This window comes from Virgibacillus sp. L01, from assembly GCF_052246775.1.
Taxonomy (GTDB): Bacteria; Bacillota; Bacilli; order Bacillales; family Amphibacillaceae; genus Lentibacillus.
The window spans coordinates 115,343-173,013 of the sequence record NZ_JBQQCP010000002.1 but is presented as its reverse complement, the minus strand read 5'-3'; the positions used below and the strand labels follow the sequence as shown (position 1 = coordinate 173,013).

Below are 57,671 nucleotides of genomic sequence, written 5' to 3'. Positions count from 1 at the left end.
TTCGAAGCGGAAATCACCGATGAAATGGGTCACGCACTATACTTATCAGAAAAGATCAGTACTCTAGGCGGTACACCAACAACGAAATCAGCAGATATTCCGCAGCCTACTGAAGTAAAAGACTTATTAGAGGCAACACTTAATTCAGAAAAAGATACGATTGAACGCTATGAAGAACGTAAAAAACAAGCAGACGAATTAGGCTATACAGAGCTCGTTGTCAAACTAGATGACATGATAGCTGATGAAACACATCACAAAGAAGAAGTAGAACGATTATTGAAGGATCCAATATTTTCATCATAATCTAGTAAGGTTGTCTCACATTTGAGGCAACCTTTTTATATTACACGTAGCCGGTTGTGAATCGCGTTCTTATGTTGATTCCACCATCCTTCTGGCGATTCGAGCTCTCCTTCTGTTGATTCACGCTCTCCTTCTGCTGAATCAGCCTCTCCTTATGCTGATTCACGCCCTCCTTCTGTTGATTCACCCGCCCCATTCTACTTATCCACCGCCTTTTTCTGCTCATTCTCAGCAAAACTATTCAACTTGCTCCTAAAGATGTTATAATAATTAGAAAATATAAGGGGGAGTTTTTACTTTGCTAAACGAAATACATAAACAACTTGACGCGTTTTACCCGGAGATGGTAGAAATCCGTCGTTATTTGCATCAGTATCCGGAACTTTCTTTTTATGAAACAAATACAGCACAATATATCGCGAACTTTTATGAAAAATTAGGAATCCCCTATCAGACGAACGTTGGCGGAAATGGTGTGATTGCAACATTAAAAGGTGGTAAACCTGGCAAAACAGTAGCATTACGAGCAGACTTTGATGCATTGCCAATCCAGGATGAAAAAGATGTTCCATATAAGTCAAAGGTAGATGGCGTGATGCATGCGTGTGGACATGATGGACATACAGCTACATTGCTCATACTTGCAAAAACAATGAAGTCTTTTCAGGAGGAACTACCTGGAACAATCGTCTTCCTGCATCAGCATGCTGAAGAGTATGCACCAGGTGGGGCTAAACCAATTGTTGAATCTGGTGCAATTGATCATGTTGATGCAGTATTTGGAACACATCTTTGGGCTACTACTCCATTCGGTGTGCTGCAAACGACCAAAGATGTATTTATGGCAGGGACAGACCGCTTTACAATAACAATCCATGGTCAAGGGGGTCATGGCGCATATCCACATGAAACGAAGGATGCCATTGTAATCGGTTCACAACTGATAACGCAGCTTCAGCAAATCGTAAGCAGACGATTAGATCCACTGGAAACAGCAGTGCTAACGATCGGTGTATTTGAAGCAGGTACGACGTTTAATGTTATTGCGGATAAAGCAAAGATTGTCGGTACGGTGCGGTTTTTAAATACAGCTGTCCAGGAGAAAGTCATCGAAGAAATGGATAAAGTAATCAAAGGAGTATGTGTTTCGAGTGACGCTTCCTACTCATTCGATTATGTAAAAGGTTACCCGCCACTGGTTAACAATGCAAAGGAGGCTGAACTAGTCCTGAACGCTGGTGAAAAAATTGAAGAAATTCATACTGCTGAGGAAGTGCTGCCTGTAATGGGTGGCGAGGACTTTGCGTATTATACAATGAAAAAACCTGGTGCTTACTTTTTTACAGGGGCTCAAAAGGAAGGTAATGAATTCCCACATCATCATCCAAAATTTGATATTGAAGAACGGGCTTTACCAGTAGCAGCCAAGACATTAATTCAAGCCTATTTTGATTATCAAAAGTAATAATAATACCCTTCAGTAAGTGAAGGGTATTTCTTATTTCATCTTCTTTTTCACATAACCATTTATAAATAAATAATTAAATAGTGTCCCTGCAACCAGAAAAGCCAGCACTCCAACAAATTCACCCATCCCTAAAAATAATAGACTGAAAATGACAGTTTGAATAATTGTTAATTGAAAAAGCAATTTCACTAAAGATCTTTGGCGAATCTCCAAATCGACTGGGTACAAATCTAGCCACATAATTGTTCGATGATGATGGTAAAGTGTCATCATCTGAAAACTGCTCATATATAAAAATAACAATGCAAAGATTAATTTCATCCATATATTTGGTACATAGTAAATAAACAATCCACCAATAACAATGAGTCGAATATACATGCCCAGGTAATCACCACTGCGAATAAAGGTGATCCGATATAAATAATCAAATGTATGCTTGTTGGCAAATGGCACCTTATTAACGAGTGTTACGAGCCAATGCCTGCTTTTAACCTGATTTCTTAAATGCGGGACATCCGTAAACATGTTTGCCAGCCGGTAAAAAGAATGCATGCGATTACGATCTTTCTCAACTAATAAATCCCACACGATACCTGCCTGTTTTCTTGAAACATTTAAATCATATAAAAACACAAGCGTAAATAATAAAGTTGTAACCCCTGCTAATAGCATTTCACCTTGAATAATAAAATAAAATACAGCCATATTTAATAAGGTGCGAACGAGTAAATCAACATGGCGAATTCCAGGTTCACGTACTTTAAGCATCCACCAATTGGCCATTAGGTTCCAGCTTTTGAAAACAAGAACAACGAGCAACGTTAGTAAATATACACCGCCGGCACGATCAGGATATGTCGCAGAATATAACGGACCAAACATAGCTCCCGCGAGTAGGATAAGATAAAGCTGAATAATGAAGCTGTACACAATTCCATTCCGAAAGTAAGGTCCCATTTTATTTTCAGCAGTTATCAGAAAAACTAAATCTGGTTCTTTTAGTAATGTTCGCACCGGACTGTAACTGATAAGCAGCCCAAATACGATACCGATAATAATTGCTGTTGGAAAGTTTTCCGGAAGCTCTGTCAGCCATTGTTGATAATAATAGGCTAGGGCAGAAACAAAAAATAACATTGCAAAAGCAATATGCCCATTAAAAATATAACGTAAATAGCGGCTTGTCTCTTTAAGATGTGCCACAAACCGTTTCTTGAAAAAATCATGTGAATCAAACATGGCTATCTTCCTTCGTTAATTGCACATATAAGTCATCAAGTGTTGATTCAGGCATATTGAATTTTTGCCTTAACTCATCCAACGTACCAATTGCCCGAATTTCTCCATCATGCAAAATAACAAACCGATCACAATAGCGCTCTGCGGTTGCAAGAATATGCGTCGACATCAAAACACCTGAGCCATTTGCTTTCATCTTGTCCATTAATTGCAAATAGGATTTAATCCCAAGTGGGTCCAGTCCAACAAACGGCTCATCAACAATATATAATGGCGGTTCAATCAGGAAAGCACACATAATCATGACTTTTTGCCGCATCCCCTTTGAAAAATGAACCGGAAACCATTTTAACTTCTTTTCCATTCGAAATTCTTTTAACAATGGTGGCAATCTTTTTTCAAAAACATCCTCAGGTATATTATAAGCCATTGCTGTAAGCTGCAAATGTTCATACAGTGTTAATTCATCATACAGTATCGGCATTTCTGGTATATAGGCCATTTGATTCCGGTAAGTTGTTCTGTTTTCCTGAAATGTTTTACCATTAACAGCAACTGTCCCTTTTTTTGCATGCATTAAGCCGATAACATGTTTAATTGTAGTACTTTTTCCAGCACCATTTAAGCCAATGAGCCCTACAATTTCACCTGGAAAAACATTAAAAGAAATGCCTTTCAGGACGTTTTTGTGAGTATAACCACCATACAGATTATCAATATGTAACAAAGGTTCCACGAGTTTTCCTCCTAGTATTCACTTAGCTAAAATTTTACCATTTTTAACGGGTAAAGCCAAAACAAACTATTCATCAGGATTCGACAAAAAGTTGTGTATAAAATCCCTTAATCCGTCCAAACTAACAAATGAAGTCATGAGGATCTAACACATCATAAAATTTCGTATTGCACACAAATGAGGTGTTTGTGAAAGGTAATTCTGTGATTGACAACAATCATAAAATTCCGTATTAAACACAAATGAGGTGTCTGTGATCGACAATCTAATGAAATAAACCCTTTTGCCAGGTCCTCTCAATAACTTGAGATGCTGACAAAAAGGTTTTTTGTAATCACGTTAAGTAGCAACATGCGATTTAACATTAATTACAAAGTCCCCAACGTTAGAGTGTATAGCATCCTCATACTTCTTAAAGCAGGCAGGTCCATTAGCTTGGGCCTGACCTGTTTATTTAATTGCAATAGCTTTACATTACACCCTATTCCTATATACAATAAAGGAAAATGACTAGGAGTGATTTGTATGTCACATGAAGATTGTATTTTCTGTAAAATTTTAAATGGGGATATCCCATCTGCAAAAGTATATGAAGATGATTATGTCTATGCATTTCTCGACATTAGCCAGGTAACTAAAGGACATACGCTAGTAATACCAAAGACACATACCAAGAACATTTATGAAACACCACCAGAGGTAGCAAGTTCTCTCTTTGCCAGAGTTCCTACAATTGCAAACGCAATTAAAAAAGCGTATCAGCCGATCGGAATGAACCTTTTAAATAACAATGAAAAGCCGGCAGATCAATCAGTGTTCCATTTACATATTCACATCATACCGCGCTATGGTGACAATGACGGATTCTCATCAAAATGGGTAACACATGAAAAGGACTACACTTCAGAAGATTTGCGGCAAATAGCAAAAGAAATTAGTGAAGAAGTCTAATTCCCTCTTTTTAATAAATCTGAAAATTAATACTTTTTATTTTGCCTATTATTTGGTATAATAAATGTAAGTTTATATAATTGACAATGAGTGTAATCCTCTGGCACATCTTGTCAGAGGATTTTCTTAGAAAAACTTGGCTTATCGCCAAGACTTAGTTGCACTTATGCAGTAAGAAAGTATTTATACTTTCTTATCTGCTAAAAAGAACTGTTACACATATTTAAAAAACATGTTTCATACTAACCTTAAAAAAGGAAAAGATATACCAAGTGTTGAAAGGAGCGTATTCTCTATGGCAAACGGAAAATCACTATTTCTAGGAATTATGGTTGGCGGGACTGTGAGTGCTGCCGCAACTTTACTGAGTACACCTTCATCAGGAAGAGATCTTCGCTATCGTGCAAAAGAACAAGGTCTAGAATGGAAAAGTATGCTTGAAAATATCAAACTTGATGGGTTGCGTCTAAAAAAACAAATTTCAGAAACCTCAAAAGAAGGTGCCGCTCTTATCAAAGAACTGACGCAAGAAATGAAAAGTTCTGTTCAGGAGTGGAAAGGAACGGTTGAACCACATCAGGAGAATATCCATGAATATTTAGAACAAATTGAATCAAGCTTAAAAGATCTAGAAACGAAGCTTAAAAAAGAGTAAGACCAAAACGAGGGGTGCTAAGCGTAGGTCGATGTAATCACATCACCCTAAGGTTTCTTCGACACTAGCAAGTCATGCTCATCGAATCGAAGCTTGACATGACTTGTTTTGAGGTTCAGCAATCCTCCTCTAATAATTGTATGCTAAATGACGACAAGAGGCTATCAAACTATGATAGCCTCTTGCTATTATTTGGTAGATTTAAAATCTTCTATTGAATTATATCCATATACTCTGGAACTACAAGTCCAATTATTTTTGCCTCTTCAAGATTTGGACCTAAATCTTCAAATTCACCTTCATATTTATCATAGAATTTTTTTGTAGTAATAGGCATCCATACAGCAACAGTTGAATCACCATCACCATTTGCTACCGCCTTGTACATCACTGCCAAATCAACTGATTGTAATATCGTATCCTTTTTGCTTCATTACTTCAGCAACTGCATGTGTAGAAGATAGTTCCGAATCCCATTGTGTACTAACCAATTCGACTTCGACACCATCAACTTCTTCTACCCCTTTTGTCCACTCTGCAACAGCATCCGGATTATCCTTCACCCACTCTCCAGCTACCATACCCAATATCCTTTCCACTTTCTTGGGACTCCAGCATAATACCTTCCATATCTTCCACTTCCCATTTAAATTGATTAAACAATTTATATGCATTAGGTTTATCTTCTTTCAATCCATTTCGTGTGAGTGTTTTTATGACTTCTGTACGCCATACACTTTTTTAGGGTCATCTAAATACTTCAAATTATCATATTTAGCAAACATCCAATGTGGATTCCAACCAGTTACAATAATTGGTTCTTCTTTACTGACAGCGTCATCAAGTTTTGACATCATTGCCGCAGTTGATGATTGCTTAAGTGTCCAGCCATCTAAATTTTTATAGCTTTCCATAACTTTTTCTGTTGTAACCGTAATTCCTGCTCCCGGCTCATTTCCTGTTATCGTATAATCTACTTCTACACTGTAATTTTTTTCACCATCATAATTTGATGATCCTGACTTATCCCCTTCTCCACTTACACTACAACCGGCAATCACAACAATAATCATTAAAAATCCTATTGTTATTTTGAATTTATTTAATAGCCTTTTATTCATAGCTTGTAGCATCTCCCTTGAGTAAAACTTCTCTCTATCTATTCAACGACAAAGGCTGATACAGTAAATGCATCAGCCTTTAATTTTCTTCTATTATTCTGCAGGTTTCAGATCTTTTATTGACTCGATATCCATGTATGATGGAACAACTAAGCCTATTTTAGCGCCTTCAAGATTTGCTCCAAGATCTTCAAATTGATCCGAGTACTTGTCATAAAAATCCTTATGTGTTACTGGCATCCAAGCTGCAAGTGATGCATCACCGTCACCATTTGCAATAGATTCAAATACTACTGCAACATCTACTGGTGTAACCGTAACTTCATAACCCAATTTTTCCATTACAGCTTTCATCACAAACGCTGAAGAACGTTCGGAGTCCCAAGGGGTTGATACAAATTCAAACTCTTTTCCATCAACTTCTTCTACACCCTTTGTCCATTCGCTAACCTTATCTTGGTTATCTTCTACCCAGCGTTTAGCTACTGTTTCAATGTCGTCACCAGTTTCTTGAGATTCATACATAATACTTTCCATGTCTTTTACATCCCACTTAAATTGGTCAACCAATTTGTAAGCGTTTGGCTTTTCCTCTTTTAAGCCCTGTCTGACAATCGTCTTAATTACTTCATCTTCACCATATATACCCTTTGGATCATCCAAATACTTCATATCTGGGTATTTGGCAAATGTCCAATGTGGATTCCAGCCAGTGATAATGATTGGCTCTTTATCTTTAATTGCTTTATCCAGTTCTGAGGCCATTGCTGCAGTGGAAGATAAGGTTACTTCCCATCCATTTAACGAATCATACGCTTTAATTGCTTTCTCAGTTGTAACAGATATTCCTGCTCCTGGCTCAATACCGGTAATTGTATAATCTACTGCCTCACTATAGTTTGTTTCTTCACTGTCAGTACTCTCATCGTTATTACCTGCATTGCCCTCATTGTCCCCACCGGATCCACATCCAGCCGCAATAAGTATTGCTAATAGTCCTAAAATAGAGGTTATTTTTGTCCATCTATGTTTCTTTTTGAACATGCTTCTAATCATCTCCTTCATATCAATTTCGTTTAGACAACTTGGAAGCGCCAATATTTGTGGCAGCTACTATAGTTGTACTTATCCACCGTTAGTAGTAACTAACTTTCTAAACTAAAGGCCGATACATTTAGTATCGGCCTTTATTATTTTGTTTATTCTACTCCTGAAGTCCATTCATCTACTTTATCTTGGTTTTCTTCAACCCATGTTGCTGCAGCTTCTTCAACAGGAGTCCCGTTTTGGACTGAAAGCATTACACTTTCAATGTCTGCAGAACTCCACTTGAATGCATCAATAACCTTGTATGCATTTGGAAGATCTTCTTTTAGTCCTTTACGAGCCATTGTTTCGATTGTTTCAGCATCTCCATATACACCTTTTGGATCTTCTAAATATTTCAGGTCATATTTTTGGAACTTCCAGTGTGGAGACCAGCCAGTAACAACGATTTCTTCTTCATTTTCAATTGCTTCACCTAAAGCGGTAGCCATAGCACCACTAGATGATGTTTTGACTTCCCAGTCACTTAGGTTCTCGTAGGTTTTAACTGCTTCTTCTGTTGCTGCTACAACGCCTGCACCAGGCTCAATACCAGTGATTGTTTGATCAGCTTGTGAATCAAGATCTGCTAAGGAATTAACATCCATATACTTTGGAACAACTGCACCAATTTTAGCACCTTCCAAGTTAACACCTAGCTCTTCCATTTGGTCTGAATATTCTTCATACTGTGTAGCGTGTGTCCCTGGTAACCATGCAGCTACCATTGCATCTGCTTCACCAGTAGCAACAGCTTCCCACATTACTGAGTTATCAAGCGGCGTCATCTCTACATCATAGCCAAGATCTTTCAATACTTTTCCTAGAACATTTGTTGATGCAACTTCTGTATCCCACTCAACGTAAGCAAGTTCTACTTCTTTGCCTTCACCGACTTTAGCTGCTTCACCGTCAGATCCACCTTCACTTCCGGAATCTCCTGAACCGCCGTCTGAACCACAGCCTGCTGCAAATAATGATAATGAAAGTCCGGTAGCAATACCGAGACGTTTCCAGTTAAGTTTAAACATAACTATAAATCTCCCCTTTTTCTTTAATTTTTATATATGGAAACTCTTCGTTAAGAAAAGGTACCAACTTAATCACTCTTCGAATTCACTGTTTGTGTGAACCGATCAATAATAATTGCAAGTATTACAATTGCAACACCTGCAACAAATCCTGTCCCAACTTGTGCACGTTGTAGTGATGACAGAACTTCTCTTCCAAGTCCGGGCGCACCAATCATTGATGCGATAACTACCATTGATAAAGCTAACATAACTGTCTGGTTAATACCAGCCATAATGGTTGCTCTTGCCATTGGTAATTCTACTTTTACTAATTTCTGTGATCCGGTACTACCGAATGCATCAGATGCTTCAACCAATTCTTTGGAAACCTGACGGATACCTAAGTTGGTGAAGCGTACTGTAGGTGGTGTTGCAAATATCAATGATGCGAATATACCTGGCACCATTCCTATTCCAAAGAATGCAACAGCCGGTATTAAGTAAACAAACGCTGGCATTGTTTGCATAAAGTCAAGAACTGGCGTGATTATCGCTTCGGCTGTTTTACTTTTAGACATTAGGATGCCAAAAGGAACACCAATTATTACAGATAGAATACTGGATATTAACACTAGCGTAAATGTATTCATCAATTGTTCCCACAGTCCCTGGTTATAAATAAACCAAAAACCGACTATACTAAACGCTGTCAATCCAAGTTTTTTTCCAGATAGGAAAAAGGCTAGTATTGCGACAATCAGAATAATAATGACCGGGGGAACCAACATCAGCGTATCTGCTGACCATTCCATAAATACTCCAAAATTTTCTTTAATGGGATCAAATAGGAACGCAAACCAATCTGTCAGTTTATCAGTAAACCATTCTGTTCCCTGTGCTACTGGTATTCTCGGTACAAAATCCAATAAGTTATTAAGCATCTCCCAAATTCACCTCGCCATCTCCAGCAAGTGCAGCTATAACAGCTCCACGGACAACAATTCCAACAAGCTTATCGTTTTCAACGACTGCAACAGGAACTGGTGAGTCATGAATAACATTAAAGATCTCATTCATGGAAGTTTCCTTATCTACCTTTTCAATATCTGTACGTAATATTTCCTTAATATCCCGTACCTCATTCTTCCTTGCTTCAGATGCATCATCAGCAGTTACATAACCCATCAGATTACGCTTGCCATCAACCACTAAGATACTTGAAAGCCCTTCTTCACGCATACGTTCTAACGCAACACGCGGACCATGCTTTTCTATGTTTATGGTTTCTGGACGTTTCATAATATGCTGTGCCGTTAATACTTTCGAACGATCAACATCTTCAACAAACTTTTCTACATAGTCGTTTGCTGGATTAACTAAAATTTCCTCTGGCGTCCCAATTTGAACAATGGAACCATCTTTCATTAATGCAATACGGTCACCTAATCTTAATGCTTCATCTAAGTCATGTGTGATAAATAAAATTGTTTTCTTCATACTTTCTTGCAGATCAATTAGTTCATCTTGCATTTCCTTACGAATAAGGGGATCTAAAGCTGAGAAAGCTTCATCCATTAGTAATACTTCAGGGTCGTTAGCAAGTGCACGTGCCAATCCGACACGCTGTTGCATACCACCAGATAACTGACCTGGAGTTTGATGGATGTACCCAGCTAAACCTACCATTTCCAATGCTTCCTGTGCCTTTTTCTTTCTTTCTTCTGTAGGAACATTTTGAATTTCCAAACCAAATTCTGCGTTTTCCAAAATGGTCTTATGTGGAAACAATGCAAAACGCTGGAAAACCATACTTAATTTTTCTCTGCGAATTTTACGCAATGATTTTTTATCCATAGTAGCCAAATCATCGCCATCAATTAGAACACTGCCTTCAGTAGGTTCAATTAGACGGTTAACTAATCGTACTAAGGTTGATTTACCACTACCGGACAATCCCATAATGACAAATATTTCGCCTTCTTCTACAGAGAAAGAAGCTCGATTGACCCCGACTGTATTACCTGTTTGTTCCAAAATCTTATCTTTTGATACCCCTTCATCCAAAAGCTTTAAAGCTTGTTTAGGGTTTCTGCCAAACACTTTTGATAAGCCTTTAACATCAATTACCGGCACATCATTCACCTCTCTCTTTTTAAATAATGACTGCTCCTGTAAGACCAGGAATTTAGTATCACTACTTTTTCCTTATTTTTTACACACATGTATTTTATGAAACTGATTTCTAAAATATTTAGATCCGAACAGCATCACTCACTTGTAATACTATATATTTATTACAGCTATATTTCAAACACTAAGTACTACTAATTTTGTATGTATTTTTCGTACAGTTTATTCTGTATAAAGTTTTACGCGTTCATTCTTAAAATTACTCCTATTTGCTCCTGTTTGCTATTGTATCACTAATTTTAAATAAAATTCACTTTAGTGTAATCTTTATGTAGCAGTGTGTTGGGGGGATTTTATGTTGGAATCAACATCAGAAAACATTACAAATAAAATATTGATAGAATTTGCTAAAACAATTGAAATGTTTGGTTTGACTCCATTGGAATCGAGACTTTTTGCTTATATGTACTTAACTGAAAAGCCAATGACCTTAGATGATATGAGCGATGCATTGGGTAAAAGTAAGACCTCTATGAGCACAAGTATACGGAGTTTGTCCGATTCAAACCTTGTAACCCGTGTGTGGAAAAAAGGGGTGCGAAAGGATTTATATGAAGCCAATAATGAACTCTTTAAAAACTTTATGAGTTTCTATATAAGTAAATGGTTCGATGCAGTTAACCATCAGCAAGATTCACTTGAGGTCATTCTTGAAAAACTTAAACATCATGGTATGGAACAAGGCCACAACACATACGATAAGTTATTAAAAATCATAGATTTTCACAAACAGGTTGAGTCATCATTCCGGAACATGAGACAGAGTTAATACGTTACTCTCTATTTTTCATTTTCCTTTAATACCTTTATAAATTCGTTGACTAAAGAGGGATAATATCCTTCTTTTTTTAATGCGAAAATCGTTTCATCCGGATACAGCTTTTTATTGAGCATACCTGCAAAATGAACCAACAAACCAGTATAATCCAAGAAGCCTTCTTCTTTTTGCTTCTCTAATTGACTGTCCAGCATTTCCAAGAGAGTCATTAACTCTTCAAATTCTGTCCGTGAAATATCATTTTCAACAATTAACTTAATTAATGGAAACCGCTCCATATTAATAACATTAGCTAGTAAACATAGATGAAAGGCCGATGTTTCATTTCGTTCTGAATTATCCAATAAAATTGACCTCCCAGACGAATTATTTTAATACTTTTATCCCTTGTCATAGCAGTCCTCAATCGACTTTTTAAAAAAGGCTTATTTTTTTACGAAAAAACTATTGATTTTTCCGATGAAACGTACTATTATGCTTGAAGGATTAGTCATGCTTTTTAGCGAATTATATTACTGGAGGGATCAAAAATGAATTGCTGGAAAACCATTAATTTTAATAAGGACTATGGAGTAAATAGGTTATATCTTCTATCATTTTTGATTGGCCTAGTATCATTCGTATTTCTGTATGTACCATTCTCAATTATACATGGTGCAGTTAATTTGAACGAATTTGGGATTATCCCACTAATAATAGCAGTTTTCTTTTTGCCAACTGTTCATTCGCTCATGCATATCTTACCATTAATTATGATGTATAAACGAGTAAGATTGACCTATAAACGAAAAAATTTATTCTTCCCCATTATTAATTATTATACAAAAAAACCATTGACTAAAAAAGTTTCTTTACTAGTTGCAATTGCACCAACTTTATTTGTTACCATACCAGCCGGATTAGCAACTTATATGTTCGTAGACTATTATGTATATTTTCTATTATTTACTTCATTTCATATTGCAATGACTTTTACAGACTTTTTATATGTAATTAATATTTCAAAAGCTCCAAAACGATCCTTTGTTGAAAACAGCAATGATGAATTTGCAATTTTAGTGAAAACACAAAATTAAATATGACTGGGATCTGACATATTAAGTCAGATCCCTTTTTGGTTGTGCATAGAAAACTGTAATAAGTGTAATCCTTATTAGCACATATCCAGTAAGAACGTATTTATACTATCCTTACAGCTACGAATTAAACCAATTAATACTGTTCATGAGGACGATATTTTGATACAGTATTAAATATGAATTATGTATGTTGTATGTTTGTTAAGGGGGTTTTCCGTATGAGTATTCTTTTTCCTGTTTATGCTGTGTTTATATTATTAATTTTTAATTCTTTAACACATCAATTCTGCATGAAAATGGAAATGAAAGAAAGAAAGCAATCTACAGTATTCCGTGTCATTAATATCATGGTTCTTGTATTGCTAATAACTTCTTACGTAAAAGTGTTGATTGTAGTAACCTAAAATATAGATAATCACTACCTATTTTTTTGGCAAAAAAAGTGTTATATTAATGAATAGTTTAAAATTATTGAAACAAATTGATTAGGAGTGTTCACACATGAAAAAAATAGCAATCGCTGTCACACTATCAGCTAGTGTTCTGGGCTTAGCAGCGTGTAATTCAGATGATAGTTCAAAAGTAGTTGCAGAATCAGGTGCAGGAAACGTTACAAAAGAAGAATTTTACCAGGAATTAAAGGATAGTCACGGTGCAAGTGTACTGCAGCAACTGGTGACAGAAGAAGTACTAAGTAACAAGTACGATGTCTCCGAAGAAGAAGTTGATAAAGAGCTTCAAAGTGTTAAAGATCAATTAGGTGACAGATTTCAGCAGGCTATACAGCAACAGGGATTTAAAGATGAAGAAGCCTTCCGTAAGATGCTCCGTCTCAGCCTTCTTCAAGAAGCAGCTGTAGCAGAAGATATAGAGATTACAGAAAAAGAGCTAAAGGCACAATATGAGCGTAAGAAAACGGAAGTACAAGCACAGCATATTTTGGTAAAAGATAAAAAAACTGCTGAAGAAGTTAAGAAAAAGTTAGATAATGGCGGCGATTTCGCTAAACTGGCCAAAGAGTATTCCACAGATAAATCTAATGCAGAAGATGGCGGAAAACTTGGATACTTCTCAACTGGTAAAATGGTACCAGCATTTGAAGATGCCGCGTACAGTATGGATGTTGGTAAAGTAAGTGATCCAGTAAAAACCCAGCATGGTTTCCACATTATTAAAGTGACGGACAAGCGTGAAAAAGAAAAAGATATCGGTTCATTTGAAGAAAATAAAAAAGATATTCGTCGCAGTATTTTAAATCAGCGTATGGATCCGCAAAAAGCAAGAGAAAAAATTAATAAATTAATTGAGGATGCTAACGTTGATATTAAGGTAGAGGGATTAGAGGATATTCTTAAACAACCTAAGACAGGCAAAGCTCAAGGGTAAAACAAAAACGGCTAGTCCATCACTGAATGGATTAGCCGTTCTTTTTATTGGGATACATGTTGCTCCCTATCCTGTTTATGTTTACGTTCTTCTTCCATACGTTCCATGTAGACCTTGCCTTCACGTTCAATAAATTGGTGTTCCAATTGTTTTTCTGCACGCATTGCCCTAAAAGCCATATAGCCACTAAGAAATATAAAAATAATCATCATAAAAACCCACCAAGGTACTCCAACTATCAAGATTAGCCCTCCTTGTCCATCATCTATCACATATATATGAACAAAAGACCAAAAAAATGACCTATTTCCTCTAACAGGGTCCATTTCCTATCACAACATTTGAAATGACAACTATAACACACTCGCACTCGATCGTTTAAAGTGTATTTATTTCCTGACATAGTCGAGATCCCGTGATTTGGCGGATCCTGATTCCGCTATTTCCTGAAAAACACCTATTTTAATCGTGGAACGTAATCCTCATTCCGCTATTCACCCTTTTCAACCACATTTCTAGTTGTTATTGGATAAATAACGGAACCAGGATCTGTTTTAATCTTCTGTAACGTCCCTTTCACCCATTTAGCGGAACTACGATCCACTTCACAAGTTGATATCACATACCGTTCCTTTGAGTCCTTTATTTTATGCATACAAATTAATGGTCATTTTTCAATGTTTGTGATAGGAAACGGAATCCATTATGTTCCTTTAATTCTCCTCGAAAAGTGGTTTATAAAATGCTCGATTATCCATCGCAAACATTCGTTCTGTAAATTCTCCAGGTTTAACTTTATCTAGAGAGCGATTTAGCATATTCATTTTAGCATCTATTAAATCGATTAAATGTAATAGCTCAGCTTCTCGAACTAAAGGGGGTTTAGGACTTCCCCATTCTGCCTTTCCATGATGAGACAACACCAGATGCTGTAGAATTAAGACTTCTTCACCTTCAATTTGGAGCTCTTTAGCTATATGACCTATTTCCTCAACCATCATTGGTATATGACCCAGCAATTTCCCTTCGATTGTATAGGAAGTTGTAACAACACCGGATAACTCTTTAAGTTTACCAAGATCATGTAATATAATGCCCGCGTACAGTAAATCTTTGTTTAACTCCGGATATAATTTATGGAGCTCTTTTGCTAATGCAAGCATGCTTACAATATGATGTGCTAAACCTGATACATATTCATGGTGATTTTTCGATGCTGCTGGGTAGGTTAATAGTGCCTCCTGATATTTTTTTATAAAAGCACGAACGATACGTTGCATAGACGGATTTTTCATTTCAAAAATGGTTTCAGTTAATTTCTCCATAAGCACTTCTTTTTCTACTGGAGCTTTTGCAATAAAGTCAGATACTTGTACACCATCAGTTGATTGTGCTGGCCGGATAGAAGTAATTTTTAATTGTGACTTCCCCCGAAATTGGTTGACTTCCCCAGTAAGTTTAACAATCTGTTCTGGTACAAATATCTCCTCATCTTCTTTATTGGTATCCCAGAGCTTTGCCTCTATTTCCCCGGTTGTATCACGTAAAATTAATGTAAGAAACGGTTTGCCGTTACTTGTAACTCCACGTGAGGATTCTTTTATTAAAATGAAATTATCAAAAGAATCACCAATACTAAAATTCCCTATTCCGTTCTTCATAATAATCCTCCCCGTAGACCAAAAAGAGACCGACAAAGGCATTACAATGTGTCACGCCATTTCTATGTCCATCTCTTTTCGGTGTTTTTTATTTAGGTTTTGTTACTTTTAATCTGCACAATTGATATAATGCTGAGACGCAAAGTTGAAAAATAATATAAGTGCTGTGGCACCGCTACGGAAATACACTACGCGCACCTTTGGGCAACGCTTCAGATTCCTCTGAAGCCATTGCTTCGACGAACAGAACCGGTCTTAGCCGGTGACCCGCTGGAGTCTTCGTGTATTCCTTTCTTTATTTATCATTTTTGGGAATGTACTCAAATATCTTCCCTGATTCTATTAACTGTATAACTTGCATGAGCCACTCATAATAATTTCGTGCATACTGAAGCCGTTCAATATCCTGATGAATTTTCTGCTTTAAATCCTCATCATCCGTTTCTTCTAAAATAGCGTTCAGTTCTGATACAGTTTCATCAGCCTCTTCAATATTTGTTTCTGTATGATGGCGCCAGCGATTTCCGAATAATGATGTAAATGACTTATACCAGTCTTCTTCTGATTGGTATAAATCTTTTCGTATCCCTTTTTTAAAAGTAGATTCAACCATTTTCATATCAGATAATGCACGAACACCAGTGGACATACTTGTTTTACTCATAACTAATGCCTCGCGCATATCATCCAATGTCATTGGCTGATTGGAAAAATATAAGACACCATATAAACGTCCTACAGAGGAAGTAATTCCATATAGATTCATGTTTCTGGCAATCACCTGAATAAACTTTTCAATTGTCTCTTCATATTTTTCTATATCGTTTGGGCTGTTTTTATTAGGCAATGGATTTCCCTCCAACTGCATTATTCATCCGAAAACAATGTCAAATTCTGACTCAGTAATCTGAAAATAGTTTATCATTAATAACTAATTTATGCGAATAGAATTTCTCAATTTAATCACATTTGTATTCGCTGTTAAATCCATAACATCCCTCTTACATGTGAACAGAATAATTTGCTGGTTGGTGGCAACGTCAGACAGCATCTCTATTATCCGCTTTGTACGGTCCAAGTCAAAGTGAACAAAGGCGTCATCAATTATAAAAGGTAAACGATGCTTTTCGCTCATTACATCACTTATACCCAAACGCAATGAAACATATAGCTGATCTATGGTTCCTTGTGATAATTCCTGGGCTTCATAGCGTATACCATCAACCGTTTCCACCTGAAATGGGATATTGTCTTCTGGAGCATAGATATGTTTATATTTGTTTGCTGTTAATACTTTAAAATAAGCCGTTGTCTTTTCAATTACAACTCCCATATATTTATCACGATAATCACGCTTCGTTTCAATTAGCATTTCTTTAGCAGTTTTATAAACTGACCATTCTTCTGCTAATTTTTCTAATTGCTCCTGCTCCATATTATAACGATGCAATACTTCTGAATGTGATTCAGAGGACTCCATATTTGAAAGGTCTGCATCAATATCTGCACGTTCCTGGCGCATCTGGTCGATTTCATTTTCAAGTTTGTCTATCTGTGCTGTAATTTGTTCCTGTAACACTTCCAGTTCATTTTCCTGAATATCCTCTTGTTCTAATAAGGCTTTATATTCTTCTTTATTCGGCAAAATTCGTGCAATCTGTTCGGCTAACTGTTCCAGTTCCGCTTCATGTTTTTGCTTTTCTTCCAGTTGTTTTGCCTGTTTTAGAAATTCATCCTCTGTTTCTGTCTTAGCAAAAGCAATTAATCCGGCTATTTCTTGTTCATATACGTGCATTTTTTGTTTCGTTTCTCGTTGTTCATCAACATTCTCACTAATCCAAGTTTCATATTGTTCTACTAATCTAAATACATTTTGATGTTCAGTCAAGAAACTCTCTATTTCTTCAAGTTTTTGTTCAACTGTTTGATTCGTCTCCCAATTTCTTTCCTGGTAAAAAACAGATAGCTGTTGATAAAAATTGTTCATTTCTTTCTCTAATGCAGTATATTGGCTTTTAAATTGTTTTTTTTCACGATCAAGGCCTATTAACTTTTTCAATGTATGGAAAAACTCAGGCCAATACATTATCTCAATTTGCTTTAGTAATGGATATTGCTCATGCTGAGAAATCACCATCTCATTTATGCGATCTTTCTTTTGTTGTAAACCATTCTTTTTTTCTTCCCACTGCAACAATTCAATATCAATCGACCGCAGCCGGTCCTTTAGAGAAGCTAACTCATTTTTCCTTTGATTATTTGTTTCAAGTAGTTGTTCTGCCTTCAACCTTTCCTCATCTGTTACACGGCTGGAAATTTTCTCCCTATGTTGCAGCATGCTTTCCATTTCACGCATTGATTTCCCGCTGACGACCTGCTGAATAATCCCACCAGCTAGAATTAAAGCTGAAACACCGAATAATGCTTCCTGCCCCTGAACAAATGCTAAAATAACCACAAGGATTGCAGTGACAACACTCGCTGTCAGCAATAACTTTGTACGTTTTTCTTTCTTTTCCTTTACTATCTTCCAGTTTTTCTGTTGCTCAATTGTATCTTCTTTTGCTTTCTTTAAATACTCCTGATGTTGATAATCATTGATACGTTTCGTTAACTCACTCATCTGGTTCTCGCGCAGGAGTGAATCAGTAATTTCGGACTGTTGGCTGGCTAAATAGTCCTTGTTTTTCTTTAACTGCCTGTACTCGTCTTGTATATGTTCCTCAGTTATCTTCAGTTGATCCATATCATTTTTAAGCTGATTCCACGACTTTTCAACATGAAAGGGCAGGTTTATTTCGGTTAAATTCTCAGGTGTAATTCCAATATTTAATTGATCTAATTCTGTCTGAATTTGTATATCCAGTTTCTTTATTGACTTAGCTTGCTTATCTAGTTCCCTTTTATTCTCTATGTATTGTTGTTTTTGCTGAATTAATGCTTCTGCATTTTCATATACAAAATCCCCATATAAACTGGCTTTTAGCGAAGCTTTCTTTTCTTCATACTTTTTCTGATTGTCCTGCAGCACGGATAATTCACTTTTTAACGGCAATAATCTTTCCTTCAATGTTTCAAAACGCTCGACTCCATTCTCCGGAAACTTTATATCGTCAGGGAATGCAGTGAGGTGTTCCATCTCGCGTTGATATGCCTTAATACTTGGAAGGGCCTGCTGTTTCTTCCCTATACGAATGAGCTCCTCCTTAGCCCTTCTTAATTCTTCCTGATTCCTCTCCATAGTATTAGAAATAGCTGACACGTTTGATTTTTTATCTCGATAAGTAGCCTCAGTCTCTTGGTAGGACTGTAAAGTAGCGAATAAGTCATCAAGCGTTTCCAATTGCTGATTAATTTCAGGTTTCTTCCCGAAAGGTTTAAAAAGTTCTCCAATTTTATTTTCCAACTGCTTTTCAATAGCATGTATGTTTTTAGAACCGGTTAATCCAACTCCAAGCAGCACTTCACCAAGTTCATCTTCCTTCATGTTTCGTATATTGATTAAATCAGCAGCAGAAAATGAAAAAATAGATTGAAACGTTGCCTGTGTCATACCGTTCAGCCGTTCCTGCAGCCAATCCTCTCCATAGGATTGACCATCTGCCGTGTAACATATAGCTGCTCCGTTTTGTACTCCATCAATTCGTTCAATCGTAAATTCACCATAGTCATCATCAAATAGGGTTAGTCTTCCACCCATTTTGCCGCTTGTTTTGGGCCGAAAATATATCCGTTTTTTTGGAGGTAATCCGAATAGCATAAATAATATAAAATGCTGTAATGTAGATTTACCGGATTCATTCTCACCATATACGCATACAAATGATTCATTTGAAAAGTCAATCGAGTCATCCACCCATTTTCCAAATCCATAAATAGTTGCGTGTCTTATTTGCAAATTAATCACCTCCATTTTTTAAAAGTTCATGGACAAGCATATGTTTCGCTTTTTGTTTAATGCGCATTTCGTCTTCATTAGTCATTGTATCCATATACTTTCTTGCCTGTTTATGCTGATATAATTCCTTTAAATACGACTGGATGGATACATCATCAAAGTGGCGAATGACTTCCCCTACAAAGTGCTCTCCCTGTGCAAGTTCTTTATCTATCGAAAACAGACGCTCGACCTGATAACGGAAAATATATTTCCAGTTTGCCTGATGGAGGATCGTTTCGTTGACAAGCTCAATTACTTCATCCATCATTTGTTCATCGTCCCAATTTTGCAGATTATCCTGGTTGCTTTTTAATAGTAACTGAAGTAGTTGTGGCCCCGAATTCTTTGTACATTCATTTATTTCATTCTGAATTTTTGTTTCCAACTGATGAGGTTCACTGCAATCAGAAACATCAACAGTTAAAGCATTATATTGAAGGGACTGCAGCGGCATAAATGTCATTGTTGTATCTGTTTCGGATAATACAACATGGTAGCAGCCCTTTTCTCCAGTTTCTTTACGGTTCCGCCCCTGAATATTTCCAGGGTAGACAATAGGAGGGCTCTCTTTTAATACTTCCCGTTGGTGAATGTGGCCAAGAGCCCAATAATCAAAGTTTCTTTTAGTTAAATCCGATAAATAAAATGGTGCATATACATCGTGATCTGTATTACTGTGCAAACTTCCGTGAAGCATGCCAATATGGAATGGAACTTTTCCCGAAATTCGCTGATATTCCTTCGTTTTTTCTTCTAGTACTGCTCGATTTTCATAGCTAAATCCATAAATAGCAGCGGATGGATCATTATTTTTCTCAAACGTAAAATGAGATACTTTTTCATTAGGAAAAATAAAAACATTATCTGGGTATGTAACAGGATGGATATTGCCATTGATAAAATCATGATTTCCATAGGATAAATAAACATTTATGTCATGGCGCCGTAGCTCTTCAAAGGCTCTGCGCAAGCGCACCTGTGCTTTTAAGCTTTGTTTTTCATTATCAAATAAGTCACCAACAATCAGCACAAAATCAACCTTTTTATCAACTGCTGATTGAACCAGTCTATCTAATGCATCAAATGTACTGTTTCTTACCTTCTTAAAAATATGTTCCGGAATATGTGCAAGCCCCTTGAATGGACTATCCAAATGCAAATCTGCCGCATGAATAAATGAAATTTGTTCCGCCAAACGATCACCTCTTTTTAAAATAACTCTTTATTTTCATTTTACCAAAAATTATTTGCGAATGCACGTTCGTATAAAGGTCAATTAAAATTAAGTCTTTGTCTCTAGTTGATATAAATACGATGTAGTGTGGGAACAACCGGTTCTCATAACCTAGTTAAGTGAGACCATGGCAAGTAAAACTGCGAAAGTACAGGCTTGAGCAGATGTTGCATTGGTGACGGAGTGATGCAAAAAAACTTCACTATGTCGCATTTATATCTAACTCAACTTTCGGAGCGTAATATTAACGCATAAACCTTGAAGGAATAAGAAAATCTGAAGATACACTACTTGAGTTGACCTTGGATCAACTGTACGTATTTGATGTAAAGTGCGAACTAACTGCTGGAGTAATCTTTATAAACTCTCGTCCCGCCGTCCGCTCACCCGGACTAGTGTATGGTGTCACACAATTATTCTATAGCAATTCCTATTCCAATCAACAGCGGAGGAAATACACGTAGACTCCTGTGGGAGCTGTGGCCTAGATAAGACCACGCAGCGACGTAGGAGCAAGAAGGCCCATAGCCGCCCTAGGTGCGCGAAGTGTATTTTCGGAGCGGTATAATAGCACTCAAACTTGTTAAAAATTAGTTCGCAGTTTATATATTATGTGTACAAAAAACTTCTATCAATGTTGTCAAGTCAACAATAAAAAACGTTCTGAGTTTATCAATGATAGCCATTTGAGCCTATTCTATAGATGCGAAAGTTGAGTATCTACTAACACCAAATAAATCCGAACCAATTCGAAATATATTTCAAGAATTTCGAATAATAGTTCGGATTTTACTTTGACTAAAACACTTTTGTCCCAGCCTCTTTCTATACTATTCTTTCTTGGATAGGGCTATTGCCTTTTTCACATCCTTAAGTGAGCTTGAACGGCCGTACATTAAGACCCCACCTTTATAAACTCTTGCACCAATTGCAGCAAAGAGTAAAATTGTTGCTACCAGGATCCCTATGGATAACGCGACTTCCCAAATCGGAATATCAAGCATGCCAACACGCAGGAACATGAGCATCGGTGCGAAAAATGGAATATAGGAAGTTACCGTAACAAATGATGAATCCGGTGCTTCAAGCCCAAACATAGCAATAAAAAATGCAATCATGACCAAGAATATCATCGGCATTATCATTTGTTGGACATCCTCTGTTCTACTTACAAGCGAACCTAGCATGGCAGCTAATGTTGCATACAGTAAGTATCCAAGCAGGAAAAATACAATTGCATATATGTACACGGAAGCGGACGTGTTTTGAATTCCAAAGTAATCAAAAACGCCTCCAGTTAGCTCATTTTGTTTGGACATAATAAGGGAATAACCTACGCCGATAATGATTCCAACCTGCGTCAGTCCCAACAGTGCAATACCGATAATCTTCGCAAACATATGGGTAACTGGTGACGCGCTTGAAATTAAAATTTCCATAACACGTGAGGACTTTTCAGTAGCGACATCATTGGCAATCATCGTTCCATATGTGATTACGGATATATACAGTAGGAAGAGCATGACATAAACAATTCCTCTTGCCTGATTCAATTCTTCTGCAGTTTTTGCACTATCATCTAAAGCAACTTTATTAAAGGTTACAGGTGAATAGATTTCGGTAATTGTTTCCTGATCAACACCAGCTTGTTGTGTCGCTGCTGCCACCTTTAATTGCTGAAGTTGCTGCTGAATAACTGACTGTTCCCCTGCTTCAGCAATATTATTGGCAAAGTAGGTTGCTTCAGGCAATCCTTCATCGGTTAACGCTAATGATATTAACGCGGCATATTCTTCTTCCTGTACAGCGTTTTTGCCATCTTCTTCTGCGCCATCAAATGCAATCAGGTCCATCTCATCTGTTGATCCTTCAACACTTTCCTCCAGTGGTGTAAATAACTCTCCTGATTCATCGATCACAGCAATTTCGGCTTTGTCTCCAGAGAATGTTTCCATGATCGTCTGGATGTTAGAGATGGCAACAATGAACACTAACGAAATAATGGTACTGATTAAAAATGATTTTGTTTTAAATTTCGTCATATACGTATGTGATAAAATAATCCAAAATTTATTCATAGGAAGCACCTACCTTCTCAATGAAGATATCACTTAAAGTTGGCTCTTCAAGTTCAAACTTTCGCACAAAGCCTTTTCCATGGAGTGCTTTAAATAGTTTCTGTGCAACTTTCTCACTCTCAATCTGAAGCTCACAGCCCTCTGCCACAGCTTTATAGTGCAGAACTCCGGTATAGTCCTTCAGGAAGTCTACTGAAAAGTCTGCATGGACAATTAAATTCTTCTTTCCAAACGATTTTTTGATTTCCCGGAGTGATCCCTGAACAACTGGTTTTCCTTTATGTAGGATACATAAATGTTCACAGAGTTCTTCCACGTGTTCCATCTGATGTGATGAAAAGACAATGGATGTTCCTTGTTCCTTAAGGTTTACAACAGCTTCTTTTAACATTTCAACATTGATTGGATCCAAACCTGAAAATGGTTCATCAAGAATAAGCAGTTTCGGTTTATGGATAACAGCAGAAATAAATTGGATTTTTTGCTGATTTCCCTTTGATAGCTCTTCTACCTTTTTATCCATATATTCTGGTACTTTAAACCGTTCAAGCCAGCCTTCAAGCTCTGTAACCACTTCGCTTTTACTCATACCACGAAGTTTTCCAAGATAAATTAACTGATCACGAACCTTCAGCTTAGGATATAGCCCTCGTTCTTCAGGTAAATACCCGATTAAGTGACTTTTATCGTAGCTGATTGACTCTCCATTCCATGAAATGTCGCCTTCCGTAATATCCAATAGCCCAAGTACCATTCGAAAAGTAGTTGTTTTACCCGCACCATTTCCACCTAAAAATCCAAACATCTCTTTTTCGGGAATTTTGATGGAAAGATGGTCAACTGCAGTGTTTTTACCAAATCGTTTCGTTACATCATTAATTTTTAATGTCAAATTTCTTCTCTCCTTCCCCGTTTTATGATACGTTTACATTATCTAATAGTTTCATAATTTTTAATTTTAGGAGGAACCTAAAATGCGAACTTACGTATTAACAGTCTTTGACAAATCCGGGGAAATATTGCTTGATGAGTCCTTTGAGGCTGCCAGTAATGATGAGGCTAAAAAAATTGGCCAAGCAAAATTAGATGAAGAAGGTTACAGTGAACATACACATCGCTGTGTATCGCCTGATGCAAAATTAGTTTTATTTCACAGATAAACCACTATTCATTCCTACAATCGAATCCCAGCGTTAAACAGGTGGCATTAAAAATAAAATGTTTTTAGTGCCACCTGTTTGCATTCAAAACCGATTGTAATAATAAGAACAAGTTATCGTCCAATAAATGAAGGTTTACGTTTTTCTGAAAATGCACTTACTCCTTCCTGATGGTCTTCCGTATTTCGAAGTGCCCATTGTGACTTTCGCTCAGCTTCCATATAGGAGATTAATTCTTGCTCATTTCTTTGATGATACATCTTTTTGGTTTTCAGCATTGCCACAATTGGCGCAGCTAACATCTGGTTGGCCAACTCGGTTGCGTGATCGATGGCTTGCTTATCCGTAAGCACATCTACAAGACCCATTGCTTTTGCTTCAGGCCCTGCTAATTGCTGCTTACCCCAGATAAATTGTTTTGCTTTATGTGTACCAATACGTTCGCGCAACAGGAAGTGTCCACCTCCATCAGGTGCTAACCCGATTCCTATAAATAGCATTCCAAGCTTGGATTCATTTTGAGCAACAACATAATCTGCCGTTAACGCAAGACTTAAACCTAAGCCAACAGCTGACCCTTGAACAGCTGATATAACAATCTTAGGCATCATGTACAACTTTAAAGCAATTGCTTCAATGGTCTTCATTATGTTTTCATAATAATTTTTATCAGCAAATTCCGTCATCATGCTAATGTCTCCACCTGCACAAAATGCTTTTCCATTCCCACTAAGAATAACAATTTTATCGTCATTTTTTTCAATCTGCTCCAGCACATCAAGTAATTCCATAAGCATATCTTTATTAAGTGCATTGTAGCGGTCAGCACGATTTAAAGTAACGTAAGATATATTACTCTTGCTTTCGAATAAAACAGTACTCATCACAGTATCCCCTTTTTCAAAAAATTTCTATCATAATATATTATTCGCCACCTATAGACAAAATCCTTTTAAAGAATGGTGTTTTGATAAAAATCCTAAACTGCAAAACAGACTAAGGCGTAGTAGACCACGCATCCGGAATATACTTGCGAATCTAGAGCATCAAATGATTTAGAAATCCTGTTATCCTTCACTATGCAGATTTAAGATCCAGTTATTGATATAACTGAAATTCACGGAGACTCATGTGGGTAATAACCCTATAAATAACAAAAGCCCGCAACATTTAAGATGCGGGCTTGTACTTAATTATTGGTTTGATTCGTTTGATTCTTCTTCAGAAGTTCCATAAAGTTCTTCTAATGGCTTCGTAATAATTTGGCTCACTTCATTGATTACAAGGTTTAAACGCTGCTCTTGTTCCATCAATTTCGAAATGTCTTCATGCTGTTGTACTGTTTCTACAACTTTACGAGCTTGTTCTACTTCTTCTTCAGAGATTTCCTGACCTTGCATTTGTTTTTCCTGTAATTCCATTTGTGTATTTCTGAAATTATCAAACATTTGCTTGGCAGATTCATCACTCATTACTGCATCATATGCTTCTTTTAAACTTTTGAATTCATCACTTTCACGAATTGACTTTTCTAGATCGTACGCACTATCATAAATATTAGGCACGTTATATCCTCCTTCATTTTCTAACTAAAATAACTATAACAAACGTTTTGACACATGTATACTATTTTAAAAAATAGCTAAAAATGCAAAATTGAATTTTCCATTCAATGTTACTGCTATAATGGAAAAAACCCCTATAGAAAGAGGCGTTTTCATGATTGAACAACTACGTGAAATTTTTTCGTCATTAGTATTATATAATGATATATCTAACAGTAACCAATATAACTATAAATGGTTTATGACAGACAGTGGACAGGTTATCGGCATTGAAAGAAAAGAGCTTACTGAAAAGGATACAACTCTTTTACATATCTTCCTGCGTCCCTATAATGTTTCCATCCCCCAGATGACTGCAGAAGAACAGCAATGGAAAACTTATATAAGTACCGACACAACTGATAACACGAATTCATTAACATATCGGTTTATTTATTTTTCGTTTCAGCCATTTCAAATTGAACCTGAATCTTTTAAAGAAGCAATAAATGAATTTTATGCCAGACAGGTTCCAGTACTTTTTGAGAATGACCATGAAGGAATTATCGTAGAAACAAACCCAAAAGATGCCATATCATATGAACAAATAATCGACGTACTAATGAGTGACTTGTACGTAAAGATTAAATTTTTTGTTGGTCCATATCTATACTCATTATCCTCAGCCAAAAGGTATCACCAGATATTATTAAACGGAGCTGGTTCCACCTTTGCTTATTCCGACAAGACTGTATCCACCTATATTGATGCTGTTCCATTTTTATTTATTGATCAAATAGGAAGTAATACACGTGCTGATATAATTGAGTCTGTGTTAGGTGAAACGGTACTCGACAAGGACCTGTTAAAAACGATTGAAATGTTTATTGCTTGTAACTTAAATGTGTCAGTTGCCGCAAAAGAATTGTACATGCACCGGAATAGCTTACAATACAGGCTTGATAAATTCACCGAAAAAACTGGTATCGATATTCGGCAATTTCACCAGGCCATGACAGTACAACTTGCCATAACTATAAATAAAAAGCTCATTAAGGAAACCTAACGAGTCTAAATGAGGATCCGTCAAATAGTCGAGGCGGATCCTCGTTCCGTTAAAATAAGCCTTAGCTTGGAAATTTTATTGCTACTTACCCCTTGCAACCAAACGGTCACAGACTAATGGTAACTGATTCGTAATATTTAGTGTGGAATAATACTCGTTTTCCGTGAGCCACCAGCCGTCCTAAGATACGTACAGAGTTGTGTCATAGCACACAAGTATTTTTCACAATACGAAAGTCTATAAATTGAAAGAAAAAGTGCACAAAAGAATTCAAATTCTTTGTGCACTTTTTCCATTTACGGCTGGACTAGTTATTAGCTACAATTATGTTATAAAAACGTTTACATAATTGGAGGAGAAATAATGGCTGAATTACGTTTGGAACACATTCAGAAATCATATGACAAAAAGGCAATTGCTGTAGATGACTTTGACTTAGAAATTAAAGATAAAGAATTTATTGTATTCGTCGGACCTTCTGGCTGTGGAAAATCAACAACTCTAAGAATGATCGCTGGATTGGAAGAAATTACTGACGGGGAACTATATATTAATGATAAGAAAATGAATGATGTTGCACCTAAAGATCGTGATATAGCAATGGTATTCCAAAACTATGCATTATATCCGCATATGAATGTATATGACAACATGGCATTCGGGTTAAAATTGCGTAAGTTTAAAAAAGATGAAATAGAGCAACGTGTTAATAACGCCGCTAATATCCTGGGCTTAGAGGCATACCTGGACCGGAAACCAAAAGCATTATCTGGTGGACAGCGCCAGCGTGTAGCATTAGGCCGCGCAATTGTACGAGACGCGAAAGTATTTTTAATGGATGAGCCTTTATCAAACCTTGATGCAAAATTACGTGTGCAAATGCGTGCAGAAATTCAGAAGTTGCATAAACGTCTGCAAACAACAACTATTTATGTAACACATGACCAAACTGAGGCGATGACAATGGCTACACGCCTAGTTGTTATGAAAGACGGGTACATCCAACAGGTTGGGGCACCAAAAGATGTTTATGACAAACCGGAAAATATTTTTGTTGGAGGATTTATAGGATCTCCTTCCATGAACTTTTTAAGCGGGATATTGAAAGATGGCTTTTTCGTAATGGAAGATACAAAAGTTAAAATTCCTGAAGGTAAAATGAAAGTTTTACGGGAACAAGGTTATATTGATAAAGATGTTACACTGGGTATTCGTCCTGAAGATATTCATGATGAGCCGCTTTTCATTGACTCAACTCCAGATACAAAAATAAAAGCTACGATTGAAGTAGCTGAATTAATGGGTGCAGAGTCATACCTATATTCGAAAGTAAATGAGCAGGATTTTGTTGCGCGCGTTGACTCTCGATCTGATATTAACGGTGGTGAAGAAATTGACTTAGCATTCGATATGAATAAGGTTCACTTCTTTGATACGGAAACTGAAAATCGCATTCGTTAATAAATTTGTGGGTATAGTTATAAGCATTAATGAAAATAATACCAATTGAGGCTAAAATTTAAGAGGGAAGTCACAAAGACTTCCCTCTTAACTATTGATTCTTTAAAGGGGCATCCCTTTAAGCCATAGGTTATTTAGGTTGTTGTCCACTGAACTGCTGTTGTGCAGATTGCACTAAGCGTTTAGTAATTTCACCACCAACAGAACCATTTGAACGTGAAGTAGAGTCTGGACCTAATTGAACACCGAACTCTTGTGCAATCTCAGTTTTCATCTGATCAAGTGCCTGTTGTACGCCAGGTACTACTAAGTTGTTTGAGTTGTTATTAGCCATGTTATCACCTCCTGTAAGCATAGTTTTAGCAGATTCACAAAACTTATCACAAATTACTGTTGGTAATTGTTGCTTAAAGAACCAGATAAGTGATGTCTGCAAATATAGATTAGAAAACTTGACCTATCACCAACTTTTAACGCAGATGAACCTTAGTTGCACTTATGTAGTAAGAAAGTATTTATACTTTGTATGTAAATACCTCTCTAACTTGATTTTCAGCGGTCACAGGAGAGCTATTTCTATATAAAAGTAACCTTCTCGAAGTTATCCGGACACAGAAGCTCTTATTTCACATATATCATGGTTATTTGACTGTATTTATGTGAAATAAGGTCTCTGGTGTCCGCAAACACCACCATTTTTGTGATTTCTGCCAAATAAGGTCCCTAATATCCGCAAAACCTCAAATTTGCTTTATAAAATAATCTTCATGTTAGTTGGCGGCTGCGCATTCAGCAGACATGGTGATTTTCTTAACTGCCAATTAAAAGAGCTCATTACATCGTAATGAGCTCTTTTTAATATAAGTTATTTTGGATATGTCATCTCTTTTGGATTTACATATTGTTTAAATTGTTCTTCGGTTAGCAACCCTAATTCTACCGCAGTCTCTTTTAAAGTTGAATTATTTTCAAAAGCTGTTTTAGCAATTTTTGCTGCGTTTTCATAGCCGATATGTGGATTCAATGCCGTAACAAGCATTAGCGAATCATTTAAGTATTTTTCAATTTGTTCATGATTTGGCTCGATACCTTTTGCACAACGCTCATCAAATGATAGCATGCTATCTGAAAGAATTTGGCAGGATTGCAAAAAGTTATAAGCAATTACAGGCTTAAATACATTTAACTCAAAGTTACCTTGACTTGCCGCAAATCCAATTGTTGCATCATTCCCCATTACTTGGGCAGCAACCATTGTAACTGCTTCGCTTTGCGTTGGATTCACTTTACCAGGCATAATCGAACTTCCAGGTTCATTTGCCGGAATTGTAATTTCACCTATTCCACAACGTGGTCCACTTGCTAACCAGCGTACATCATTGGCAATCTTCATCAGATCTGCTGCCAATCCTTTTAGTGCGCCATGTGCATGGACTGTTTCATCGTGACTTGTTAGTGCATGGAACTTATTAGGTGCTGAAACAAAGTTCTTCCCTGTAATTTCATTAATTGCTTCACAAACAGCGTCAGAAAAATCAGGATGGGCATTCAAACCCGTTCCAACAGCAGTGCCGCCAATTGCCAGTTCTTTTACATGATGAACACTCTCTGTAATCATGACTTCTGATTTTTCCAGCATACGGTGCCAGCCACTTACTTCTTGGCCTAATGTTAGTGGTGTAGCATCCTGTAAATGGGTGCGACCAATTTTTACAATGTCCTGAAAGGCATCCATTTTAACTTTAAATGTATCTTTTAATGTTTGCAGTGCTGGAATAACTTTATCCTCCAGCTTCAAAACAGAGGCAATATGCATTGCTGTAGGATATGTATCATTCGAACTTTGTGATTTATTAACATCATCATTTGGGTGAAGTTTTAAATCACTGCCCTCATCTTCAAGCCACTTATTGCCCGCATAGGCAATTACCTCATTTACGTTCATATTTGACTGTGTACCACTTCCGGTTTGCCAAACAACCAATGGAAAATGGTCATTTAACTTACCATCGATAACCTGATCTGCTGCAAAGCCAATTGCTTCTGCTTTTTTCTTATCAAGCAACCCCAAATCACTATTCGCTTTCGCTGCACTTTTCTTCAGAATAGCAAATGCTTTGATAACTTCAGTTGGCATTTTTTCGTCACCTATTGGGAAGTTTTGTTTGCTTCGTTGTGTCTGAGCTCCCCAATATTTTTCAGCTGGTACGTTAATTTCTCCTAGCGTATCTTTTTCTACACGGTATTCCATGTCTGTTGCCTCCTTGTATAACATAATCATATCTTTTACCATTGTAACAAAATTAAATGAAATATTGTTAGCTTAACAATAGCAGAAGTCACAATATAGTCCATATTTTACTAACAATTACAGTTGCTTTCATTTATAATACTATCAAAGGCTATTTAAGCAGTTGAGAAAGTATAATCCTTTCTTACTGTATAAACACAACGAAGGCTCATCAACATTAAAGCTTAGCCATAAGCCAATTTTTCTAAAATTGAAAGACTCTATAGAATTGCAGTTACTATACATTAATGAGCAGAAGTCTATCTTCTATATGCGTCTTAATGTAAGGAGGATTTCACTATGCCAAATATTTGGACACATATACTCTTTTGTGAAGATGTTGTGGATACAATCAAAAATCCATATCCATTCACACAGTATGAATCATATATGAAATTAGGTGCACAAGGGCCAGATCCATTTTTCTATTATAATTTTTGGCCTTGGATAAAAGAAGAACCCGTTCATGATATCGGAATGTTTCTACATAAAGAAAATTGTGGAGCATTTTTGATGGATTTAATTGAGCAGGCAAAAAACATGGACGGATATGTTCAAGCTTATGTGTTTGGGTTTGTCACACACCATATTCTTGACCGTAATGCGCATCCATATATTCATTACCGCGCTGGCTATGAAGGAAGTAACCATCAAAAGCTTGAAGTACTCATTGATACATTGATGATGGATAAATATCATAATTTAAAAACGTGGAAAGCACCAGTATATAAAGAAATCGATATTGGACATTCATTTAATGAAGCACTAACTAATTTACTGCATTTAACGATTAAAAGACATTACCCAGAAGTTAATTGTAATTCAACTTCCTACATCCAAAAAGCTTACCGGGATATGAAATTGGCACTAAAATTGTTAGCCGATCCATATGGTTGGAAAAATGTACTACTCAAACCATTAATTTCATCTTACTCACATCAGCCAGTTAAAAATAACGTGGATTATTTAAATTTACAGCATACAACTTGGTACCATCCAGCAACAAATGACCCTTCTTCTCAAAGCTTTATTGACCTGTATGAACAGGGACGAACTGAAGGTATTGAAATCATGACAGAAGTACTTTCCTTCTGGCAATCCAGGGATGATTCTGCCCGGAATAGTCTGAGTGAATTAATTGGTAATGTTTCATATGATACCGGAAAACCACTTGAGTTAAACCTAGAAAATAAATATAGTGAACCAATTGTATAAATAGTGGTGCAAGTCCCGTTTTAGCGGATGGATAGCACCTTACATCGCGGTTGAATCAACGCTATCGGACGAATTGGCTTACTTAGCCGACCTTTCTTAATCTTTGTTAAATAATGATTTATTAATTTTAAATCTACGGTGAATTTCTTATATGTTCTTGAATAACCGAGCTTATAATATGCAAAGAGTCCCATTCTCCCAAAGAAAAAAAGGTGATGGGATATTTTTTTGGAAAAAGGGTGCTGCTAATCTGCCTTGGTGACAGCCCATCTTCATAAAATTTAATAATTTTCCCTTGAAGGTCTAACAAATAATCCAATTTTCTTTGTAAAGCAGCACGTCCATCCTCAAAATAGCCGGCATGGCTGCAAAACACATCCTCAAAATTATAGGTTAATACTTTTTTCAAGGAATTAATAATGGTTGGAATGCTTTCCTCACGCAAAACGACCTTTGTTCTTTCCTTGCAATATAAATCACCTGTGAAAAGTTGACCGGTTTCACGATTTAGAAATGCTAAATGGTCAATCGCATGGCCAGGTGTTTTAATAACATCCCATGCTGCATTGCGAGATGAAAAAGTTTCTCCAATTACTTCTGCATGAAAAGGACTACGCTTACCCCAAAATAATTTTCGGTACATTGGAAAATCTGGCTTCTCTTTACAATAATCAAGCATAATACCATTCATATACACTGGCAGTTGCTGCTCTTCATGCAAAAACGCTGCACAGCCTGTATGATCTTCATGATAATGCGTGATTACCACCTGATCTATATCTTGTTGTTTGAAAAATGGTTTAAATTCCTTTTCTAAAGATTTTGCACCCGTATCAATTAAAACGCCATCCACAACGAAACAATGAACATTTAATTTTATCCCTTTAAATGCCACTGTACCGTTTCCCATTTGAACCGCGTTTATCGTCTGTTGTTTGAAGTCTTTCTTAAATAACATAGTAAAAACTCCTCGCACCCTCCACTTTGCTAAACTATAACACAAAATGAATGGCTATTCATTCACTGATGATGATTAGAATTACTTGGTTTTCGTTAAAAATCGTGATTGGCACATATGGCTGCGACTCCAGCAGGAATAGCATGAACCATTAATCCGTAGTACCAGCACGTAGAGACTCAGCAATGCGGAAAGTGTCCAAAATCAATAGGCATAGCATATTTAAAAATAGTTTAGATTTACTGCTATTCAACAGCTAAAAAAGGACGTCCAGGTAGGTATCAAAACCCTAGACATCCATTCAGTCACTAATCACAGTCTCTTCTTCTAAAAGGATCTTTATTTAAACAACTTCCCTAACAATTTTCCGGTTCCTTTTCCTGCTATCCTTCGTCCGACTCTTTTACCTACCTTGCCTTTCTTAACAGCATTCACATCTCCCAGAATTTTAGCAAGCCCATATAACAATTTACGGATATTATTAATGCGCATTAATTTCCACCTCTTACTGTGGTTTGATATCGATTTTTTCAGACTGATTGGTATGGCGCTTAGCTTCCAACACTCCCTGGTCAATATTTACAAACCGTAACAAAACAATTCCTACAATAAAGAAAATGACAAGCGAAATGATACCAAGTCTGCTGGATCCTGTTAACTGTCCTACGATTGCAAACAGGAATGGTCCAAATATAGCTGCAAATTTTGCCGAAATTCCATAGAAACCAAAGAACTCTGCATGTTTATTAGCCGGTACCATCCGTCCATATATCGATCTGCTGAGCGATTGCGCCCCACCTTGTACTAACCCAACACAGACTGCCAATAGATAGAAATGCAGAGCAGATGACATAAAATAGCCCAAAATAACAATACCAAGATAAGCATATAACGTTATATACAATGCCTTTTTGGCTGTTATTTTTTTCGCCAGCCAGCCAAAGAAAAACGTACATGGAATGCCGACAAATTGCGTGATTAATAATGCAGCAATTAATGAATTCGAATCGATACCAATATCGCGTCCATATATAGTTGCCATTTTTATAATGGTTGAAATTCCATCATTGTACATCCAAAAAGCTAATAGAAAGATTAATAAATGCTTGTATTGCTTAATTTCCTTAAATGTATTTGTCACCCTTGAAAATCCAATCGTTACATAAGACCGATCACGTTTTGGTGTTACTTTTTTCTCTTCCTTAATATTTTTAAGTAGTGGTAATGAAAAGATAAACCACCATATTCCAACCGTTACGAATGAAACCTGGCTTGCGACCGTTGCGTTTGGCATACCGAACCAGGAATACTTAAGTATCATTAAAATATTTATAGCTAGTAAAACGCCACCACCAATATAGCCGAAAGCAAAGCCATAGGAAGAAATTTTATCTATATCATCCTCATCAGCTATTTCCGGTAAGAAGGCATCATAAAATATATTTGCACTTGAAAAGCCAATTGTTCCAATGATTAATAAAAGAGAAGCAAATATGTAATCTCCTTCACCTACAAAAGCTAGTAAGATACTTGCGATAATCCCCATAAAAGCAAAAAACCGCAAAAATTTCTTTTTAGCTGCTGAAAAGTCACTGATTGCTCCCAAAAACGGTGCCATCACGGCGACAATCAGTGCAGCAATTGACTGGGAATATCCCCAATAACTATCTGCAAGTGATTGGTCTACACCTACTGCTGCAACATCATAGTAGAAAACTGGAAGAACTGCTGCCATAATCGTCGTTGCAAATGCTGAATTCCCAAAATCATACAGCATCCAGCTAAATACAGTCTTCTTTCTCATGTGAATTCCCCCCTGTAACTTTAGCATATCAAATAATCCCAGATATTAGGATGAAATAGTAAAAAAACTTGGCACTCACCAATCCATAATGGCGAGTGCCTTAATTGCACTTATGTAGTAAGCAAGGATTTATAATTCTTATCTGCCTAGGTAAACCCCGTAAGCAAAAATCCCTCGTATTCTCATCTATTGTGCTTTTTCTAATGTAGCTGCAACTTCATTAGTTTCTTCAATAGCAGAAACCAAATTAGTCATACGATCAACCTGTTCTTCAACCATTGCCTCCAATTGCTGGATGGTAGCTGTCGTTTCTTCAATTAATGAGGCTAATTGATCGACTGATCCATCTATCGTTTCAGATGATGCTTGTATATCATTAGCCTGCTTTGCTAAATACCCTAAATACTTAATAAAATTGATTAGCTGATCCGTTATTCTTTCAAAATTAACTTTGGTATCATGAACACTTACCGTACTGTTTTGCAGTTGCTCCTTGTTATCATCTACTTCCTTCTGAGCTTGTCTTGCATCGTCTTCAATAGATTGCAGGTTTTGACTTATCTGCTGTGCGGTGTTTTGGGAAACTTCTGCCAGCTTACGAACTTCTCCGGCTACGACAGCAAAACCCTTTCCTGATTCTCCTGCCCTGGCTGCCTCAATACTAGCATTTAACGCCAACAAATTAGTCTGTTCAGCTATATCCTGAATTTTTTCTGTAAATGTATTATTTTCCTGCATTTTATGAACAAGATTATTCATGTTTGTACCAAGCTGTTCAAAAGATTGTTGAAATCCATTCATCGTGATGGAAAGGTTGTCCATGGATTGTTGACCTTCCATCGATAACAGTTTCAACTCTTCTCCGTCTGCAGTACTCCGTGAAAAAGAATGTATCATCTTTGATAGTTCTTCACCAGTCTGTTCAATCGTTGTCGAAATCGTGGTAGCAGATTCAGCCTGTGACTGACTGGCTTTTGTGATTTCCTGAAATGCCTGGCGCATCTCCTGCATCGATTGAGAGTTTAAATTACTATCTTGTTCAATGATATTCATTTGTGATCTGACACTTGTTGCGCTTGCCTCTACTATTTCAGCTTGTTTCCTTTGATTTTCGGAATGATTTTCGCTAGCGGTTAACGCACTCTGGACATCTGTTAACAATCTCCTTGCTACCCTAACCTGGATTACCAGAACAACGAATACGAGGACAAAAAATACAATCGTAATAGCCGTAGCTCTCGCATCGAAACCAATTATTTCGCCTTTGGAGATAACAAAAAAGGTAAGTAATGACAGTCCAAAGACCCCCCCTGTAACTAAAACAGTCAACGAAAGAGAAATTGCTGCTACAGCAAGGACATAAAAGGTAAATAGCATATTCGTTACATAGTCAGAACTCAAAATAATAATAAATGCGACTCCGGATAGACTTATAACTGCTAAATACGGAACTGCCCTGGTAAATATCTGCTTAAAATGAAAAAGACCAATTAAAGCTACACTTACTGCACCGCCAATACCAAGTGCAATTAAATTTTCTATTGGTGCCCCAACAACAAGCTCGGCACCTACACCCAAAAGTAATGAAAATAACAAAATAAAAAAAAGTATACGATTTTGCTTATGTAAAATTGACTGATTACTATTTTCCATTCATTTTCCCCCAATAAAAATAGCTTCTATGAAAATTAAGTACTTTTATCCATTAAAAAAGCCTCACCAAACTAAGGTAAGGCTAATCTTGATGAAAAATGGGATTATTCCCAAATGTAATGTCTGTACTCCTTACTTAACTGCAGGAATTTTTCTTTATCTCCTGTATCAATAGAGCTATTTATTGCTGATTCCAGTCTTTCCTTATTCCAATTAAAGCATAATTCATCCAGTAGCATTCGTGATGAGAGTTTTAATTCGTATGAAACTTCCTTTTTGGCGTCAATTACTTTTCCATCATATCTTATATACCGATAAACTAATTTCTGCTTCTTCATGGAACACGCCCCTTTGTTCCTTTTTTCTATTATCCTAAAATTTACGAATAATTGCAACAATAATATTTCAGACTACACTATTTTTTTACGGGTTAATGTTTCGGTAGGCAAGTAATCCTGCTCCCAGGGCGAAAACAGTTAACAAGCTAACCATCCAGATAATGTTACCCTTCATCATAATTGCAATAACCGGTGGACCTGCTGCCACTCCAATGAAACGCATGGCACTGTAAATCGATGTGATCACACCACGCACATTCTTTTCCAGGCTCTCGGTTATTAAGGCATCCATACAAGGCAATGACATCCCAATCCCACTTCCACAAATCAGGAAAATAGACAAAAGATATACCGGATGGTCCATAAACGGAATGACAGCCACTGAACCCCCAGTGAGAATAATGCCTATAAATGTTACCCACTTCATTATTTTTAAATTATCTTTTATTTTTCTGCCGGCTATAAAAGAAGCAATTGATAAGGCCAGTAGTGGAATCGCGAGAAGTACACCTTTCCAAACACCTTTATAATCATACTTATCTTCCAGAATACTTGAAAGATAAAACAGGAATCCAAACAAAATAAACATTAGTATAGCGCCAATAATAAACACAGCACACAACCATTTTCCATGTTCCTTAAGCGTGTCTTTAGCGAAACCCCAGTATTTCTTAAAACTTGTATGCTCTTCCTCCCCTCCCTTGTTTTTCACAAGAAAGCCTACCATCAAAATGGATACAGCACAAAATACTGGAATTGAATAAAACGGCAAAAACCAAATAAATGCTGCCAGGACAGCACCTAATATCGGACTTAACACCTTGCCGACTGTGTTAGATGTTTCTATAATGCCAAGTGTCGTACTTGCTTCTTTATCATCGCGGAACATATCACCTACAAGTGGAAGTACAATTGGGGCTGCACCTGATGCGCCTATTCCTTGGAGAATTCTTCCGACTATAATCATTAGATATGGATCATCCATAACATTGGAAGCCCATCCTGCAACTAATCCTCCCAATCCAGTAAGAATGAGTGAAGGAATAATTACCTTCTTCCTGCCAAAACGGTCTGATAAGAAGCCTGCTAATGGGATAAAAAAGATAGCTACAATTGAATACATCGTAATAATATAACTTGATTGCAATTTGGAAATATCGAGCTCCTTTTCCATTAAAGGTAATATTGGAATAAGCATCGAATTTCCCAAAGTCATAATTAGTGGGATCGATGCCAATGATATAACTGCCCAGCGCTTGTCATGAGCCTCATTCTGGTTTGCCATATTACATTCACAGTCCTTCTTTTATAAAATAATCACTAGAATTACTATTCTCTTACGCAAGATATTTATTCTGATTAAGGTGATAGTCATTCTTTAGCAGTTACTTTCTTACTGCACAAGTGCAGCTAAGGCTTTTCTATTAAGGATTTGCGGTAAGCCAAGTTTACTAACCTAACGAAACTTACTTTAGAACTAACAAAACATATAACCGCATCCTTTAGTTTTTCTCTAGACTTATCGGACAATGCTTTGGTAGACTGTTATAGCTGACACAATCGGTAGTATGACATGATAAAATGAAATCGACTTAACTGCAAAAAGTTGCAATGAATTTATGGGAGGCCACTTCATGGGGCATACTGATAATCTGAAAAAGGGCGAAAAGGGGGCATGGATAAGTATTTTTGCTTACGTCATCCTTTCAGTTTCTAAATTAATAATTGCCTATATCGGCAGTTCTACGGCATTGCGTGCAGATGGATTAAACAACACCACTGATGTAATAGCCTCAATTGCCGTATTAATTGGATTGAAAATATCAAGGAAGCCCCCTGACGAAGACCATCATTACGGGCATTATCGAGCAGAAACTATTGCATCCCTGTTCGCGGCTTTTATTATGATGACAGTTGGGATACAGGTAATAATTGATACATTCAGCAAATTATTTACGAGCGAAACAACGCAACCTGATATGCTGACTGCCTGGACTGCATTAGGTGCTGCTGTCATTATGTTCATGGTTTACCGCTATAACCTTTCATTATCCAAAAAGGTAGAAAGCAGCTCATTGTATGCCGCAGCACAGGACAACCGTTCAGATGCCTTTGTAAGTGTTGGAGCTTTTGTGGGAATTATCGGTGCGCAACTCGGACTTTTTTGGCTTGATCCGTTAGCTGGATTAGTTGTTGGTATTATCATCTGTAAAACCGCATGGGATATTTTTAAAGATTCAACACATACATTAACAGATGGGTTTGACGAAAAGCAGATTATGAAAATAAAATCAAGCATTGCAGAAGTTTCTGAGGTAAAAGAAGTAGTAGATATTAAAGGAAGGGTACATGGCAATCAATCTTTTATTGATATTACCATTCTTGTGGACCCCCAATTGAATGTAAAAGAAAGCCATGCTATTACAGAGAAAATCGAAACACTACTTGATCAAGAGCATAATATTCCATATGCTCACATTCATATCGAGCCACATCAATAGAAGAGGCCGGGACGAAATGTTTTAGACAAAAGTAAAATCCGAACTATGATTCAAAATTCTTAAAATAGAATTCGAATTAGTTCGGATTTTTTTTGCTGATTAGATATAGAATGGTAAGTAACATGGAAAAATTGCTGAGTGCTTGACACCGCTCCGGAAAAACACTTCGCGCACCTAGGGTGGCTGTTGAGCCTCCTTGCTCCTACGTCGCTGCATAGTCTAATCTAGGCCTCAGCTCCCACAGGAGTCTACGTGTATTTCCTACGCTGGATTTTGCTCACTTTATGTTGTAAATTAATCAATTCTTATTGTGACATTACTTCTTAGCCAAAGGGAATACTTTAGGCTCTAATCAAGAAGCCTCTATCAGTGAAGGCAGAATACGTAGACTCCTATTGGAACAGCACGTTCCGAAGACCCCGGAAGAAGCAACTAAATGAAGACCGACTAAAACCGTCCTTTGCGGACAACGTCGGCATACCCCTTGCCGGGGCAAGGAGGCTGAGGTCGTGCCCATGGAAAGCGAAGTATTCTGCCGGAACGAATCGAAGCACTCTACCTTCATTTTAGAAAAGGGAAAGTAGCATTAAAAAAAGTTTTTCACTATGTCGCTTTTTATATTAAATACGTATTATATCCAATCATTGAAAATGAACGTTCTAAACATCCTATCCTGTTATTATTCGCCTTTAAAGTGGAAAACTTTTGTTACGCCCAGCCTCTTTTTTTATATAACGTGACTATTTTGGGAAAATATTAATCACCATGCTTTCTCAATTTTTCTTTCACCTCATTAATACTTTTCATTTGCGGTAGATCTTTATTAACTTTCCAGCCATCGTCTGTTTTAATCATACGCAACTGCCCATAATTTGTGATGGTTGGCTGTTCACCTGTCTGCCCAACACGTTTAAATTGAATTTCAATATGATAATTAAGACTTACCTCGGTCTCAGTCTGTGTATGGCCAACTTCAAAAGTAATATCCTTTACAGACAAATTACTTTTTGTTTGTTGAGATAATTGACCAACATAAAGAACTACTCCAGGCGTTAATCGGAGTTGGTCTTTTGTAACATAGTCAGCAACTTTTACTTCAATTTCTTCAGTACTGGCAAACCGTTCCTTATCCGGGTCATAGTTAACATTAAATAGTTCTTGCTTGAAATTAGTAGCTACATCAATAGCCTTTTCAACAGCCAAATCTGTATTTAATTCTTGAATTTTTTGCTTCAATTGGTCATTTTCTTTTTCAAGTTTATCATTCTTTTGTATCAAATTTTCCGCTTCTGAAACCTTTTCCTTGTATTGTTTGTCACTTTCGTTTTTAAAATAGAACGATACAACAATAATAAAAAGAAGAAAAATTATAATACTTAGATATTTTTTATTAGTCATTATCTTAGTCCTGCCTCCTTAGCAATGTTTGTAAGGTGCTTAAACTTAAGATAGACTTTCCAGCAGCTTATCAATATCTTCCCAGCCATATGCTGTTTCCTGATAGGTTCCCTCACCAATGGTTGTTTCTTCTTCTCCAACAGGCTCAGCTTGGAATCGTTCATAAAAGCGACTTGAAGGATTCTGTTTAAGAACCCAGACGAGGAGCGATTTGTACCCCAATTCCTGCATTTCTTCGCTGAAAGCCTTTAGAAGTCTTCCACCCAAACCCTTCCTTTGAAATTCATCCAACAGATAAATCGTATAAATTTCACTATCATAGTCAAACCGTTTCGTCCGCTCCGGTCCACCAGATACAAAACCAACAATCCTGTCATCGTTATGGATGACAAGTGTGCATTGTTCTTCTTTTTGGATACGTAAAATAGTCTCCCATAATGCCTTGCGATTTTCATATGTCATATTGGATATATCCTGCTCATCAAGTAGATCAGCATACGTACTTTTCCAGCTGCTTACATGAATATCTGCAATTGCTGCAGCGTCATCGTAAACAGCCTTACGAATTGAAAACATGTGATAACCCCCTGTTATCGTTAAAAAACATTCTACCAAGCTATCTTTTTTTACATGGTAAAGAGAAAGACTGTCACAATAGCTCCTAATACTGCTACAATGACATTCAAGCCTAAATAAGCCAATACAACAGCGACTGCCCCGCCAAGCAAGCCAATGTATGGCTGATCTGGTTTAACGTTTAAAATACCTGGAAAAATAAGAGCCCCTAATGCTGCGAAGGGTATTGCATTAAGCCAACGATTCACCCATTCCTTAAACTGCAGTTTATCTACAATAAAAGCGGGTATAACTCTTGGAATCATTGTTACGAGTGCCATGCCAATTATAATAGCAAATATCATGATTGGTCCTCCTTCAGCAAAAAGACGCCACTTAATCCACCAAGTACCGTACCAAACACAATTGCCCAGCCTTCACTCATGAACTGACTGAAAATCGTATTTATCAGCATCGCAATAATAGCTATAAGCCCAATTCGTAATTCCTTTTTAACCGATGGAATCAAAAGACCTATAAACATAGCATATAATGCAATCCCCATGCTTTGGCTCAATTGCTCCGGAATAACTTCACCAAGAACTCCTCCTAAAAATGACCCCATAACCCATGAAAAATATGCAGTTAAAATGAGTGCTGTATAAAAAAGAACTCCTTTTTCCATTTTAGCTTCTTTCGTATGTAAGGATGACACTGCAAACGTTTCATCCGTCAAACCTAATGATAAAGGAACTTTCCAATTCCGTCCAACGCCCCGTAAACGATTCATAAACGATAAACTCATTACGAAATGACGGAAATTGAGGACAAATGTAGCCACAATAATCTCTACAGCCCCCGCACCAACCGCAATCATATTGGCACCCATAAACTGACTTGCACCAGCAAAAACCATGATACTCATTGATGTTAATTCAGTCAGTGACATTCCAGCCTGCTTCGCCAATACCCCATATGTTAACGAAATTGGCAAGTATCCCAGCATGATTGGAAATCCCACTGCTATACCTCTTTTGATCATATATGCCGATGATGATATATTACTTTTATGTATAGCTTTAGTAGTCATAGTCCTCCTCCACCCTCAACTTGAAAATTGAAACTATTATAACGCATATTCTTAATTTTACAAAGAAATTAAATTGGGGAAATAAAGTATTGACAATTGATAATCTTAACATGTATAGTCAGATTAATATTTTAAGCAGAATAACTTATTCGGGAATGCAAAGTAGAATTTTTCCAGGCAGCAACTAGAGACAGGGCATCAGGTGAAAGCTTTGGCAGGAAATAATTTGAATTACACATTCGGTTTAGCGGATTTTTCATGAGAGGATGAGAGCATATTAGTGCACTCATCAATCAGGGTGGTAACGCGGAGATAAAAGCTTCGTCCCTATTAAGGGATGAGGCTTTTTTTAGTTTAACAGATAAGAAGGCATTCCTTTATTACAGTTTAAGTGCTGCTAGTGATTATCTATATTAAGAGTTGGCGATAAGCCAGGTTTTCCATAAAAAAGGAGGATTATTATGTTTCCAATAAATCCAAAGCACAACCCCTCACTTAGCGAGTCCATTTTATTTTTTATTTTTACAATAGGTCTAATCAGTTATTTTCTTATTGGGCTTGGTACAAAACCACATATCCCTATCATGATTGCAATCTTCATACTGGTTTTATATGGCTTATTGAAACATATAGCGTTTAAAGATTTGGAAGAAGGCATGACTGCTGGTGCTAAGTCCGGCATGGGTGCTATTTTTCTGTTTTTACTTATCGGTGTTTTAATTAGCAGCTGGATGATAAGTGGTACCATTCCTGTTTTAATGAGTACCGGATTTTCATTAATTGGCGGAACCTGGTTTTATGCTGTTGTATTTGCAATTACAGCAGTTGTAGGCGTTTCGCTTGGCAGCTCACTAACAACAACCGCAACAATTGGTGTAGCATTCATCGGTATGGGAAGCGCAATGGGTGCTTCCATGGCAATCACAGCAGGAGCAATTGTTTCCGGGGCTTTTTTCGGTGATAAGATGTCACCATTGTCTGATACGACTAACTTAGCTTCAACAATCGTTCAAGTGGATTTATTTGAACATATAAGGCACATGAGTTTAACAACCATACCTGCATTTATAATTTCATTTATATTATTTGTATTCTTATCCCCCAATGAAGCAATAACCATGGAAAACCTTGAGGCATACAAATCAAGTTTAGCTGCAACTGGGTTAATTCATTGGACATCGTGGATACCACTGGGTATTCTGGTATTGGCTACTATTCTTAAAATGCCAGCATTTATTTCCATTGGGGTAAGCAGTGTAGTGGCAACCATACTCGCAAGTATAACAAGTGGACTTGCCTGGTCAGATATATGGTCAATCTGGTTTAATGGCTATACTGCAAATACTGATTTTGAACCTGTTAATAGTTTATTAACCAAGGGTGGCATTAACAGCATGCTCTTCACCATATCACTTGTTATTCTTGCACTTGGATTTGGTGGATTATTATTTGTCACGGGCATTGTTCCATCGATACTTCAATCGTTCCAAGAAAAATTGAAAAAAGTGAGAACAATCATTCTTTCAACTGCTGCTACGGCCATTGGTGTAAATGTTCTGATTGGGGAACAATATCTTTCCATAATGCTTACCGGTGAAACATATAAAGGTGTTTATCATGAGGCAGGATTATCAAATAAAGCCCTTTCAAGAACACTGGAGGATGCAGGTACTGTGATTAACCCGCTAGTACCGTGGAGTGTTTGTGGTGTCTTTATTGCTGATGTTCTTGGCGTTCCTGTACTAACCTATTTACCTTTTGCGTTCTTCTGTCTTATAAGCCCAATAATAACAATACTATTTAACGGGAAAGCATTAAGGTGAAAACGCAATTGCTGGATAGCAAAATATAATTCTGCATTAACGGAATGAGGATCCGCCAAACGAAGTGGATCCTCGTTCCGTTATTAGCAGAAAATCAGCCAAATTTGAGTCTGAAATGACAAATAGCGGAACGAGGATCCGAACCCAAGCTTAAAACGAGGGTTTCTTAGAAAACTTGGCTTATCGCCGAGCCCTTAATGGCGAAAGCCTTAGTTGCACTTATGCAGTAAGAAAGTAGTTATACTTTCTTATCTGCCAAGGAAATAATGGAATGAGGATCCGCCAAATCAATAAATCGGATCCTCATTCCGTTAAAAAATGGTTTCTTCAACAATAGGGCGAAATACATGCTAATTATTGTGTGATTTCTAATGTTAGTCGTATTTTTCTCTCCCAAAACTGAACCCGTTACTCAATTAAGGGGAGCTCTCTAGTATAGATACTAACTTTCGTAATCCTTCCAGCAATCTTGGGGACGGTCTGCAGTAAAGCGATTCCTCTAATACATGAATCTTTTCTTGCTGAATTGCTTTCATTTCATGCCAGCCGGGGCGCTTCATCACAAGTTCGGGTTTCATCTTTGATTCTTTTACACCTACCCAAACCATGCAAATATGGTCAGGATCACGTTGATAAACGTCCTTCCAATCTGTTTTAACACTCGCTACATCTTCCGTGTCAAAGATATTCCTTGCTCCAGCAAGATTGCTAATCTCGGTAAGCCAATTAACACTGCCAGGGGTAAAAACTGGTTTTGGCCACCATTCCCAATATAATGACGGCTTATTTTCCCGCATATCTGCCTGTTGACGGTAGCCAGTTAATTCATCACGAAAGCTTTTCGCTTTATCCAACCCAAGCTGTTTATCACCTAATACCTCACCAACCTTTTCAATATCATCTGCTATTTCAGCTAAAGAATTAGGATTTAAAATAATGTAAGGCAAACCTTTCTCATCAAGTGCTTCTATATTTTTTTCCATTCCAGGAACACTTAACGAAGCAAGGACTATATCAGGATTTAATGCTTCAACTTTATCCATATTAATCGAAAGATCCGGACCAACCTTAGGAAGATCAAGAACTTCAACTGGCCAGTCTGAAAAATTATCCCTGCCAACCAATTCATCAGTTTTTCCAAGGTATTCTACGATTTCCGTATTACTCGGACAAATAGATACGACTCGCAACATCTTCTCCCCCTCATCTAACTAACATTATCTGTCTTGGTCAGTAGTAAGTAATGGTCCATCTTTGGTTACCACTACGGTATGTTCGTATTGAGCAGAACGCCCTTCATCAATCGTACGCGCTGTCCAGTTATTTGAGTCCATCTTACTTTGCCAGCTTCCTTCATTAATCATTGGTTCAATAGTAATTACCATTCCTTCTTTTAAACGCAACCCTTTATTCGGCAAGCCGAAGTGCGGTATATGTGGTTCTTCATGTATTGTTGGCCCAATCCCATGACCAGTGAAGTCTCTTACAACAGAAAACCCTTCTCCCTCTGCATAGGTTTGTATTGCGTGACCAATATCACCAATTCGACTACCCACTTGCACCTGTTCCAGCCCTTTGTATAAAGAAACTTTTGATACGTCTAATAACTTTTGACCTGCTTCATCGATATTTCCAACTGGATATGTCCATGCCGAATCGGCGAGTCCACCATTTAAGTTAACAACCATATCAATTGTTACAATATCACCATCAACAAGCTTTTCATCCCGTGGAAATCCATGACAGATCTCATCATTTACGGATGCACAAATAGCATAAGGATAACCGCTGTATCCTTTTTGTTCAGGTGTGGCACCGTGCTTAGCCAGAAATTTTTCAACGAATGTATCAATTTCCATTGTTGTAATACCCGGCTTTATCATGTTGGCAATTTCCTTATGACATTTGACGAGCAAATCGCCCGCTATCTGCATTTTCTCGATTTCCCGTTTACTTTTTCGCGTAATCATATTTCTTCTTCCCTTCAACGTTTGTAATTAAAATATATAGTATGACTCAGTATTTTAAAACATCACAGCTATTTCTGCCACCATAAATTGTATCATATAAATAGTAACTTTTGAGCATTATCACTCCAAATTGACTATAACGCAGAAAATGCAGAGGAGCAAATACCCCTCTGCACTTCATTTTAATTAATAGCCGCCAAAGCCGCCGTAGCCGCCACCATATCCGTAACCGCCACCATCTGTATATGCGGTACCGATAATGATTAACAATATAAATAAAACGACTAACAGCGCAAAGCCTGAGCCGTAGCCACCACTCATAGAATTCCCTCCTCATATATTCAAGATCACTATAATTTATGCACTTGATATGGGTTTGGGAAGGGCGACTGCTTGTATATCTGTTTAGAGATAGTCTTTCACACTATATATTTTTCCATTCTCAACACTTGATTCATCCGTCAATATATTAACAAGTACTCCTCCAACTGCATCAGTTTCATTTAACAGGTTGTTATCTTTATAGCTCCTAAAGGTATCAACTTCAATAAATTCATCTTTATTACTCTCCCTGATTTTCGTTTGCATTTGGGTATCCATTACTCCAGGACTGAACGCAATAACTTTATTTTGTGTTTTTAGTTCATCCTGTTCCAATGCAACTGTTTTCGTATACATATTAATGCTTGCCTTCGTACTGCAATACGCACTCCATCCATATACTGGCCTATCTGCAGCTCCCGAAGATATTGTGGTACCAATCAACTGTACATCTTGATCAATGGCTTTTTTTAGAAATAAATTCATCAGTACCATTGGAGCTACTGTATTCACCTGTACATGATATGCCAGATCAGAACTCTTTACATTCATGGATTTATCGATTGGTTCAAGAACCCCTGCATTATTAACTAAGTACACAATTGATGGCTCTTGTGAAAATATATCCTCACTTATTTGATTAAACGTTCTTTCTATACTCTCAAGGTTCCCTAAATCACAGGTAAAGTGCTGATAGGTTACATTATTCTGGGATGCACACGCTTGTAGCGAATCATTTTTACTGCGGGAAATACCAACTACATTAACGCCAGATTCCATCATTATTTTAGCAATTGATTCGCCTAAGCCTCTTGATACTCCAGTAACTACTGCAAACCTCATCAAAAACCCTCCTTTTAATATTCTCTCCGTCTGGAAAAAAATTTATTATTTCGTATTTATTTCTGACCAGTAATGAACTAATGTTTCCATTCCTTTATCAAAACTATCGAGTGGGAAACTTTCATTTGGTGAATGTAAGCGATCATCTGGTGTACCGAAACCTAAAAGCACGATCGGCATTTTGTAAATATCCTCAATCCATTCAACAACCGGGATGGATCCTCCCATGCGAACATACACCGTTTCCTTACCAAAGGCTTTTGTATAACTTTTTGCAGCCTTTTCAATAAGCGGATTATTCGGTTCCACTTTATATGCTTTTGCAGAAAGCTTTTCCTTAACAACTTCTACTTTTACACCGGATGGAGCAGCATTATAAACATGATTCTCCAGTAATTGCTGAACATGATTAGGATCTTGCCCAGGAACCAAACGGCAGGTAATTTTAGCTGTAGCTGATGAAGGAATTATTGTCTTGGTTCCTTCCCCCTGATAGCCACCATACATTCCATTAATTTCAAAAGTTGGACGAGCCATCGTATGCTCTTTTGCAGTGTACCCTTTTTCTGAGGCTGTTTCACTAACTCCAGCTGTTGAACGGTAATCTTCACCTTGGACTTGTTTAATTAAATCGCGTTCCTTTTCGGTTAATGGTTCAACTTCATCATAAAATCCATCTACTGTAACAACTTCATCCTCATTTTTCATCGAAGTTAGTATATGGTTAAGCGCCATAATTGGATTTCGAATTGCCCCGCCATACATTCCTGAATGCATGTCATGATCAGGTCCTGTTACATTTACTTCAATTCCAGTAAACCCTTTTAAACCGTATAAGATGGTAGGCTGATTTTCAGCAATCATCCCTGAATCCGAAATAACAGCAAAATCCGCGTTAAACTGTTCCTGCTTGTCATGAAGGATGCGATAAAGATTCTCACTGCCAATTTCTTCTTCCCCTTCAATACAAACTTTCACATTTAAAGGTAATTTCCCCTCTGTTTTCATATATGCTTCAAAAACAGCAAGATGCATAAATACTTGCCCTTTGTCATCACTTGATCCACGAGCATACAATCTTCCATCACGTACTTCCGGCTTAAATGGGTCACTTTTCCACTGATCAATGGGATCAACAGGCTGAACATCATAATGACCGTAAAATAAAACCGTTGGTGCATCGGGTCCAGCTTGATTGTACTCCGCATAAACCAGTGGATGTCCACCAGTTTCCTGCTGTTCCACTTTGTCAAACCCAACATCATTTAAATAAGTCTCAAGAAAACTTGCTGCTTCATTAATATCGTTTTTATGTACACTATCAGTACTTACACTTGGAATCGATAGAAAATCATTTAATTTTGATAACAACTGTTCACGATTTTCAGTTAAATAGCTCAATGCTTGTTCGCTCATCGTCACATTCCTCCAGTTCTTTTTTCTATTTTAGCATATTCTAAGCACGTAAAACGAATATTGCAGATTGACTTAAATTGATTATTACTTGCTCCCTGTTGATGTTCCTGCTGGATCTGTTGATGTATCTGCTGTTATGTTGATGTTCGCGCCTCATCTGCCCATTCCGCCCTCGAGTAAGCTGAATAATCTACAGAACCTCATACCTTCCTGAAAACTGAATTAAATGGTGTGAAGACTGAATCGTCGTCACCTCTTTTGAAGCCTCGGATACACTACAGTAAAAAAAGACAGTCCCTCAGACTGTCCTTTGCAAAAAATTCTATTTCAATGCTTGTGCTAAATCTTCAATAAGATCATTAGCATCTTCAATTCCAACTGATAAGCGTACTAATCCATCCGTAATACCCAATTCTGCTCGTCTGTCTGCTGGAATCGATGCATGTGTCATTTTCGCTGGAACCGATATAAGGCTTTCCACCGCTCCCAGACTTTCAGCAAGTGTATAATACTGGACACGGCTAAGTACCTTTTCTGCTTCGTCTCCATTTCCTACATCAAATGATATCATGCCTCCAAAACCGGTCGTTTGCTGTTTTGCTGTTTCATGGCCTTTGTGCGTCTCGAGACCTGGATAATAGATGGAGCTCACTTTTTCATGCTGTTGCAGAAATTCTATAAGCATTCCAGTATTTCGTTCAATTGCTTCCATTCGAATAGCTAGTGTTTTAATACCTCGCATTAGTAACCAGGAATCCTGTGGTCCAAGAACTCCACCAGCTGAATTTTGGATAAAGTGGATTTCCTCAGCTAACTTATCCGAATTGACCGCTAATAGACCTGCCACAACATCACTATGGCCACCAATATACTTGGATGCACTATGCAATACAATATCCGCCTCCAAATCAAGTGGCTGCTGCCAATATGGGGTTGCGAAAGTATTGTCCACGATTAAAAGCAAATCATGTTTTCTAGCGATCTCTGCCATCTTTTTAATATCTGTAATTTTTAGCAAGGGGTTTGTAGGTGTTTCAATAAATAAAGCTTTCGTATTCTCTTTAATCGATGCTTCCACTTTTTCCGGAAAACTTGTGTCTATATAAGTGTGGTCCAGACTAAATCGGTTCAGAACACTTGTCATCAATCGATATGTCCCACCATACACATCATCCGTCATCACGACATGATCACCCGAGTCAAACAGCATCATAACCGAGGTGATTGCAGCCATCCCAGATCCAAAAGCGAATCCTGATTGGCCATTCTCCAGTTCTGCGATGACCGTTTCAAGCGCATGCCTTGTTGGATTTCCAGTCCGTGAATATTCATATCCGCGGTGGTTACCAACCGATTCCTGTTTATAAGTGCTTACTTGATATATCGGAACCGATACGGCTCCCGTCTTTTCATCACCAGTTATTCCTCCGTGGATCATTTTGGTCTTTGCACGCATGTGTAGTTCTCCCTTCTCTCTTATTTTGGATAAATATCTTTACTTAAATAACGGTCACTGCCATCAGGAAAAATGGTAACAATCGTCGTTCCAGGTTTAGCATTCTCAGCCTCTTGTAATGCTGCATACATGGCTGAACCTGAAGAACTCCCTACAAGCAACCCCTCCTGTGCAGCAAGCCTTTTCACCAAATCAAAAGCATTATTATCAGAAACAGTATGCACAGCATCGACAAGTGACTGATCAAAAAAATCCGGCAAAAACTCCATACCAATACCTTCTGTCTTATGTGGTCCAGGCTCTCCCCCAGCAATGATTGATCCCTCTGGTTCTACGATCAGCGCCCTTATTTTTGGATTCTTCTCCTTTAAATAACGGGAAGTTCCCATAAATGTTCCACTGGAACCTGCGCCTGCAACAAAAACGTCAATCTCTCCATTTAAATCGTTCCATATTTCAGGTGCAAGTGTTTTATAATACGTCTTAGGGTTAGCGGCGCTAGAAAATTGCTGTGGGGAAAAGCTGTTTGGTATTTCCTCCAATAATTGCTTTGTCTTCTCGATTGCACCACGCATTCCTTCACTGCTTGGAGTATGCACAATCTTTGCTCCAAGTGACTTCATTAGCTGCTGTTTCTCAAGACTGAATTGTTCAGGGACACAGAAGATAATCGACAAATCCCTGTCAAGGGCTGCAATTGCCAACCCAATCCCAGTGTTTCCGGCGGTTGGTTCAATCAGCGTCCCACCCTGTTTTAATTTTCCACGAGAGAAAGCATCATTGATGAGTTCTATACCTAGACGATCCTTAACACTGCTGCCCGGATTATAAAATTCCAATTTCGCATATAAACGAACCCCCTCTGGAAGGGGGAACTTCGTTATTTCCAATAGTGGTGTTTTTCCGATTAACTGATCAATTGAATGGTATATTGCCATAAGCTTCGCCTCTTACTCTGCAAAAACATGGTCCCAATCTTTTTTTTCTACCAACATATCTTTGGAAATTTCTTTTGCGCCTTCCAAGCTATGATTAGCTGCCCAGCCACATTGTACCTCATTACATGCAGGCACTTCTTCTGCTTCTAATACATCTTGTAGTGTTTTTTCCAGCGCATCAAGTACCTGGTCATAATTATCATTATTTAAAATAGCTAGATAAAAGCCAGTTTGACACCCCATCGGGCCAATATCCAGAACATTGTCCATGTGATTCCGAATATTTTCCGCCATTAAATGTTCAATTGAATGCAGACCAGGCATATCCATATGTTCCTTGTTCGGTTGTTTGAATCGTATATCATATTTATAAACTTTGTCACCATTAGAACCTGAGGTTACACCAACCAAACGTACGTATGGTGCTTTTACTTTTGTATGATCGAGGTTGAAACTTTCTACATTCATTTTCTGTGCCATGATAAATCTCTCCTTTTTATTTTTTTACAGCTATAATTAACCAAACGAAATCATTCATTTGTTCAAACTTAACATGAAAGCCATTTGCTGTAAAAATACGTTGTAGCTCACCTACTGTTGTATAATATTCTCGTTGCAGATCTTCAGCCAGGTCCGTAAAGCCCTGTTCATAAGCCCTCTTTATCATAACTTCCTTGTGCTCGTTTGATTCAAAAGCTGTATCCGCAAATACAATCTTTCCCGCGGAAGAAAAAAGCCTAGCAAAGTGCTGAACAGCAGCATATTTTTCTTTATTCGTTAGGTGATGAAAGGCATAGGTACTTACAATAGTGTGAATCGGCTTTGAGAATTCAGGGAAGTTAATAAAATCACCTTCATATAAAGGCAAATCGGGCAACTTCTCAGTAGCCTTTTTCAGCATCGATTGCGAAGGTTCTATACCAGTAACACGATAACCTGATTCCATTAACTTCTTTGATAAATTACCTGTCCCGACACCAAATTCCAGAACATTACCGAAAGCACATTTGCTTACTTCACTCAAAATTACATCATAATTTGCAAAAACTGCCTTATATTGTGGGTCAACACCAGCTACACTCTCATCATATGAGTCTGCCCATTCATCAAATACACCTAAAAACTCACGACCCATTTAATCCAACTCCATTATATATCAATTCATAGTAAACAACTATGTTTAATATGGATTATATGTTTAAGATTATCATATGTTGACACGAATATCAAAACTAAAGACGAGTGCTCACATTAAGTGGCACTCGTCTTATAAAAGTTAGCTATAGGTTGTTAATTTTGGTTTTGCGGGAAAATACGTTCAATCATATTACCCATTTGGTCAAACAAACCTTCAACTGGATCACCATTACCTGCATCATCTGCATAGTTATTTGCCAAATCGAAGAAATCAGGGTTTGTTGATACATATACATTGTCAACATCTTTATCGACTGACTTAACTATTTTTGAAACTTCTTGCTTAACTTCGTCAGTTAACTGATCTCCTCCATCATTGTCGTTTCCATTATTCGTAAGTCCATTATTTTCAACATTCATGTTACCACCATTTCCATTATTACCGTTCGTGTTGTCATTCATGTTTCCAGTGTTATTCCCATTGCCGTTATTCATTCCACCAGTGTTACCATTATCTGTATTACCATTGTTGCCATTATCCAATTCTGCAGCTACATATGCATTATTGTCAGTCTTCAGCACATATGCATTATCGATACCTTTAACTTGATTAGAAATTTTATCGGCAGCTTTTTCAGCCAGTTCGTACTGATTTTCTCCATTTCCTTGTTGCCCATTACCATTGTTGTTTCCATTATTTCCACCATTGTTCATATTGTCTGTAGCGTTATAACGAGTCTGTTCCACATTGTTTCCATCACCATTTTGACCTTGCTCATTTCCATTCCCGTTATCTCCCTGACATGCTACAAGTGCTATCGATATTACCGCTAAAAGGCATAAAAGTTTCCATTTCATATAGCTTATCCTCCTTACTGTTTTGCCTTTAGTATGTAGCAGTAAGGTTATTTTATTCGCTTAACACAAATTGGCAAGCACACCAGTTTTGTCATAGACAATAAAAGAGTCATTCGGGAAACCTATAAATAACCCTTACAATTAAAGGAGGGCAAATAATGCAAATACCTGATTATGATAAAGCCTTGTATTATACGTTGTGGGGCCAATGGGATGACTTACTTGTTTTAATGGTTCGCACTAACGATGATATGTTATCAAAGAAAATCCAAATCTTCCTGCACGCTTATCATTACTCACTTGACCAAACTAAAGTAGTCGAATCACATGATACCCTTCTATATTATATTGACCACGCTATGAAGTACACACCAGCAGCAGTAATGGAAGTATAAAGAAAATGCACCAAGTCTGGTGCATTTTCGTTTTTATTTTTATTAAATTTTTTAATGTTAGTCTCCGTTATTACCTTTATTGCCGTAATTTCCGTTTCCATTGTTCCCTTTATTTCCTCTGTTCTCGTTGTTTTTATTATTTTTATGTTTATTGTTTTTATGTTTGTTTAAATTATCTTTATCGTGTTTATGTTTCTGATACTCTTTAGCTTTACCTTTGTTCTCTTTGGCAATATCATTTTTCACATTACCTTTTCGTTCCTCATTCCCTTTATTTTTACCATTAGAGTTAATCTCACCATTATTTCCTTTTAGCTCGCTTGAATGTTTAGCTTGATCTTTTTTTTCATGGTCTTTTTTTTCAGCCGATTGGGCAGTTTCATCACCATTGCTCTTTTTCGAGGACGCGGATTCTGAATGGTTTTGGTTTTTATTATAAAAAGAATTTATTATTGCTTCTTCCTTCTCATTCACCGGTTCTTTACGATCCGTATCATCCACCTCAGAAACATCATCAGTTTCCTGTGATTCAGCAAGGGATGTTGCCATTAGTTCATTCATCGTCTGTTTATTTTCCTTAGCTTGTTTCCGTATTTCTGTAGGTACTTTAAATGTAGCAATTTTCCAATCTGTTTTGTGATCTGAAAAGTACTTATCAACTGTATCAACAACCGATATTTTCTTGGAATCCAGCATGTAACTGACCCCGACAAGCATATTCTTTCCATTTTTCAGCAAGCCGGCTTTTTCACTTGTATTCATAATGTTATCGATGACGTTTTCTAATTCTTTTCCTTTATATTTGGAAAGCTGATTGATAAGTACTTTAGCATCATCATTCAATGGATTTATTGATTGTACTTTCAGTTTTTCATTAACTTCCAATTCAACACTCGGATTAATATCTATGTTGACATATGCGTATGTTTCATTTGAATTCATGACAAAGAAAAAAGGCATCACTAAAACAAATAACATAATTGTCATAGCAATTAAACGAACAGGAACTTGTTTGTTTCTGCTAGAAAATTGATTAAACAGTAAATTCATTTTTGTTTCCTTCAGCTGAAAGTAAACTTCAGCACCAATATCAGCATCATCAATTGGCAGTGCTTTTTGGAATGCACCATCTTTCTGCATAACAATTGTATAGCAGCGATGCTTTTCCATAACGATTCCTTTATTCACTAACCCACCCCCTTAAGGTACTCCTTAAGATACATATAATCCTCATCTAAAACAACGAATATCGCCAAAATAAATTTCCTGTTTCGCTCCAGCGTTTTTTTACTTACATCCACTTTTCTTACTAAATCCTTAATCGGCAGCTTCTTCTTCCTGTAAACATACTCTCGAAGATCAGTATCATCATAAAGTTGTTTTGCTACTCTTATAGCCGATTCACGAGCATCTTTATGTTTTGGTGAACCCTCTGTAAGCTCAACCAGCGAGAGTTTGTAAACACGTAGCTTCTCCTTAAAATCGATGATTTCTTCTTTACGATGCCATGCTTCTTGTTCCTGTTGATATATTTCTTTAACTGCAACAATCTCGGTAGGATTTTCCATCTGTTCTTCATCAAAGTTTTCGTCCAATGACGTTGCAACGGGTGTCCTTTGAACATACCGTATGTAATCAATCACTTTCCTCTTCACAACTAACTTTGAAAAGGATAGGAATGAACTGCCTTTGTCAGGAGAATAGGATAAAATCGCTTCATTAAATGCAGCTAGACCGATACTAAATTCGTCATCTTTCTGTGGATCAATATAACGTTTGCAAACTTCTGAAACACTCTTGGCAATAAACGGCTGGTAAGACTTTAAGAGATAATTCTGTAACGATTCGTCTCCTTGCTGGACCGAGGCAATCATTTCTTCAAGAGGCATTTCTTCTACAGGCTGACTCACCATTAGACTGTAGCACCCCCGGTCACTATAAATTTCGTTTTATTGTTGCGCTTTTTGGGTGTAGTTAGTAAGGATTTATTATTTATCATTTCATTTTTTTTAGTTAATATATTATATTTCATGATGTAACCACCATCTTTGTCTATATATTTTTTCATAGTATTTCGTAGATTAAGCTTAACCTACTAGTCCATTTGTTGCTATCACAAAATAATTACAGTTTGTTTAAATATTCATTACTTATATAGTATAACAACCATTGGATAAAAAGTGGTAAACGAAAAAAGATGCCTAATAAAAGACATCCTTTCTTATCGCACTGTATTATAATTCAGCTATGATCTCTTCCTTTGTATTGTAGCTTTTCTGTCCCTTTAACACTTCAAGGTCTGTGTCAACGTAAATATCGCCTTCAAACCACTCGACTGATTGAATAGTATCAGGATTTATTATGAAGAATTTATCCCTAGCAGGAAATTCATCCATGTCAACGACAAGAAAGCGTACTTTCCAGTATTCATCATCAAAAACCATGTCCACAACTTCGCCAATTCTGCCATTGTTTGCATGGACTCTGTTTTTTATAGTTTCATTGACACTTCGTAAATCATGTTCATCTTTATATTCATTCATTTGAAGCTGATCCCACAAATTATCTTCAGCTACAATGTCATCATGAATATGTGAAATAGGATGATCCTGTGCACCCCATAGCATACCACCTAACCAATATCTGCTCCATCCATAATAACCGGTTAACGAAGTCTCCAGATCTTTAGATATAGATACCTTTGCTGGTACTGATGGACTATTTCGTACTGTATCTTTATCATATTCAACCTCGACTCGCTCTTCCTGTTCGTTCATATTCACGAAAGCTGTTGGCGATAGCAGCACATTTCCTGATGGCAGCCATTTTCGAGTATCTACAACCGCATAACGTATTGCCCATTTTTTGTCATCAAAGTATAAATCGTGGATCTTTCCCATTTCACCATCAGTAGCATCAATATTATATTTTATTAATTTAGAAGTTAAGTACATCATTATAACCCCTCCTTGCGTTTATATTTCAAATACCCTTCAGGAATTCAAATAAAACAGAGGGGTTATTCATTATGCTGGTAATAGTAATCTATAGGTATAAACAGCCCTACACGCCCATGGGTATCATGAAACAATGTTGCAAACACAACCCCAAGAACTTTGCCATCCTCGTTAATAACTGGACTTCCACTACTCCCGCGATATACTGGGGCATCTATCATTAATACTGGCTCTTCCCAATCGCTTAATGACGTATAATCAATTATCGTTCCCTTATTAGCTATTCCATTAAAATTCAACGGGTTACCGATAAAATAAATCTGTTCATTCTGCTCAAAAGTAGTCTTATCAGCTAACTGCAAGTGTGGCAGATTTTCACCATCTACATCCAGGACTGCGAGATCAACTGAAGGAAATGTATCAACAACATCCGCTGAATATAACCCTTCATCAGGAAAAGCAACTGTAACAGAATCCTCCCCTTCTACAACATGATGATTGGTTAAGATTGTACCATCAGCCGTAATCGCAAACCCTGTTCCTCTACTGTCGCCTGTCTCAATTGCAACAACAGCTTCCTTATAGGTTTGGATTTGATCCTGTGTTGACAATTTTGCTGATGTTATTAAAAAGTCAATTGCAGGGACTGAAAATGTTTTAGGAAGGAGTGCGACCACATTAAACAGCATGACAAGTGCAATTAGCCAAAACGCCCACTTTGGAAATGGACGGTTTGGCTTAGGGTTTTGTTCCTGTTGAGCTTTAGCTAATGCCTTTTGACGCTCAATTTCAACAAGTTCTTTTAATTCTTCTTCATTAAACTCTTCGTATAGATCTTCATCAATAACATCATGGTCTTTTTTTTCGTCTGTCATAGCACACCCCGCAGAGCTGGATAATTACACTGCTCGTTTCGATTTCCCTTGTTGCATCTGGTACATATGATAATACAAGCCTTTTTCGCTGATAAGTTGAAAATGGTTACCTTGTTCTTTTATTGTACCATTTTCTAATACAAAAATTGAGTCTGCTTGCTGAATTGTCGATAATCGATGTGCAATGACAAGGGTTGTTCTCCCTTGTTTTAAAACTTCCAAGGCATTTTGAATGATACTTTCTGTCTCCGTATCGATATTGGCCGTTGCTTCATCCAGAATAAGGATTGCCGGATTAAAAGCAAGTGCGCGTGCAAAAGATATTAATTGGCGCTCACCAAGCGAGTAAGTCGTTCCTCCTTCAGACACCTTTTCATCGTAGCCATCAGGTAACTTTTCAATAAACCGATCCGCACCTACTGCTTCTAGTGCACTGATTGCGCTTGCTCGGGAAATGTTTGGATCACTCATCGTCACATTTGAAAGAATCGTTCCAGAAAATAAAAATGGATCCTGAAGGACGATTCCCATATGTCCTCTAACCTGTTGCCTGGACCACTCCTGCGTACAATTCCCATCAATTGTTATAGTACCTTTCTGCGGATCATAAAAACGGAAAAGTAAATTCATGATCGAACTTTTACCAGACCCCGTATGGCCAACAAATGCTGCTGTTTCTCCGGATTTTATAGTAAAAGAAATATCGTTTAGGACATAATCTACGT

Annotated in this window: 63 protein-coding genes and 1 pseudogene (2 of these 64 running past the window's edge); 15 read left to right on the top strand and 49 right to left on the bottom strand. The window is 37.3% G+C overall.

The window, feature by feature from the left end; all coding sequences use genetic code 11:
• A protein-coding gene (locus ACTWQM_RS05930; protein ID WP_443257263.1) for a ferritin-like domain-containing protein crosses the window boundary here: on the top strand, positions 1 to 306 show its 3' portion. It extends 132 nt beyond the left edge of the window; only the last 306 of its 438 coding nucleotides appear in the window; the start codon falls outside the window, past its left edge; the stop codon is at positions 304 to 306.
• 40 nt (positions 307 to 346) lie between these two features.
• Here ACTWQM_RS05930 and ACTWQM_RS05925 read toward each other — a convergent pair whose 3' ends face one another.
• Complete coding sequence (locus ACTWQM_RS05925; RefSeq protein ID WP_443257262.1) at positions 347 to 493, bottom strand: hypothetical protein; 147 nt, start codon at positions 491 to 493, stop codon at positions 347 to 349.
• Positions 494 to 604: 111 nt separating this feature from the next.
• Between ACTWQM_RS05925 and ACTWQM_RS05920 the strand changes: the two genes are divergently transcribed.
• Positions 605 to 1,771, top strand: a complete 1,167-nt coding sequence (locus ACTWQM_RS05920; protein ID WP_443257261.1) for a M20 family metallopeptidase — start codon at positions 605 to 607, stop codon at positions 1,769 to 1,771.
• Between the two features lie 33 nt (positions 1,772 to 1,804).
• Here ACTWQM_RS05920 and ACTWQM_RS05915 read toward each other — a convergent pair whose 3' ends face one another.
• Both ACTWQM_RS05915 and ACTWQM_RS05910 read right to left on the bottom strand, forming a co-directional pair.
• Positions 1,805 to 3,016: an ABC transporter permease gene (locus ACTWQM_RS05915; RefSeq protein WP_443257260.1), complete on the bottom strand. Its 1,212-nt coding sequence runs from the start codon at positions 3,014 to 3,016 to the stop codon at positions 1,805 to 1,807.
• Complete coding sequence (locus tag ACTWQM_RS05910) at positions 3,009 to 3,752, bottom strand: ABC transporter ATP-binding protein (protein ID WP_443257259.1); 744 nt, start codon at positions 3,750 to 3,752, stop codon at positions 3,009 to 3,011. Before ACTWQM_RS05910 ends, ACTWQM_RS05915 begins: the two co-directional genes overlap by 8 nt.
• 525 nt (positions 3,753 to 4,277) lie before the next feature.
• Here ACTWQM_RS05910 and ACTWQM_RS05905 point away from each other — a divergent pair.
• Both ACTWQM_RS05905 and ACTWQM_RS05900 read left to right on the top strand, forming a co-directional pair.
• Positions 4,278 to 4,703 (top strand): HIT family protein, encoded by a 426-nt coding sequence (locus ACTWQM_RS05905; RefSeq protein WP_443257258.1) that lies wholly within the window; start codon positions 4,278 to 4,280, stop codon positions 4,701 to 4,703.
• 295 nt (positions 4,704 to 4,998) lie between these two features.
• Complete coding sequence (locus tag ACTWQM_RS05900) at positions 4,999 to 5,358, top strand: YtxH domain-containing protein (protein ID WP_443257257.1); 360 nt, start codon at positions 4,999 to 5,001, stop codon at positions 5,356 to 5,358.
• 211 nt (positions 5,359 to 5,569) lie between these two features.
• Here the strand turns inward: ACTWQM_RS05900 and ACTWQM_RS05895 are convergent, their stop codons facing one another.
• From ACTWQM_RS05895 to ACTWQM_RS05860, 8 genes are all read right to left on the bottom strand, one after another.
• Positions 5,570 to 5,746 carry a glycine betaine ABC transporter substrate-binding protein gene (locus ACTWQM_RS05895; protein WP_443257479.1) on the bottom strand — a complete coding sequence of 59 codons (177 nt, stop codon included), beginning with the start codon at positions 5,744 to 5,746 and terminating at the stop codon, positions 5,570 to 5,572.
• A gap of 10 nt (positions 5,747 to 5,756) precedes the next feature.
• Positions 5,757 to 5,957, bottom strand: a complete 201-nt coding sequence (locus ACTWQM_RS05890) for a hypothetical protein (RefSeq protein ID WP_443257256.1) — start codon at positions 5,955 to 5,957, stop codon at positions 5,757 to 5,759.
• Positions 5,911 to 6,021: a hypothetical protein gene (locus tag ACTWQM_RS05885; RefSeq protein WP_443257478.1), complete on the bottom strand. Its 111-nt coding sequence runs from the start codon at positions 6,019 to 6,021 to the stop codon at positions 5,911 to 5,913. Before ACTWQM_RS05885 ends, ACTWQM_RS05890 begins: the two co-directional genes overlap by 47 nt.
• Positions 6,022 to 6,071: 50 nt before the next feature.
• Entirely contained in the window at positions 6,072 to 6,479 is a 408-nt protein-coding gene (locus ACTWQM_RS05880; protein WP_443257255.1) for a glycine betaine ABC transporter substrate-binding protein, read from the bottom strand.
• A 93-nt stretch (positions 6,480 to 6,572) separates the two neighbouring features.
• The gene (locus tag ACTWQM_RS05875; RefSeq protein ID WP_443257254.1) at positions 6,573 to 7,544 is read right to left on the bottom strand and encodes a glycine betaine ABC transporter substrate-binding protein; all 972 of its coding nucleotides are present in this window, start codon (positions 7,542 to 7,544) and stop codon (positions 6,573 to 6,575) included.
• Positions 7,545 to 7,678: 134 nt separating this feature from the next.
• Positions 7,679 to 8,596, bottom strand: a complete 918-nt coding sequence (locus tag ACTWQM_RS05870) for a glycine betaine ABC transporter substrate-binding protein (protein ID WP_443257253.1) — start codon at positions 8,594 to 8,596, stop codon at positions 7,679 to 7,681.
• A 68-nt stretch (positions 8,597 to 8,664) separates the two neighbouring features.
• On the bottom strand, positions 8,665 to 9,519 hold the full coding sequence (locus ACTWQM_RS05865; RefSeq protein ID WP_443257252.1) for an ABC transporter permease: 855 nt from the start codon (positions 9,517 to 9,519) through the stop codon (positions 8,665 to 8,667).
• Positions 9,512 to 10,711 carry a quaternary amine ABC transporter ATP-binding protein gene (locus tag ACTWQM_RS05860; RefSeq protein WP_443257251.1) on the bottom strand — a complete coding sequence of 400 codons (1,200 nt, stop codon included), beginning with the start codon at positions 10,709 to 10,711 and terminating at the stop codon, positions 9,512 to 9,514. Before ACTWQM_RS05860 ends, ACTWQM_RS05865 begins: the two co-directional genes overlap by 8 nt.
• 352 nt (positions 10,712 to 11,063) lie before the next feature.
• Between ACTWQM_RS05860 and ACTWQM_RS05855 the strand changes: the two genes are divergently transcribed.
• Positions 11,064 to 11,537 (top strand): GbsR/MarR family transcriptional regulator, encoded by a 474-nt coding sequence (locus ACTWQM_RS05855; protein WP_443257250.1) that lies wholly within the window; start codon positions 11,064 to 11,066, stop codon positions 11,535 to 11,537.
• 11 nt (positions 11,538 to 11,548) lie between these two features.
• Here ACTWQM_RS05855 and ACTWQM_RS05850 read toward each other — a convergent pair whose 3' ends face one another.
• Positions 11,549 to 11,890: a DUF1878 family protein gene (locus ACTWQM_RS05850; protein WP_443257249.1), complete on the bottom strand. Its 342-nt coding sequence runs from the start codon at positions 11,888 to 11,890 to the stop codon at positions 11,549 to 11,551.
• 186 nt (positions 11,891 to 12,076) lie between these two features.
• Here ACTWQM_RS05850 and ACTWQM_RS05845 point away from each other — a divergent pair, with 186 nt between their 5' ends.
• The 3 genes from ACTWQM_RS05845 to ACTWQM_RS05835 all read left to right on the top strand — a co-directional run bounded on the left by ACTWQM_RS05845 (position 12,077) and on the right by ACTWQM_RS05835 (position 14,011).
• The gene (locus ACTWQM_RS05845; RefSeq protein WP_443257248.1) at positions 12,077 to 12,622 is read left to right on the top strand and encodes a DUF3267 domain-containing protein; all 546 of its coding nucleotides are present in this window, start codon (positions 12,077 to 12,079) and stop codon (positions 12,620 to 12,622) included.
• Between the two features lie 221 nt (positions 12,623 to 12,843).
• Positions 12,844 to 13,029, top strand: coding sequence for a hypothetical protein (locus tag ACTWQM_RS05840; protein ID WP_443257247.1), 186 nt, complete (start codon positions 12,844 to 12,846; stop codon positions 13,027 to 13,029).
• A 97-nt stretch (positions 13,030 to 13,126) separates the two neighbouring features.
• Positions 13,127 to 14,011, top strand: a complete 885-nt coding sequence (locus ACTWQM_RS05835; protein ID WP_443257246.1) for a peptidylprolyl isomerase — start codon at positions 13,127 to 13,129, stop codon at positions 14,009 to 14,011.
• Between the two features lie 44 nt (positions 14,012 to 14,055).
• Here ACTWQM_RS05835 and ACTWQM_RS05830 read toward each other — a convergent pair whose 3' ends face one another.
• From ACTWQM_RS05830 to ACTWQM_RS05795, 8 genes are all read right to left on the bottom strand, one after another.
• On the bottom strand, positions 14,056 to 14,253 hold the full coding sequence (locus ACTWQM_RS05830) for a sporulation YhaL family protein (protein WP_443257245.1): 198 nt from the start codon (positions 14,251 to 14,253) through the stop codon (positions 14,056 to 14,058).
• A gap of 248 nt (positions 14,254 to 14,501) precedes the next feature.
• Positions 14,502 to 14,666 carry a hypothetical protein gene (locus ACTWQM_RS05825; RefSeq protein WP_443257244.1) on the bottom strand — a complete coding sequence of 55 codons (165 nt, stop codon included), beginning with the start codon at positions 14,664 to 14,666 and terminating at the stop codon, positions 14,502 to 14,504.
• Positions 14,667 to 14,724: 58 nt separating this feature from the next.
• A complete protein-coding gene (gene yhaM, locus ACTWQM_RS05820; RefSeq protein ID WP_443257243.1) occupies positions 14,725 to 15,672 on the bottom strand; it encodes a 3'-5' exoribonuclease YhaM in 948 nt (315 codons plus the stop codon).
• Between the two features lie 295 nt (positions 15,673 to 15,967).
• Positions 15,968 to 16,519, bottom strand: a complete 552-nt coding sequence (locus ACTWQM_RS05815) for a GbsR/MarR family transcriptional regulator (protein WP_443257242.1) — start codon at positions 16,517 to 16,519, stop codon at positions 15,968 to 15,970.
• 84 nt (positions 16,520 to 16,603) lie between these two features.
• On the bottom strand, positions 16,604 to 19,570 hold the full coding sequence (locus ACTWQM_RS05810) for an AAA family ATPase (protein ID WP_443257241.1): 2,967 nt from the start codon (positions 19,568 to 19,570) through the stop codon (positions 16,604 to 16,606).
• Between the two features lies 1 nt (position 19,571).
• Positions 19,572 to 20,807 carry a metallophosphoesterase family protein gene (locus ACTWQM_RS05805; protein ID WP_443257240.1) on the bottom strand — a complete coding sequence of 412 codons (1,236 nt, stop codon included), beginning with the start codon at positions 20,805 to 20,807 and terminating at the stop codon, positions 19,572 to 19,574.
• An 869-nt stretch (positions 20,808 to 21,676) separates the two neighbouring features.
• Positions 21,677 to 22,924 carry an ABC transporter permease gene (locus ACTWQM_RS05800; RefSeq protein WP_443257239.1) on the bottom strand — a complete coding sequence of 416 codons (1,248 nt, stop codon included), beginning with the start codon at positions 22,922 to 22,924 and terminating at the stop codon, positions 21,677 to 21,679.
• Positions 22,917 to 23,816: an ABC transporter ATP-binding protein gene (locus ACTWQM_RS05795; RefSeq protein WP_443257238.1), complete on the bottom strand. Its 900-nt coding sequence runs from the start codon at positions 23,814 to 23,816 to the stop codon at positions 22,917 to 22,919. Before ACTWQM_RS05795 ends, ACTWQM_RS05800 begins: the two co-directional genes overlap by 8 nt.
• A gap of 82 nt (positions 23,817 to 23,898) precedes the next feature.
• On the opposite strand from ACTWQM_RS05795, the gene ACTWQM_RS05790 reads away from it, so the two are divergent.
• Positions 23,899 to 24,084: a YhzD family protein gene (locus ACTWQM_RS05790; RefSeq protein WP_443257237.1), complete on the top strand. Its 186-nt coding sequence runs from the start codon at positions 23,899 to 23,901 to the stop codon at positions 24,082 to 24,084.
• Between the two features lie 113 nt (positions 24,085 to 24,197).
• Here ACTWQM_RS05790 and ACTWQM_RS05785 read toward each other — a convergent pair whose 3' ends face one another.
• Positions 24,198 to 24,968 carry an enoyl-CoA hydratase gene (locus ACTWQM_RS05785; protein WP_443257236.1) on the bottom strand — a complete coding sequence of 257 codons (771 nt, stop codon included), beginning with the start codon at positions 24,966 to 24,968 and terminating at the stop codon, positions 24,198 to 24,200.
• Between the two features lie 309 nt (positions 24,969 to 25,277).
• Complete coding sequence (locus tag ACTWQM_RS05780) at positions 25,278 to 25,649, bottom strand: YlbF family regulator (protein WP_443257235.1); 372 nt, start codon at positions 25,647 to 25,649, stop codon at positions 25,278 to 25,280.
• A 154-nt stretch (positions 25,650 to 25,803) separates the two neighbouring features.
• Between ACTWQM_RS05780 and ACTWQM_RS05775 the strand changes: the two genes are divergently transcribed.
• Together ACTWQM_RS05775 and ACTWQM_RS05770 are read left to right on the top strand one after the other, a co-directional pair.
• The gene (locus tag ACTWQM_RS05775) at positions 25,804 to 26,694 is read left to right on the top strand and encodes a PucR family transcriptional regulator (protein ID WP_443257234.1); all 891 of its coding nucleotides are present in this window, start codon (positions 25,804 to 25,806) and stop codon (positions 26,692 to 26,694) included.
• 363 nt (positions 26,695 to 27,057) lie between these two features.
• Positions 27,058 to 28,155, top strand: a complete 1,098-nt coding sequence (locus ACTWQM_RS05770; protein ID WP_443257233.1) for an ABC transporter ATP-binding protein — start codon at positions 27,058 to 27,060, stop codon at positions 28,153 to 28,155.
• Positions 28,156 to 28,285: 130 nt separating this feature from the next.
• Here the strand turns inward: ACTWQM_RS05770 and ACTWQM_RS05765 are convergent, their stop codons facing one another.
• Entirely contained in the window at positions 28,286 to 28,489 is a 204-nt protein-coding gene (locus ACTWQM_RS05765) for an alpha/beta-type small acid-soluble spore protein (RefSeq protein ID WP_209478983.1), read from the bottom strand.
• Positions 28,490 to 29,020: 531 nt separating this feature from the next.
• On the bottom strand, positions 29,021 to 30,406 hold the full coding sequence (fumC, locus tag ACTWQM_RS05760) for a class II fumarate hydratase (protein WP_443257232.1): 1,386 nt from the start codon (positions 30,404 to 30,406) through the stop codon (positions 29,021 to 29,023).
• A gap of 339 nt (positions 30,407 to 30,745) precedes the next feature.
• On the opposite strand from fumC, the gene ACTWQM_RS05755 reads away from it, so the two are divergent.
• Positions 30,746 to 31,660 (top strand): zinc dependent phospholipase C family protein, encoded by a 915-nt coding sequence (locus ACTWQM_RS05755; protein ID WP_443257231.1) that lies wholly within the window; start codon positions 30,746 to 30,748, stop codon positions 31,658 to 31,660.
• A 133-nt stretch (positions 31,661 to 31,793) separates the two neighbouring features.
• Here ACTWQM_RS05755 and ACTWQM_RS05750 read toward each other — a convergent pair whose 3' ends face one another.
• The 6 genes from ACTWQM_RS05750 to ACTWQM_RS05725 all read right to left on the bottom strand — a co-directional run bounded on the left by ACTWQM_RS05750 (position 31,794) and on the right by ACTWQM_RS05725 (position 37,698).
• Positions 31,794 to 32,618 carry an MBL fold metallo-hydrolase gene (locus ACTWQM_RS05750; RefSeq protein WP_443257230.1) on the bottom strand — a complete coding sequence of 275 codons (825 nt, stop codon included), beginning with the start codon at positions 32,616 to 32,618 and terminating at the stop codon, positions 31,794 to 31,796.
• A gap of 339 nt (positions 32,619 to 32,957) precedes the next feature.
• On the bottom strand, positions 32,958 to 33,110 hold the full coding sequence (locus ACTWQM_RS05745; RefSeq protein ID WP_443257229.1) for a hypothetical protein: 153 nt from the start codon (positions 33,108 to 33,110) through the stop codon (positions 32,958 to 32,960).
• A 13-nt stretch (positions 33,111 to 33,123) separates the two neighbouring features.
• Positions 33,124 to 34,422 carry an MFS transporter gene (locus ACTWQM_RS05740; RefSeq protein ID WP_443257228.1) on the bottom strand — a complete coding sequence of 433 codons (1,299 nt, stop codon included), beginning with the start codon at positions 34,420 to 34,422 and terminating at the stop codon, positions 33,124 to 33,126.
• 186 nt (positions 34,423 to 34,608) lie between these two features.
• Positions 34,609 to 36,075, bottom strand: coding sequence for a methyl-accepting chemotaxis protein (locus ACTWQM_RS05735; RefSeq protein WP_443257227.1), 1,467 nt, complete (start codon positions 36,073 to 36,075; stop codon positions 34,609 to 34,611).
• A 104-nt stretch (positions 36,076 to 36,179) separates the two neighbouring features.
• Positions 36,180 to 36,413 (bottom strand): IDEAL domain-containing protein, encoded by a 234-nt coding sequence (locus ACTWQM_RS05730; protein ID WP_443257226.1) that lies wholly within the window; start codon positions 36,411 to 36,413, stop codon positions 36,180 to 36,182.
• Positions 36,414 to 36,498: 85 nt separating this feature from the next.
• Complete coding sequence (locus tag ACTWQM_RS05725) at positions 36,499 to 37,698, bottom strand: MFS transporter (protein ID WP_443257225.1); 1,200 nt, start codon at positions 37,696 to 37,698, stop codon at positions 36,499 to 36,501.
• A gap of 349 nt (positions 37,699 to 38,047) precedes the next feature.
• On the opposite strand from ACTWQM_RS05725, the gene ACTWQM_RS05720 reads away from it, so the two are divergent.
• Complete coding sequence (locus ACTWQM_RS05720) at positions 38,048 to 38,914, top strand: cation diffusion facilitator family transporter (protein WP_443257224.1); 867 nt, start codon at positions 38,048 to 38,050, stop codon at positions 38,912 to 38,914.
• Between the two features lie 756 nt (positions 38,915 to 39,670).
• Here ACTWQM_RS05720 and ACTWQM_RS05715 read toward each other — a convergent pair.
• Genes ACTWQM_RS05715 through ACTWQM_RS05700 form a run of 4 tightly spaced genes read right to left on the bottom strand, consistent with a single transcriptional unit; the run spans position 39,671 to position 41,957 of the window.
• A complete protein-coding gene (locus ACTWQM_RS05715) occupies positions 39,671 to 40,312 on the bottom strand; it encodes a hypothetical protein (RefSeq protein ID WP_443257223.1) in 642 nt (213 codons plus the stop codon).
• A 45-nt stretch (positions 40,313 to 40,357) separates the two neighbouring features.
• Entirely contained in the window at positions 40,358 to 40,888 is a 531-nt protein-coding gene (locus ACTWQM_RS05710; protein ID WP_443257222.1) for a GNAT family N-acetyltransferase, read from the bottom strand.
• Between the two features lie 50 nt (positions 40,889 to 40,938).
• On the bottom strand, positions 40,939 to 41,232 hold the full coding sequence (locus tag ACTWQM_RS05705) for an AzlD domain-containing protein (RefSeq protein WP_443257221.1): 294 nt from the start codon (positions 41,230 to 41,232) through the stop codon (positions 40,939 to 40,941).
• On the bottom strand, positions 41,229 to 41,957 hold the full coding sequence (locus ACTWQM_RS05700) for an AzlC family ABC transporter permease (protein ID WP_443257220.1): 729 nt from the start codon (positions 41,955 to 41,957) through the stop codon (positions 41,229 to 41,231). Before ACTWQM_RS05700 ends, ACTWQM_RS05705 begins: the two co-directional genes overlap by 4 nt.
• A 461-nt stretch (positions 41,958 to 42,418) precedes the next feature.
• On the opposite strand from ACTWQM_RS05700, the gene nhaC reads away from it, so the two are divergent.
• On the top strand, positions 42,419 to 43,780 hold the full coding sequence (gene nhaC, locus ACTWQM_RS05695) for a Na+/H+ antiporter NhaC (RefSeq protein WP_443257219.1): 1,362 nt from the start codon (positions 42,419 to 42,421) through the stop codon (positions 43,778 to 43,780).
• A 416-nt stretch (positions 43,781 to 44,196) separates the two neighbouring features.
• Here nhaC and ACTWQM_RS05690 read toward each other — a convergent pair whose 3' ends face one another.
• The 10 genes and pseudogenes from ACTWQM_RS05690 to ACTWQM_RS05645 all read right to left on the bottom strand — a co-directional run bounded on the left by ACTWQM_RS05690 (position 44,197) and on the right by ACTWQM_RS05645 (position 52,719).
• Positions 44,197 to 44,970, bottom strand: a complete 774-nt coding sequence (locus ACTWQM_RS05690) for a cobalamin-binding protein (RefSeq protein ID WP_443257218.1) — start codon at positions 44,968 to 44,970, stop codon at positions 44,197 to 44,199.
• Positions 44,971 to 44,997: 27 nt separating this feature from the next.
• Complete coding sequence (gene map, locus ACTWQM_RS05685; protein ID WP_443257217.1) at positions 44,998 to 45,750, bottom strand: type I methionyl aminopeptidase; 753 nt, start codon at positions 45,748 to 45,750, stop codon at positions 44,998 to 45,000.
• 243 nt (positions 45,751 to 45,993) lie between these two features.
• Positions 45,994 to 46,071 (bottom strand): annotated as a pseudogene (locus ACTWQM_RS05680) (YjcZ family sporulation protein); the annotation flags it as partial.
• Between the two features lie 84 nt (positions 46,072 to 46,155).
• Positions 46,156 to 46,914: a (S)-benzoin forming benzil reductase gene (locus tag ACTWQM_RS05675; RefSeq protein ID WP_443257216.1), complete on the bottom strand. Its 759-nt coding sequence runs from the start codon at positions 46,912 to 46,914 to the stop codon at positions 46,156 to 46,158.
• 45 nt (positions 46,915 to 46,959) lie between these two features.
• Positions 46,960 to 48,330: a dipeptidase gene (locus tag ACTWQM_RS05670; protein ID WP_443257215.1), complete on the bottom strand. Its 1,371-nt coding sequence runs from the start codon at positions 48,328 to 48,330 to the stop codon at positions 46,960 to 46,962.
• Between the two features lie 322 nt (positions 48,331 to 48,652).
• Positions 48,653 to 49,786 carry a bifunctional cystathionine gamma-lyase/homocysteine desulfhydrase gene (locus tag ACTWQM_RS05665; RefSeq protein WP_443257214.1) on the bottom strand — a complete coding sequence of 378 codons (1,134 nt, stop codon included), beginning with the start codon at positions 49,784 to 49,786 and terminating at the stop codon, positions 48,653 to 48,655.
• Positions 49,787 to 49,806: 20 nt separating this feature from the next.
• Positions 49,807 to 50,724: a PLP-dependent cysteine synthase family protein gene (locus tag ACTWQM_RS05660; RefSeq protein WP_443257213.1), complete on the bottom strand. Its 918-nt coding sequence runs from the start codon at positions 50,722 to 50,724 to the stop codon at positions 49,807 to 49,809.
• Positions 50,725 to 50,736: 12 nt separating this feature from the next.
• Positions 50,737 to 51,204, bottom strand: a complete 468-nt coding sequence (locus ACTWQM_RS05655; protein ID WP_443257212.1) for an S-ribosylhomocysteine lyase — start codon at positions 51,202 to 51,204, stop codon at positions 50,737 to 50,739.
• Between the two features lie 16 nt (positions 51,205 to 51,220).
• The gene (locus ACTWQM_RS05650; protein WP_443257211.1) at positions 51,221 to 51,859 is read right to left on the bottom strand and encodes a class I SAM-dependent DNA methyltransferase; all 639 of its coding nucleotides are present in this window, start codon (positions 51,857 to 51,859) and stop codon (positions 51,221 to 51,223) included.
• Between the two features lie 155 nt (positions 51,860 to 52,014).
• On the bottom strand, positions 52,015 to 52,719 hold the full coding sequence (locus tag ACTWQM_RS05645; protein ID WP_443257210.1) for a YhcN/YlaJ family sporulation lipoprotein: 705 nt from the start codon (positions 52,717 to 52,719) through the stop codon (positions 52,015 to 52,017).
• Positions 52,720 to 52,877: 158 nt separating this feature from the next.
• On the opposite strand from ACTWQM_RS05645, the gene ACTWQM_RS05640 reads away from it, so the two are divergent.
• Complete coding sequence (locus tag ACTWQM_RS05640; protein WP_443257209.1) at positions 52,878 to 53,114, top strand: YhdB family protein; 237 nt, start codon at positions 52,878 to 52,880, stop codon at positions 53,112 to 53,114.
• Between the two features lie 57 nt (positions 53,115 to 53,171).
• Here the strand turns inward: ACTWQM_RS05640 and ACTWQM_RS05635 are convergent, their stop codons facing one another.
• From ACTWQM_RS05635 to ACTWQM_RS05615, 5 genes are all read right to left on the bottom strand, one after another.
• The gene (locus ACTWQM_RS05635; protein WP_443257208.1) at positions 53,172 to 54,302 is read right to left on the bottom strand and encodes an anti-sigma-I factor RsgI family protein; all 1,131 of its coding nucleotides are present in this window, start codon (positions 54,300 to 54,302) and stop codon (positions 53,172 to 53,174) included.
• Positions 54,302 to 55,027 carry an RNA polymerase sigma factor SigI gene (gene sigI, locus ACTWQM_RS05630; RefSeq protein WP_443257207.1) on the bottom strand — a complete coding sequence of 242 codons (726 nt, stop codon included), beginning with the start codon at positions 55,025 to 55,027 and terminating at the stop codon, positions 54,302 to 54,304. Before sigI ends, ACTWQM_RS05635 begins: the two co-directional genes overlap by 1 nt.
• Positions 55,028 to 55,348: 321 nt before the next feature.
• Positions 55,349 to 56,071: a PRC-barrel domain-containing protein gene (locus ACTWQM_RS05625; protein WP_443257206.1), complete on the bottom strand. Its 723-nt coding sequence runs from the start codon at positions 56,069 to 56,071 to the stop codon at positions 55,349 to 55,351.
• Positions 56,072 to 56,133: 62 nt separating this feature from the next.
• The gene (locus ACTWQM_RS05620) at positions 56,134 to 56,946 is read right to left on the bottom strand and encodes a S1C family serine protease (protein ID WP_443257205.1); all 813 of its coding nucleotides are present in this window, start codon (positions 56,944 to 56,946) and stop codon (positions 56,134 to 56,136) included.
• Between the two features lie 24 nt (positions 56,947 to 56,970).
• Positions 56,971 to 57,671, bottom strand: the end of a protein-coding gene (locus tag ACTWQM_RS05615; RefSeq protein ID WP_443257204.1) for an ABC transporter ATP-binding protein. It continues 1,327 nt past the right edge of the window; only the last 701 of its 2,028 coding nucleotides appear in the window; the start codon falls outside the window, past its right edge; the stop codon is at positions 56,971 to 56,973.

Coding starts and splice junctions, on each gene's coding strand:
- ACTWQM_RS05915 (WP_443257260.1), bottom strand. CDS start 3,016: ATGTTTGATTCACATGATTTTTTCAAGAAACGGTTTGTGGCACATCTT.
- ACTWQM_RS05905 (WP_443257258.1), top strand. CDS start 4,278: ATGTCACATGAAGATTGTATTTTCTGTAAAATTTTAAATGGGGATATC.
- ACTWQM_RS05900 (WP_443257257.1), top strand. CDS start 4,999: ATGGCAAACGGAAAATCACTATTTCTAGGAATTATGGTTGGCGGGACT.
- ACTWQM_RS05895 (WP_443257479.1), bottom strand. CDS start 5,746: ATGTACAAGGCGGTAGCAAATGGTGATGGTGATTCAACTGTTGCTGTA.
- ACTWQM_RS05880 (WP_443257255.1), bottom strand. CDS start 6,479: ATGAATAAAAGGCTATTAAATAAATTCAAAATAACAATAGGATTTTTA.
- ACTWQM_RS05875 (WP_443257254.1), bottom strand. CDS start 7,544: ATGAAGGAGATGATTAGAAGCATGTTCAAAAAGAAACATAGATGGACA.
- ACTWQM_RS05870 (WP_443257253.1), bottom strand. CDS start 8,596: ATGTTTAAACTTAACTGGAAACGTCTCGGTATTGCTACCGGACTTTCA.
- ACTWQM_RS05865 (WP_443257252.1), bottom strand. CDS start 9,519: ATGCTTAATAACTTATTGGATTTTGTACCGAGAATACCAGTAGCACAG.
- ACTWQM_RS05855 (WP_443257250.1), top strand. CDS start 11,064: ATGTTGGAATCAACATCAGAAAACATTACAAATAAAATATTGATAGAA.
- ACTWQM_RS05845 (WP_443257248.1), top strand. CDS start 12,077: ATGAATTGCTGGAAAACCATTAATTTTAATAAGGACTATGGAGTAAAT.
- ACTWQM_RS05840 (WP_443257247.1), top strand. CDS start 12,844: ATGAGTATTCTTTTTCCTGTTTATGCTGTGTTTATATTATTAATTTTT.
- ACTWQM_RS05835 (WP_443257246.1), top strand. CDS start 13,127: ATGAAAAAAATAGCAATCGCTGTCACACTATCAGCTAGTGTTCTGGGC.
- ACTWQM_RS05825 (WP_443257244.1), bottom strand. CDS start 14,666: ATGCATAAAATAAAGGACTCAAAGGAACGGTATGTGATATCAACTTGT.
- yhaM (WP_443257243.1), bottom strand. CDS start 15,672: ATGAAGAACGGAATAGGGAATTTTAGTATTGGTGATTCTTTTGATAAT.
- ACTWQM_RS05800 (WP_443257239.1), bottom strand. CDS start 22,924: ATGAATAAATTTTGGATTATTTTATCACATACGTATATGACGAAATTT.
- ACTWQM_RS05790 (WP_443257237.1), top strand. CDS start 23,899: ATGCGAACTTACGTATTAACAGTCTTTGACAAATCCGGGGAAATATTG.
- ACTWQM_RS05785 (WP_443257236.1), bottom strand. CDS start 24,968: ATGAGTACTGTTTTATTCGAAAGCAAGAGTAATATATCTTACGTTACT.
- ACTWQM_RS05775 (WP_443257234.1), top strand. CDS start 25,804: ATGATTGAACAACTACGTGAAATTTTTTCGTCATTAGTATTATATAAT.
- ACTWQM_RS05770 (WP_443257233.1), top strand. CDS start 27,058: ATGGCTGAATTACGTTTGGAACACATTCAGAAATCATATGACAAAAAG.
- ACTWQM_RS05765 (WP_209478983.1), bottom strand. CDS start 28,489: ATGGCTAATAACAACTCAAACAACTTAGTAGTACCTGGCGTACAACAG.
- fumC (WP_443257232.1), bottom strand. CDS start 30,406: ATGGAATACCGTGTAGAAAAAGATACGCTAGGAGAAATTAACGTACCA.
- ACTWQM_RS05755 (WP_443257231.1), top strand. CDS start 30,746: ATGCCAAATATTTGGACACATATACTCTTTTGTGAAGATGTTGTGGAT.
- ACTWQM_RS05750 (WP_443257230.1), bottom strand. CDS start 32,618: ATGTTATTTAAGAAAGACTTCAAACAACAGACGATAAACGCGGTTCAA.
- ACTWQM_RS05745 (WP_443257229.1), bottom strand. CDS start 33,110: ATGCGCATTAATAATATCCGTAAATTGTTATATGGGCTTGCTAAAATT.
- ACTWQM_RS05740 (WP_443257228.1), bottom strand. CDS start 34,422: ATGAGAAAGAAGACTGTATTTAGCTGGATGCTGTATGATTTTGGGAAT.
- ACTWQM_RS05735 (WP_443257227.1), bottom strand. CDS start 36,075: ATGGAAAATAGTAATCAGTCAATTTTACATAAGCAAAATCGTATACTT.
- ACTWQM_RS05730 (WP_443257226.1), bottom strand. CDS start 36,413: ATGAAGAAGCAGAAATTAGTTTATCGGTATATAAGATATGATGGAAAA.
- ACTWQM_RS05725 (WP_443257225.1), bottom strand. CDS start 37,698: ATGGCAAACCAGAATGAGGCTCATGACAAGCGCTGGGCAGTTATATCA.
- ACTWQM_RS05720 (WP_443257224.1), top strand. CDS start 38,048: ATGGGGCATACTGATAATCTGAAAAAGGGCGAAAAGGGGGCATGGATA.
- ACTWQM_RS05715 (WP_443257223.1), bottom strand. CDS start 40,312: ATGACTAATAAAAAATATCTAAGTATTATAATTTTTCTTCTTTTTATT.
- ACTWQM_RS05710 (WP_443257222.1), bottom strand. CDS start 40,888: ATGTTTTCAATTCGTAAGGCTGTTTACGATGACGCTGCAGCAATTGCA.
- ACTWQM_RS05705 (WP_443257221.1), bottom strand. CDS start 41,232: ATGATATTTGCTATTATAATTGGCATGGCACTCGTAACAATGATTCCA.
- ACTWQM_RS05700 (WP_443257220.1), bottom strand. CDS start 41,957: ATGACTACTAAAGCTATACATAAAAGTAATATATCATCATCGGCATAT.
- nhaC (WP_443257219.1), top strand. CDS start 42,419: ATGTTTCCAATAAATCCAAAGCACAACCCCTCACTTAGCGAGTCCATT.
- map (WP_443257217.1), bottom strand. CDS start 45,750: ATGATTACGCGAAAAAGTAAACGGGAAATCGAGAAAATGCAGATAGCG.
- ACTWQM_RS05675 (WP_443257216.1), bottom strand. CDS start 46,914: ATGAGGTTTGCAGTAGTTACTGGAGTATCAAGAGGCTTAGGCGAATCA.
- ACTWQM_RS05670 (WP_443257215.1), bottom strand. CDS start 48,330: ATGAGCGAACAAGCATTGAGCTATTTAACTGAAAATCGTGAACAGTTG.
- ACTWQM_RS05665 (WP_443257214.1), bottom strand. CDS start 49,786: ATGCGTGCAAAGACCAAAATGATCCACGGAGGAATAACTGGTGATGAA.
- ACTWQM_RS05660 (WP_443257213.1), bottom strand. CDS start 50,724: ATGGCAATATACCATTCAATTGATCAGTTAATCGGAAAAACACCACTA.
- ACTWQM_RS05655 (WP_443257212.1), bottom strand. CDS start 51,204: ATGGCACAGAAAATGAATGTAGAAAGTTTCAACCTCGATCATACAAAA.
- ACTWQM_RS05650 (WP_443257211.1), bottom strand. CDS start 51,859: ATGGGTCGTGAGTTTTTAGGTGTATTTGATGAATGGGCAGACTCATAT.
- ACTWQM_RS05645 (WP_443257210.1), bottom strand. CDS start 52,719: ATGAAATGGAAACTTTTATGCCTTTTAGCGGTAATATCGATAGCACTT.
- ACTWQM_RS05640 (WP_443257209.1), top strand. CDS start 52,878: ATGCAAATACCTGATTATGATAAAGCCTTGTATTATACGTTGTGGGGC.
- sigI (WP_443257207.1), bottom strand. CDS start 55,027: ATGGTGAGTCAGCCTGTAGAAGAAATGCCTCTTGAAGAAATGATTGCC.
- ACTWQM_RS05625 (WP_443257206.1), bottom strand. CDS start 56,071: ATGATGTACTTAACTTCTAAATTAATAAAATATAATATTGATGCTACT.
- ACTWQM_RS05620 (WP_443257205.1), bottom strand. CDS start 56,946: ATGACAGACGAAAAAAAAGACCATGATGTTATTGATGAAGATCTATAC.